Annotated in this window: 46 protein-coding genes and 1 tRNA gene (2 of these 47 only partly in view); 8 read left to right on the top strand and 39 right to left on the bottom strand. The window is 55.4% G+C overall.

Going from position 1 to position 57,671, the window contains the following annotated elements; translation table 11 throughout:
• Positions 1-854, top strand: the 3' portion of a protein-coding gene (locus tag HZA73_07975) for a type IV pilus twitching motility protein PilT (GenBank protein ID MBI5805968.1). The gene continues 208 nt to the left of window position 1, outside the view; only the last 854 of its 1,062 coding nucleotides appear in the window; its start codon lies beyond the left edge, outside the window; the stop codon is at positions 852-854.
• A 96-nt stretch (positions 855-950) separates the two neighbouring features.
• Here the strand turns inward: HZA73_07975 and HZA73_07970 are convergent, their stop codons facing one another.
• The 19 genes from HZA73_07970 to HZA73_07880 all read right to left on the bottom strand — a co-directional run bounded on the left by HZA73_07970 (position 951) and on the right by HZA73_07880 (position 21,084).
• On the bottom strand, positions 951-2,516 hold the full coding sequence (locus HZA73_07970) for a DnaJ domain-containing protein (GenBank protein ID MBI5805967.1): 1,566 nt from the start codon (positions 2,514-2,516) through the stop codon (positions 951-953).
• Positions 2,513-3,832: a hypothetical protein gene (locus tag HZA73_07965; protein ID MBI5805966.1), complete on the bottom strand. Its 1,320-nt coding sequence runs from the start codon at positions 3,830-3,832 to the stop codon at positions 2,513-2,515. The genes HZA73_07970 and HZA73_07965 overlap by 4 nt, the downstream gene beginning before the upstream one ends.
• A 161-nt stretch (positions 3,833-3,993) precedes the next feature.
• Positions 3,994-5,466, bottom strand: a complete 1,473-nt coding sequence (locus tag HZA73_07960) for an NAD(P)/FAD-dependent oxidoreductase (protein ID MBI5805965.1) — start codon at positions 5,464-5,466, stop codon at positions 3,994-3,996.
• A gap of 16 nt (positions 5,467-5,482) precedes the next feature.
• A complete protein-coding gene (locus HZA73_07955; protein ID MBI5805964.1) occupies positions 5,483-7,639 on the bottom strand; it encodes an RNA-binding transcriptional accessory protein in 2,157 nt (718 codons plus the stop codon).
• Between the two features lie 189 nt (positions 7,640-7,828).
• A complete protein-coding gene (phoU, locus tag HZA73_07950) occupies positions 7,829-8,497 on the bottom strand; it encodes a phosphate signaling complex protein PhoU (protein MBI5805963.1) in 669 nt (222 codons plus the stop codon).
• Positions 8,498-8,616: 119 nt separating this feature from the next.
• Positions 8,617-9,372 (bottom strand): phosphate ABC transporter ATP-binding protein, encoded by a 756-nt coding sequence (gene pstB / locus HZA73_07945; GenBank protein ID MBI5805962.1) that lies wholly within the window; start codon positions 9,370-9,372, stop codon positions 8,617-8,619.
• A 174-nt stretch (positions 9,373-9,546) separates the two neighbouring features.
• Positions 9,547-10,302 (bottom strand): phosphate ABC transporter ATP-binding protein, encoded by a 756-nt coding sequence (locus tag HZA73_07940; protein ID MBI5805961.1) that lies wholly within the window; start codon positions 10,300-10,302, stop codon positions 9,547-9,549.
• Between the two features lie 10 nt (positions 10,303-10,312).
• On the bottom strand, positions 10,313-11,149 hold the full coding sequence (gene pstA, locus HZA73_07935; GenBank protein ID MBI5805960.1) for a phosphate ABC transporter permease PstA: 837 nt from the start codon (positions 11,147-11,149) through the stop codon (positions 10,313-10,315).
• Complete coding sequence (gene pstC, locus HZA73_07930; protein MBI5805959.1) at positions 11,146-12,003, bottom strand: phosphate ABC transporter permease subunit PstC; 858 nt, start codon at positions 12,001-12,003, stop codon at positions 11,146-11,148. The genes pstA (HZA73_07935) and pstC (HZA73_07930) overlap by 4 nt, the downstream gene beginning before the upstream one ends.
• A gap of 83 nt (positions 12,004-12,086) precedes the next feature.
• A complete protein-coding gene (locus tag HZA73_07925) occupies positions 12,087-12,881 on the bottom strand; it encodes a phosphate ABC transporter substrate-binding protein (protein MBI5805958.1) in 795 nt (264 codons plus the stop codon).
• A gap of 155 nt (positions 12,882-13,036) precedes the next feature.
• Entirely contained in the window at positions 13,037-14,032 is a 996-nt protein-coding gene (locus HZA73_07920; protein ID MBI5805957.1) for an inorganic phosphate transporter, read from the bottom strand.
• A complete protein-coding gene (locus HZA73_07915; GenBank protein MBI5805956.1) occupies positions 14,032-14,658 on the bottom strand; it encodes a DUF47 domain-containing protein in 627 nt (208 codons plus the stop codon). The genes HZA73_07920 and HZA73_07915 overlap by 1 nt, the downstream gene beginning before the upstream one ends.
• 198 nt (positions 14,659-14,856) lie before the next feature.
• Positions 14,857-15,333 carry a hypothetical protein gene (locus HZA73_07910; protein MBI5805955.1) on the bottom strand — a complete coding sequence of 159 codons (477 nt, stop codon included), beginning with the start codon at positions 15,331-15,333 and terminating at the stop codon, positions 14,857-14,859.
• 22 nt (positions 15,334-15,355) lie between these two features.
• Positions 15,356-16,123, bottom strand: coding sequence for a phosphate ABC transporter ATP-binding protein (locus HZA73_07905; GenBank protein ID MBI5805954.1), 768 nt, complete (start codon positions 16,121-16,123; stop codon positions 15,356-15,358).
• A gap of 1 nt (position 16,124) precedes the next feature.
• A complete protein-coding gene (gene pstA / locus HZA73_07900; GenBank protein MBI5805953.1) occupies positions 16,125-17,039 on the bottom strand; it encodes a phosphate ABC transporter permease PstA in 915 nt (304 codons plus the stop codon).
• 7 nt (positions 17,040-17,046) lie between these two features.
• Positions 17,047-17,916 (bottom strand): phosphate ABC transporter permease subunit PstC, encoded by an 870-nt coding sequence (gene pstC / locus HZA73_07895; protein ID MBI5805952.1) that lies wholly within the window; start codon positions 17,914-17,916, stop codon positions 17,047-17,049.
• A gap of 144 nt (positions 17,917-18,060) precedes the next feature.
• On the bottom strand, positions 18,061-18,888 hold the full coding sequence (locus HZA73_07890; GenBank protein MBI5805951.1) for a phosphate ABC transporter substrate-binding protein: 828 nt from the start codon (positions 18,886-18,888) through the stop codon (positions 18,061-18,063).
• Positions 18,889-18,917: 29 nt separating this feature from the next.
• A complete protein-coding gene (locus HZA73_07885) occupies positions 18,918-20,288 on the bottom strand; it encodes a hypothetical protein (GenBank protein ID MBI5805950.1) in 1,371 nt (456 codons plus the stop codon).
• An 82-nt stretch (positions 20,289-20,370) separates the two neighbouring features.
• Positions 20,371-21,084, bottom strand: a complete 714-nt coding sequence (locus HZA73_07880; protein MBI5805949.1) for a PHP domain-containing protein — start codon at positions 21,082-21,084, stop codon at positions 20,371-20,373.
• A gap of 377 nt (positions 21,085-21,461) precedes the next feature.
• Here HZA73_07880 and HZA73_07875 point away from each other — a divergent pair, with 377 nt between their 5' ends.
• The 3 genes from HZA73_07875 to HZA73_07865 all read left to right on the top strand — a co-directional run bounded on the left by HZA73_07875 (position 21,462) and on the right by HZA73_07865 (position 26,082).
• Positions 21,462-22,148, top strand: coding sequence for a response regulator transcription factor (locus HZA73_07875; GenBank protein MBI5805948.1), 687 nt, complete (start codon positions 21,462-21,464; stop codon positions 22,146-22,148).
• Positions 22,145-23,908, top strand: a complete 1,764-nt coding sequence (locus tag HZA73_07870) for a PAS domain S-box protein (protein ID MBI5805947.1) — start codon at positions 22,145-22,147, stop codon at positions 23,906-23,908. Before HZA73_07875 ends, HZA73_07870 begins: the two co-directional genes overlap by 4 nt.
• A 110-nt stretch (positions 23,909-24,018) precedes the next feature.
• Entirely contained in the window at positions 24,019-26,082 is a 2,064-nt protein-coding gene (locus tag HZA73_07865; GenBank protein MBI5805946.1) for a carboxypeptidase regulatory-like domain-containing protein, read from the top strand.
• 71 nt (positions 26,083-26,153) lie between these two features.
• On the opposite strand, the gene HZA73_07860 is transcribed toward HZA73_07865, so the two are convergent.
• The 18 genes from HZA73_07860 to tdh form a co-directional block, all read right to left on the bottom strand.
• Positions 26,154-27,239 (bottom strand): tetratricopeptide repeat protein, encoded by a 1,086-nt coding sequence (locus HZA73_07860; GenBank protein ID MBI5805945.1) that lies wholly within the window; start codon positions 27,237-27,239, stop codon positions 26,154-26,156.
• A 25-nt stretch (positions 27,240-27,264) separates the two neighbouring features.
• The gene (locus HZA73_07855; GenBank protein MBI5805944.1) at positions 27,265-29,685 is read right to left on the bottom strand and encodes a hypothetical protein; all 2,421 of its coding nucleotides are present in this window, start codon (positions 29,683-29,685) and stop codon (positions 27,265-27,267) included.
• A gap of 70 nt (positions 29,686-29,755) precedes the next feature.
• Positions 29,756-30,565 carry a hypothetical protein gene (locus tag HZA73_07850; GenBank protein ID MBI5805943.1) on the bottom strand — a complete coding sequence of 270 codons (810 nt, stop codon included), beginning with the start codon at positions 30,563-30,565 and terminating at the stop codon, positions 29,756-29,758.
• 22 nt (positions 30,566-30,587) lie between these two features.
• Positions 30,588-31,079, bottom strand: a complete 492-nt coding sequence (locus HZA73_07845) for a hypothetical protein (protein ID MBI5805942.1) — start codon at positions 31,077-31,079, stop codon at positions 30,588-30,590.
• Positions 31,080-31,442: 363 nt separating this feature from the next.
• Entirely contained in the window at positions 31,443-31,961 is a 519-nt protein-coding gene (locus HZA73_07840) for a hypothetical protein (protein ID MBI5805941.1), read from the bottom strand.
• 147 nt (positions 31,962-32,108) lie between these two features.
• Entirely contained in the window at positions 32,109-35,030 is a 2,922-nt protein-coding gene (locus HZA73_07835; GenBank protein ID MBI5805940.1) for a right-handed parallel beta-helix repeat-containing protein, read from the bottom strand.
• A gap of 5 nt (positions 35,031-35,035) precedes the next feature.
• Positions 35,036-35,554 (bottom strand): hypothetical protein, encoded by a 519-nt coding sequence (locus tag HZA73_07830; GenBank protein ID MBI5805939.1) that lies wholly within the window; start codon positions 35,552-35,554, stop codon positions 35,036-35,038.
• A 187-nt stretch (positions 35,555-35,741) separates the two neighbouring features.
• Complete coding sequence (locus tag HZA73_07825; protein ID MBI5805938.1) at positions 35,742-35,942, bottom strand: winged helix-turn-helix domain-containing protein; 201 nt, start codon at positions 35,940-35,942, stop codon at positions 35,742-35,744.
• A gap of 338 nt (positions 35,943-36,280) precedes the next feature.
• Positions 36,281-36,357 (bottom strand) — tRNA-Val (locus HZA73_07820).
• Between the two features lie 241 nt (positions 36,358-36,598).
• Positions 36,599-37,591 (bottom strand): M23 family metallopeptidase, encoded by a 993-nt coding sequence (locus HZA73_07815; GenBank protein MBI5805937.1) that lies wholly within the window; start codon positions 37,589-37,591, stop codon positions 36,599-36,601.
• Positions 37,592-37,706: 115 nt separating this feature from the next.
• On the bottom strand, positions 37,707-38,924 hold the full coding sequence (gene kbl / locus HZA73_07810) for a glycine C-acetyltransferase (GenBank protein ID MBI5805936.1): 1,218 nt from the start codon (positions 38,922-38,924) through the stop codon (positions 37,707-37,709).
• A gap of 120 nt (positions 38,925-39,044) precedes the next feature.
• Positions 39,045-39,716: a hypothetical protein gene (locus HZA73_07805; protein ID MBI5805935.1), complete on the bottom strand. Its 672-nt coding sequence runs from the start codon at positions 39,714-39,716 to the stop codon at positions 39,045-39,047.
• Between the two features lie 327 nt (positions 39,717-40,043).
• Positions 40,044-41,291 (bottom strand): glycine C-acetyltransferase, encoded by a 1,248-nt coding sequence (gene kbl, locus HZA73_07800; GenBank protein ID MBI5805934.1) that lies wholly within the window; start codon positions 41,289-41,291, stop codon positions 40,044-40,046.
• Positions 41,292-41,354: 63 nt separating this feature from the next.
• Positions 41,355-41,612, bottom strand: coding sequence for an acyl carrier protein (locus HZA73_07795; GenBank protein MBI5805933.1), 258 nt, complete (start codon positions 41,610-41,612; stop codon positions 41,355-41,357).
• 224 nt (positions 41,613-41,836) lie between these two features.
• Entirely contained in the window at positions 41,837-43,537 is a 1,701-nt protein-coding gene (gene acsA / locus HZA73_07790) for an acetate--CoA ligase (GenBank protein ID MBI5805932.1), read from the bottom strand.
• A gap of 152 nt (positions 43,538-43,689) precedes the next feature.
• Entirely contained in the window at positions 43,690-44,190 is a 501-nt protein-coding gene (locus HZA73_07785) for a holo-ACP synthase (protein ID MBI5805931.1), read from the bottom strand.
• Positions 44,191-44,247: 57 nt separating this feature from the next.
• A complete protein-coding gene (locus HZA73_07780; GenBank protein ID MBI5805930.1) occupies positions 44,248-44,835 on the bottom strand; it encodes an acetate uptake transporter in 588 nt (195 codons plus the stop codon).
• Between the two features lie 266 nt (positions 44,836-45,101).
• Positions 45,102-46,133 (bottom strand): L-threonine 3-dehydrogenase, encoded by a 1,032-nt coding sequence (gene tdh / locus HZA73_07775; GenBank protein ID MBI5805929.1) that lies wholly within the window; start codon positions 46,131-46,133, stop codon positions 45,102-45,104.
• Positions 46,134-46,786: 653 nt separating this feature from the next.
• On the opposite strand from tdh, the gene secD reads away from it, so the two are divergent.
• The 4 genes from secD (at position 46,787) to HZA73_07755 (ending at position 53,805) form a co-directional block, all read left to right on the top strand.
• Positions 46,787-48,391, top strand: a complete 1,605-nt coding sequence (secD, locus tag HZA73_07770; GenBank protein ID MBI5805928.1) for a protein translocase subunit SecD — start codon at positions 46,787-46,789, stop codon at positions 48,389-48,391.
• Between the two features lie 12 nt (positions 48,392-48,403).
• Positions 48,404-49,336, top strand: coding sequence for a protein translocase subunit SecF (gene secF / locus HZA73_07765; protein MBI5805927.1), 933 nt, complete (start codon positions 48,404-48,406; stop codon positions 49,334-49,336).
• Positions 49,337-49,512: 176 nt separating this feature from the next.
• On the top strand, positions 49,513-50,253 hold the full coding sequence (locus tag HZA73_07760) for a hypothetical protein (GenBank protein MBI5805926.1): 741 nt from the start codon (positions 49,513-49,515) through the stop codon (positions 50,251-50,253).
• A 12-nt stretch (positions 50,254-50,265) separates the two neighbouring features.
• On the top strand, positions 50,266-53,805 hold the full coding sequence (locus HZA73_07755) for an Ig-like domain-containing protein (protein MBI5805925.1): 3,540 nt from the start codon (positions 50,266-50,268) through the stop codon (positions 53,803-53,805).
• Positions 53,806-53,875: 70 nt separating this feature from the next.
• Here HZA73_07755 and HZA73_07750 read toward each other — a convergent pair whose 3' ends face one another.
• Both HZA73_07750 and pnp read right to left on the bottom strand, forming a co-directional pair.
• Complete coding sequence (locus HZA73_07750) at positions 53,876-55,867, bottom strand: S8 family serine peptidase (GenBank protein ID MBI5805924.1); 1,992 nt, start codon at positions 55,865-55,867, stop codon at positions 53,876-53,878.
• A gap of 145 nt (positions 55,868-56,012) precedes the next feature.
• Positions 56,013-57,671: the 3' portion of a polyribonucleotide nucleotidyltransferase gene (gene pnp / locus HZA73_07745; GenBank protein MBI5805923.1), read on the bottom strand. Its footprint extends 420 nt past the window's final position; 1,659 of the gene's 2,079 nt are visible here — the last part of the coding sequence; its start codon lies off the right edge, out of view; its stop codon occupies positions 56,013-56,015.

Here is a 57,671-nt window from a genome sequence, read left to right as displayed (position 1 = left end):
ATTTTGCCTATACCCAAACCGGCACCGGCCGGTTCCGGGTCAACCTGTTCCTGCAACGCAGCTCGCTGGGTATGGTCTTCAGGCTGGTTCCCGAAAGGATACCGTCCCTGGATGAGCTGGGGTTCCCCGCCATCATGAAGGAGGCTTCCATGCGGCCCCGGGGACTGGTGCTGGTCACCGGCCCTGCCGGCTGCGGCAAGTCCACCACCCAGGCCTCGATGATAGACCACCGCAACGCCAACGAACCCTGCCACATCATGACGGTGGAGGACCCGGTGGAGTTCGTTCACACCGACAAGAAGGCCATCGTCAACCAGCGGGAGCTGGGCCGCGATACTTTGACCTTTGCCGACGCCCTGAAATATGTGCTGCGCCAGGATCCGGACTGCATCCTGATTGGAGAGATGCGGGACCTGGAGACCATCCAGCTGGCAATCACAGCGGCCGAGACCGGCCACCTGGTGCTGGCCACCCTTCATACCACCGATGCCGTCCAAACCATCGACCGGATCATCGACGTTTTCCCCTTGTTTCAGCAGGAGCAGATCAGGATGCAGGTGGCCGTAAACTTCGTGGCGGTGATCTCACAGATCCTGGTGAAAAGGGCCGACGGCAAGGGCCGGGTAGCGGTCCACGAGATAATGACCGGCACCGGAGCGGTGCGCAACCTGATCCGGGAGGGAAAGACCTACCAACTGCAGAGCCTGATCCAGACCAGCGTCAAGCAGGGCATGTGCACCCTTAACATGTCCCTGGCCTCGCTTTTCAAGCGCAAGGTGATAACACTGGACGAGGCCCTCAGCAAATCACCCGATCCGGATAACCTGCAACAGATCATGAGAGCTCAGCAGTAATAGCCCTTAAGTTTGGTTGTTGAAAAATCCGGTGCCCCGAAATATCGGGACACCGGATTTAATTTTTCTTAGAACGGGATCCATCCTCCTTTAATTTTAGACCTTCAGCTCCGCCCTCAATTGTTCCCGCTCGGCCTTAAGCTTCAGCAATTCCTCCATCATTTGCTCCTCCATCTGGTTCAGCCTTTCCATTTTTTTCTTGATGGCCTCGGAATCTGGCTCGGGAATGCTTTCCTTGTCCTTCACTCCGTCAGGGGCAGGTGTTTCATCCACGGGTACAGACGTTAGCGGCGCCGGGCTTTTTTCAGCCAGGGGAACATCCAACTCCTGCAGCAACTTCAGGGCTTCGCTCTCCAGATCATCAGCGCTGGTTTCGGACACGGATTCCTTGGTCTCCGTCCGATCTTCAACTCCGGCCTGCTCTATCCCTGCCACCATGGACTCTATGGAATCCAATTCCTTCAAAAGGTCCAGCGTCGATTCGCTGGTTTGCTTTGATTCCGTAGGCATTTCCGGTTCCGGGGCTTCCTGCTCCACCGGACCCAGTTCTTCCTGAACCGTAACTAACTCCAGTTTTGCCTCGGCTGACTGTTGATCCTGTGAAGACTGCGGCACCTGGGCGATCAATTCGTCCTTGACGGTAACGATCTCCAGCGGAGAAACCTCGTTCTGGCCTTCTGCCGATGGCAGCTGTTCGCCGGATGGAATTTGAACGATCAGTTCATCCTTGACCGTGACTATCTCCAACGGGGCTGCTTCCGGTTCCTCCGGAATTTCTGCTTTGCCGTTATTGTACGTTTCAACCTTCTCCATGCTGGACTCCAGGTCGTCCAATTCGCTTAACAGATCGTCCACCCCGGAGAAGCCTGTGGTTTCCCCGGCCATGGCCGGAGTCTGCTCTGGCGCAGTTTCGTATGAAGGAACCGGTTGCTCCTCCGTTGTTTTTTCCGGGCCAGCCTCTTCGGCCTGGGGCAGGGCGATCACCGAAGGTTGTTCCACATCAGGCTGGGTCATGGTCTCTTCTATTGAATCCAGTTCCTTCAGCAGGCTGCCAGCGTCTCCCCTCCAATGCGCGCTAATGACGGCCGTCTGCTGGGCCGAGTGCTTTGCCTGCCGCACCTGCTGTGCTTCCTGGGCCTTGCTGAATGACTGCTGGGCGGCCTCGCTTAAATTATGGCGCTGATATAAAAATCCCAGATTGAAGTAGAATACCGGATTGTCAGGATCCAGCTCGATGGCCTTTTTGCAGTAAAGCTCGGCCTCGGGCAGCCGGCCCGGGAACATTCCGATGGACAAGCCCCATTGGCTGAAAAAATGCCCCTGCTTGGGATCCAGCCGGGCGGCCCGGGCAAAGTACTGCACCGCCTCCTGATAATTCTGGAGATCGAAAGCCTTAAGCCCGTCCAAATAGGCCTTCTCGCCCTTGTTGGGGTTTTCGGGATCTTGGACAACGAACTGACCGGACAAGAGGTCAAGCGTAGCATCATATTCCCGGCGCTTGGCGGGATTGGTCAGGGTTTTATGGGCCTGGCTTAACAACGAAAGATCTGCCTCCTTGCCCATTTCCTGATACTGGTCCTGCAGCAGACGGCGGTAGGTCTGGGATATCTCCGAAGCTTCGGCTCCCCGGCTTACTCCCAGAATTTCATAGTAGTTCGTCATTTGACGGCAGTTTCCTGTTTTTGCAGTTTCTCCAGCCTGGCCCGGCTGCCTTCCAGCAGCTGCATCACTGCGGTCAGGTCTTTTTGTTTATCACCAATTTCCTGGGAAAGGCGTTCTTTCTCGCCGGTCCACTGTTCGCTGATATCGGACAGCTCCTGGATGTTGCCCCGCATTTCCTCCACCTTCTGCTCCAACTCTGACGCCTCGCGCCGCTTCTCTTCTATGGTCTGTTCCAGCTCGCTTTCTTCTATCCGCTTCTCGGCGATGAACTGCACCAAGTTCTGCACTTCAGCCTTGGACTGTTTGAGCCACTGGGCCAGATTGGCTTCGCCCTTCTTGAGCTCTGTCATCCGGGTGTTAAGCTCGGCCTCCTGCTGCTGGATGCTGACCAGCCGCTTGTCCAGTTCAATGCCCTCTTCGATTCTGGCGGTCAGATGGTGGCTTACCTCTTCCAGCTTGGACTGCTTGTTACGGAGCAGTCCCTCGAACTCCACTAATTGCTTGCGCCCCTGCTCTATCACGCTCTCCAGCTCGGTCCGCTCCTGCCGCATCTTTTTCACCTGGCTTGTTAGGTCGGATTCTTCACCCCGGAACATCTCCAGCCACCGGGTATGATCGGCCGCCTCGGCTTCCACTTTTTTAAGGTCCTTGCGCTTGTTCTCCAGGTCCTTTTCGATCTCTTTTTTCTTGTGCTCGAATTCGGCCAGCGCTTCCCCGGCCGTGGCCACGGTCACGGTTCTTGGCGCTGACAACGCCAGCAGCAAGATTATGATGATCAGAGCCGCCGCCTGCCCGGCCACCAGAGGAATAGGAATGGCCGTTTTGTTGGAGGAAGCCGGTTGGGCCTGTCCCTTGGTCAAAAGATAAAGGCCGCCTATCTTCTCCTTGCCCAGCAGGATGGGAACAGCCGCCCAGTAAGATCTTTCCTTGGGCCCGGACAAAGCAGGCTGCAACAGCAGATTTTCGTCCGTCAAGGTTTTGATCCCGGCCGGCAATGACAAGGGTTGCCCCACCATGTCATCCTCGGATGCGGCCACCATCATTCCCTTGTTGTTGGCCACCCGGATCTGAGATACTTCGGGGTAATCGGTCCTGGCCTGGGCCATCAGCTCGGACAGAGAAAGATCATCGGCGTTGGCCACCGGATCGGAAAGACTGCGGGCCAGGCTCTTGGCAATAAGCTCAGAGCGGGTCTTAAGCTCATCCGGAGCGGCGCTGCCTGCTGATTTTTGATCTTGCCGCAGGGTAAACACCGTAAGACCCAAAGCCGCCAGGGCCAGTATCACGCTTATAATTATGGAAATGGTTCTTTTCATTAAACCTATTATAGGATAATACCTTATATATCAGGTTAATATTAATAAAATTTGATTTTAAAGTCAAGTAAAATAATTATATTTTTTCGATTGGCTTAAATATTTGACTAATCAAAACAGCCGGTCCCTTCCGGGGCCGGCTGTTTATGTGCCAGAATTGCTTATTTGATCCTCTTGGCGCATTTCTGGGCGGCGCTGATGGCCCCGGGGATCCCTCCTATCTGCATGGCCCAGCAGGAACCTATCAGCAGGTTTTTCACCGGCGTTTCCACAAATGTCCCCAGGATGCTTTTGTGGAATTTGTTCTTGGGATTCCAGCTCCAAGATGAAGTGGCCCCGTCTGTGTTGCCGGTGTAGCGCTGGTATGTCAGCGGGGTGGCCGCTCCTTTGAACTCGATCAGTTTTTCCAGGTCCGGGATCAGTTTCCGGGCCTTGTTCATCAGGGTCTGGCTTACCTGGTCCTTAAGGTTTTGGTATTTCTCCCTGTCTCCGCCGCCCCAGTTGTCCATCCAGCGGTGGGGGCAGACCATCTGCAGCATCAGGCAGGATTTCCCGGCCGGGGCCAGTTCGGGGTTTATCAGCGACGGGGAATAAAGGCTGATCGATGATTTCTTGAAGAAGTCAGGATCGTTGGGATTGCGGACGTCGGCCCCGGGCTGCTCGTCAAACAGCGAGACGTGGGGGATCTTCATATATTCGGCCAGCTTCCGGTTGTCTATGGACAGTCCCAGATAAACGGTGAATATCCCTTCGGAGACTTGGGTACTCTTGATCTTTTTCAATTGGCGGTCGGGGATCAGTGATTGGTCGTCCAGCAATTTAAGGAAAGTGTTCTTGTAATCGCAGGCCGAGATCACATGGTCGGCCCGATGGCTGGCTCCCTGCGATATCACTCCTACCGCCCGGCCCTTTTCGGTGATTATCTTTTCCACCGGAGTTCCCAGTTTCAACTCGCCGCCCAACCCGGTGAAACTTTGAGCCAGGGCGTCGGCCCAGGACTGCATGCCGCCCTTGATCGTCCAGTAATCGGAAAAGATGCTGATGATGGCCCCGCCCAGGATCAGGGCGCTCATGTCGGGATATCCGAAATTCTTGAACAGCCGGAAAAGTTCGCTGTCGCGTTCAAAATATTTTGCGGTGAAATCGCCCAGATTGGTCCGGCTGTATTTAAGCAGCACCTCCGCCCCGGCCGCCGCCCCCCGGAGATACGAGGTCCAGGGCGGGTCTGGGAGCATGAAGGGCTCGATGGCCATGATCAGCTTGTCCACTTCGGAAAAATACCGCCTCAGGTTCTGCTGGTGCTCGGGATAAGCGGCGAGAATGGCCTGCTTAAAACCGGCGAAGGTCTCGGAAGTGGTGATGTCGAAACGGTCGGACACGAAACGGGTTTGCTGGGGAACGATCTCGATCTTGTCCAGCACCCCCAATTGTTTCATCGCCTTCTGCACCGTGGGAAGCGATTCAAAGGAGAGGGTACCGCTTTCAAAATAAAAACCCTGGCGCCGGAAACCCGCCACATAACCTCCCGGAGCAGTATGGGATTCAAGGATCGTGGTCTGGTGGCCTTTCCGGATCAGCAGGTTGCCGGCGGTCAGCCCGCCCAGGCCCGCTCCGATGATTATTATTTTGCTCATTTGAATCTCCTATGTATTATTGATTTCCCTTCATTGACAGGGCTATCCGCTTGCGCTCCAGGTCTATCTCCAGCACCCTGACCGTCACCCGCTGGCCCACCTTGACCACTTCCTTGGGATCCTTCACGTCTTTGTTGGCCAGCTGCGAGATGTGCACCAGCCCGTCCTGATGGACCCCGATGTCCACGAAGGCCCCGAAATTGGCCACGTTGGTCACCACCCCCTCCAGCATCATGTCGGGTTTTAGGTGCTTGATCTCGGTGACCCCGTCCTTGAAGTTGGCCGGCTCGAACTTGTCCCGGGGATCTCGCCCCGGTTTTTTCAGCTCGGACAGGATGTCGTTCAGGGTGGGCAGTCCGACCTCCGGAGTGACGTATTTTTTCAGGTCGATCTGCCCGGCCAGCAGGGGATCGCCCACCAGCAGTCCGGTCTTGGTTTTAAGATCCTTGGCCATCTGCTTGACGATGGGATAGCTTTCGGGATGGACGGCCGAATTGTCCAGCGGGTCGGCCCCGTCCCGGATCCTTAAAAATCCCGCCGCCTGCTCAAAGGCTTTTGGCCCCAGCCTAGTCACTCTGAGAAGTTCCTTCCGGTTCTTGAAGGCGCCCTGCTCGTCCCGGTATTTGACGATGTTCTTGGCCATGGCCTCGCTTAGGCCGGAAACGTAGGACAGCAGCGAATAGGAGGCTGTGTTCAGGTCTACGCCAACGAAGTTGACGCAGGATTCCACCGTCTCGTGCAGAGCCTGCCGGAGCTTGGGCTGGTTGACGTCGTGCTGGTACTGGCCCACTCCGATGGATTTTGGGTCTATCTTCACAAGCTCGGCCAGCGGGTCTTGCAGCCTCCGGGCGATGGAGATGGCGCCGCGGACCGAGACATCCAGGTCCGGGAACTCCTCCCGGGCCAGGTCCGAGGCCGAGTAGACCGAGGCCCCGGATTCGCTGACCACCACCGGCTGCAGCTTGATCCCCTTGTGCTCCGCGATCACCTCCCGTACGAACTGGTCGGTCTCCCGGGAGGCGGTGCCGTTGCCGATGGAAGCCAGCTCCAGCTTGTATTTCTTGGCCAGGGCCGCCAGGGTCTTGGCCGCTTCCTGTTTTTGGGAGGCCGAACTGTGGGGGAAGATGGTGGCGTATTCCATGAATTTTCCGGTCTCGTCCACCACTGCGACCTTGCAGCCGGTGCGCAGTCCGGGGTCTATCCCCATGATGGCCTTGGAGCCGGCCGGCGGGGCCAGCAGCAGGTTCCTGAGATTCTCGGCGAACACCCGGATGGCCTCGGCGTCGGACTTTTCCTTGATCTCCGACCGCAGTTCCACCTCGATGGAGGTGTTCAGGTAAACCCGGTAGGCAAAGCCTATCACCTCGCTCAAATACTGGTACTGGGCAAAGGATCTGTCCTTGATGAATTTGTTGAGCAGATACTGGTTGATCTCTTCCACCGGGGGATCCACCTTGGCGGTCAGCACTTCCTCGTTCTCCCCCCGCATGATGGCCAGATAGCGGTGGGAGGGGATCAGCTTAAGCGGCTCCTTGAATTCGTAGTACTGGTTGAACTTGGTCTTCTGTTCCTTGAACTCGTCCCTGACCTGGGAGACCAGGATCCCCTTGGCCATAGTGGTCTCCCGCAGATATTTGCGGACCTCGGCGTCGTCGGAGATCAGCTCGGCTATGATGTACCGGGCCCCGTCCAGGGCATCCTTGGCGCTGTTGATCCCCAGTTCCGGGTTGAGGTATCTTTCGGCCTCAGCCTGCGGGTCAAAACTTCCCTCCTGCAGCCACAGCGACAGGGCCAGAGGCTCCAAACCTTTTTCCTTGGCCACCATGCCCTTGGTCTTCCGCTTCTGTTTGTAGGGCAGGTAAAGGTCCTCCAGCTCCTGCTTCACCAGGCAGGCCTCTATCTTGGCCTTCAGTTCGTCGGTCAGTTTGCCCTGCTCCTCTATGCTTTTCAGGATGGCTGCCTTGCGCTCGTCCAGTTCCTTGATGTAATCGAACCGGTCGCGGATATCCCGGATCTGGACCTCGTCCAGCAGGCCGGTCTTCTCCTTGCGGTACCGGGCGATGAAGGGGATGGTGGCCCCTTCCCCGAAAAGTTCCAGAGTGTTGCTGACCTGGAAAGGCTGCAGGCCCAATTCCTTGGTGATGACCTGGGTTATTTGAAGTTCGCTAAGCATGTTTTCTTTCGAGATAGATTTATTTATAAGGAAACCATGAATTCAGGAATATTTCCCTTGTTCATGGATTCATTGGTTACATAAATAGTTCCGGACTTCGGTATTATAATAAAAGGCCGGACCAAAGTCCAGCCTTTTTAAGCAATCTGATGCAGTGGATTGTTTTTATTCAGTGAACTGTTCTTCCGTTCATTTCCCCTTCTGAACATTATGCTTTACGATCTTGGCCTCGGAGATGTAGATCTCCTCCTCGCTGATGTTGGTGGAAAGATCGGCCACCCGTTCCAGGTTCCGGCTGACCAGGATCAGGTCCATGGCCCGGCCGATGGAGTCCTGCTTCTCCATCATATATGTCAGCAGTTCCCTGAATATCTGGTCCTTCAGGTCGTCCACCTGGTCGTCGCTTTTGCAGACCGCCCGGGCCTTGTCCGGGTCGTTGTTGACGAAGCTGTCCAGGCTGTCCTTGAGCATGCCGATGGAAAGCTCGGCCATCCGCGGGATGTCGATCAGGGGCTTCAACTCCGGCTGGGCCGCCAGCCGGATGGCGCTCTGGGCGATGTTCACCCCGTGGTCGCTGATCCGCTCCAGGTCGTTGTTGATCTTGATGGCCCCGATCAAAAAGCGAAGGTCCCCGGCCGCCGGCTGGTGCCGGGCGATAAGTGCGATGGCGTCCTCTTCTATCTCGATCTCCAGCCTGTCCACTTCCTTGTCCAGGTCAAAAAGCGACTGGGCCAGCACCGCATCCTTCTTCATCAGGGACTCTATGGACTGCTTGATCAGCTGCTCCACCTTGGCCGCCATCAACAACAGCTTTTCCTTAAGCTCCAAAAGCTCCCGGTCAAAATGTCTTTGTTCCATCTTTCTACCTCAGCGTAAGTTTGCTGTTTATAATTTAGTGGTCAGTGGCCAGTAGCCGTTATTCACTATGTTGTTTTACTGAATACAGGATACTGGATAGAGGATACCTGATTGCTTCGTTATCCGAACCTTCCGGTGATGTAATCCTCTGTCAGCTTCTGCGCTGGATTGGTGAACAGCGTCTTGGTCTCCCCGAACTCAATCATCTGCCCCAGCAGCATGTATCCCGAGAAATCCGAGACCCGGGCCGCCTGCTGCATGTTATGGGTGACAATGACGATGGTGTAATCCTTTTTCAGTTCCAGCATCAGCTCCTCCACCTTGGCGGTGGCGATTGGGTCCAGGGAGGAGCAGGGCTCGTCCATCAGGATCACCTCCGGCTCCACCGCCAGCAACCGGGCCAGGCACAGCCGCTGCTGCTGGTCCAGGGGAAGGGAGATCGCCGGCTGATGTAGTTTGTCCTTGAGCTGGTCCCAAAGCCAGGCGGCCTTCAGGCTTTTTTCCGCCGTCTGGTCCAGGGTACTTTTATCGTTCGTTCCGGCCACCTTTAAGCCGTAGACCACGTTCTCGTAGATCGACAGCGGGAAGGGGTTGGGCCGCTGAAAGACCATTCCCACCCTCTTCCGGAGAAGTTCCACATCGGTGTTCCGGTCATAGATGTTGACCCCGTCCAGCAGGGCCAGGCCCTTGATCCTGACCTCGGAGATCAGGTCGTTCATCCGGTTCAGGGAACGGAGCAGGGTGGACTTCCCGCAGCCGGAAGGGCCGATCAAAGCGGTGATCTGCCGGTCATAGACCGGCATGGAAACTGCCTTCAGCGCCTGGAAACTGCCGTAGAAAAGGTCCAGGTCCTTTATTTCAATTTTTAGATCCATTGCAAATGCTATATTATGACCTTTGTTTACAAAACCAACTCCAAACTTACCACTTTTTTCATCCGCAGATTTATCAGATTTACACAGATTATCTATTCGACTTTAAATCGTTTTATATAAAAAAAAGAGTGGTCATAATCTGCGTTAATCTGCGGATAAGAAGGTTTCCCGGTATCAGCCGAACCTTCCGGTGATGTAGTCGCTGGTCCGCTTGTCCTTCGGAGCGGTGAACATCTGCTGGGTGGCTCCCTCCTCCACCAGTTTCCCCATCAGGAAGAAGGCCGTGCGGTCGGCCACCCGGGCCGCCTGCTTGGTGTTGTTGGTGACCAGGATCACGGTATATCTTTCCTTTAAGATGGTCAAGGCCTCCTCGATCTTGGCGGTGGAGACCGGGTCCAGCCCGGAGCAGGGCTCGTCCAGCAGGATCACCTCCGGCTTCAGGGCCAGGATCCGGGCCAGGCACAGCCGCTGCTGCTGGCCGCCGGAAAGCCTTAGGGCCGAAGTCTTCAAACGGTCCTTAACCTCGTCCCATAAGAAAGCCGCCTTTAAGGAGCTCTCCACCACTGCCTCGTCATGCTTCCATCCCCGGCCGGCCGAAAGTTTGGGGCCGTAGATTATGTTCTCGTGGATGCTCATGGGCAGGGGCACCGGCATGGCAAACACCATTCCCACTTTTTTGCGCAGGCTGACCGCGTCATAATCCCGGCCGTAGATGTCCTCCCCGTCCAGTAGGACCTGGCCCTCGGTGGTAAAGCCGGGCTGCAGTTCGTTCATCCGGTTCAGGGCCCGGAGAAAGGTGGTCTTGCCGGAGCCGGACGGCCCGATTACGCCCAGTATCTGATTGCTCTGGATCACCAGGTCGATCTCCTGGAGAAGCGGGTCCGGACCGTAATGGACCGAAAATTTATTCAGTGCTATTTTGACTGGCATTTGTTCATCTTTATGCTCTTTTGGCTACCATCCGGTTCATCATCCAATAGGCCAGCAGGTTCACCGAGAGTACTGCGATGATCAGGGCCGCCGCCGTCCCGTAGGCATTCTCGGGCGAGATGCCCTCCCGGGCCAGCAGGTAGAAGTGCACCGCCATGGTCCGAACCGAATCGAAGACAGAGGCCGGCATCCTGAGAGATGACCCGGCGGTGAAGATGACGGCCGCCGTCTCACCCAAAGCCCTGCCCACACCCAGCATCACGCCGGTCAGGATCCCGGGCAGGGCATTGGGCAGGATCACCTTGTGCACAGTCTGCCAGCGGGTGGCCCCCAGCGAATAGCTGACCTCGCGGTAGGAAAGCGGCACCGCCTTGATGGCCTCCTCGGTGGTCCGGATGATAGTGGGCAGGATCATCAGGGCCAGGGTCAGCGAGCCGGCCAGAAGCGACCAGCCCATCTTCATGATGGTCACGAACAGTATGAAGCCGAACAGGCCGAAGATGATGGACGGTATTCCGGCCAGGCAGTCGGCCCCGAACCGGATCAGGACGGTCAGGCGTGATTCCCGGGTGTATTCGGTCAGGTAGACCGCCGTACCCACCCCCAGGGGCGCGGCCAGCAGCACCGCCAGCACGGTCAGGGATACCGAGCCCACTATGGCCGGGAAGATCCCACCGGCCCGGCCCATGTCCTGGGGCGAACCGGTCAGAAAGGCCCAGCTCAGCACCGGCAGGCCTTTCTGAAGCACGAAGACGATGATGAAGACCAGGGCGGTCAGGGTCAGCAAGGTGGCCGATCCCAGCACCGCCACCGCCGCCTTCTGGGTATGTTTGGGATCAAGTTTCATCGGCGGGCCTTTCTCTGCCTCATCACATAACTGGCGCTGAAATTGAGGATCATGATCACCACAAACAGCACCACCCCGGTGGCGAACAGGGCCTGGCGGTGCATTCCGGTGGCATAGCCCATCTCCAGGGCGATGTTGGCGGTCAGGGTCCGCACCGGCTCCAGGGCCGAGCCCGGGATCTTGACGGAGTTGCCGGTGACCATGATCACCGCCATGGTCTCGCCGATGGCCCGCCCCATGGCCAGGATGATGCTGGCCGCGATGCCGGACCGGGCGGCCGGCAGGGTCACCATCCGCACCGTCTGCCAGACCGTAGCCCCCAGGGCCAGGGACCCTTCCCGGTAGCTTTTGGGCACCGCCATGATGGAATCGATGGAGATGCTGATGATGGTGGGCAGGATCATTATTCCCAGGATGATGGAGCCAGCCAAAAGCGAAAGGCCCGGGCCGCCCAGATGGTCCCGGATCAGCGGGGCCAGCACCATCACCCCGATGAAGCCGTAGACCACCGATGGTATCCCGGCCAGCAGTTCTATGGCCGGCTTTATTATCCGCATCACCGTCCGGGGCACGAACTCGGTCAGGAACACCGCCCCGGCCACCCCCAGCGGCGCCCCAATGGCCATGGCCCCCAAAGTGACCCACAGGGTGGAAACCACCATGGGAAAGATGCCAAATTTTCCGGCCTGGGGATTCCACTGGGAAGAGAACAGGAATTCCCCTAACCCGTACCTGAAAATGAAGGGAAGCCCCTGGCTGATGATAAAAACGGCGATCAGCAGCAGGGCCGAAAGGGCCGAGAAGGCCACGGCCAGCAGCAGTTGCTGCATTATTTTTTCGCTGTTAACCGGCATTTTTTATTTTGCGTTTCAGTACTGTCAACAATGTTACTAACTACAGTATTCAAAATTCAGTATTCCGTATTCAGGAATTAGTTTCACTTGGCCGGGATCAGTCCGTTCTGCTGGATGGTCTGCTGTCCCTCGGCAGAAAGGATGTAATCTATCACGCTTTGAACCTCGGCTCCGGGCTGAGCCTTGGTCAAGAGGAATATCGGCCGCACCAGCTTATATTTCTGAGCCATGATCTTTTCTGTTGTGCATTCCTGTCCATCCAAAAGAACTGCTTTGATCTTCTCGTTCAACAGCCCGTGGGAAAGGTAGCCTATGGCTCCGGCGTCGTTGGCCACTGTTTCCCGGATGGTCCCGTTGGAGTCCTGGATCAGGGCGTTCCCGCTTAGGTCTATCCCGGTCACTATCTCTTCAAACGATGTCCTGGTGCCGGAGCCGGCCTCGCGCGAGACCACGGTGATGTCCTTGTCCGCCCCTCCGACTGCCTTCCAGTTCTTGATCTTTCCGTTGAAGATGTCCCGAAGCTGGTCGAGGGTAAGATCTTTCACTTTATTGGCCGGGTTTATCACCACCGCTATGCCGTCCCTGGCCACTATGGTGGCGTTGAGTTCCCTGGCTTCCGGGGGCAGGTTCACCAGGTCGGCCATCCCTATCTGGGCCGCCCCGGAAAGGGCCGACTGGATGCCAACTGCCGAGCCGCCGCCCTGGACCGTGATCGAAGCCCCGGGATTGGCCGCCATGTACTGCTCGGCCAGTTTCTCGGCGAAGGGCTGGAAAGCGGTGGAGCCGGCCAGGGTGATGGATTGTTTATTCTTGCCGCAGCCTAATATCAGGACTGCAGTTACCAGCACCATCAATGGTGACCTAAGCAGTTTAATCATCTTGCCTCCTCTTGGTTTGGAATTGGTTGATCCTTTGCATGATGAGTATATTACTCCAATATTTTAAGGGCATTAGCACAATGTTAAATCCGTGTTAAACAAAAAAAGAGGGGCACCTGCACCCTCTTTTGATTAAGGCAAAAATGACGATCTTTTTAGATTCCCGCCTTTTTGATTATGAAGTATACCACCCCAGAGATCAGGGCCGAACAGGGAATGGTCAGAACCCAAGCCCATACTATTTGGCCGGCTACTCCCCAACGTACCGCCGACATACGTTTAAGCGAGCCCACTCCCATTATGGCTCCGGTGATGGTGTGGGTGGTGCTGACCGGAACGCCCAGGGCCGAGGAGATGAACAACGATGTGGCGGCGCCAAACTCGGCGCAGAAACCGTCCACCGGGCGCAACTTGGCCACCTTCTGCCCCATGGTCTTCACTATCCGCCAGCCGCCGAACATGGTGCCTATGGCGATGGCCGAATGACAGGCCAGCACTATCCAAAGCGGTATTTCATTAAAATCCTTCGCCATGTAGCCTGCGCTGACCATTAACCCGGCAATGATGCCCATGGTTTTCTGGGCATCGTTGCCGCCGTGGCCCAGGCTATAGAATGCGGCTGAAACCAGCTGCCCTTTTCGGAAAAATTGGTCCACCTTGCTGGGCACCGCCCGGCGGAATAACCAGTGTACAGCCACTCCGTTCAATAGCCCCAGGGCCATACCCAATAATGGCGAAATAAAGATGAAAGCCACTGTTTTTAATATGCCAGACCAAATCAGCGACTCCGCGCCGGTCTTAAGGAGGGCAGCTCCTATCAGGCCGCCCATCAAAGCGTGGGAGGAACTGGTGGGCAGGCCAAAATACCAGGTAATCAGGTCCCACAGGCAGGCCCCCACCAAAGTGGCAAAGATCACTGCGGAATCTATGGTCCCCAGGCTCACGATCCCCTTGCTGATGGTGCTGGCTACATGGGTCTTGAATATCAGGAAAGCGACAAAATTGAAAAAAGCTGCCCAGAGCACCGCATGGCGCGGCGAAAGCACTCTGGTGGAAACAATGGTGGCGATCGAGTTGGCCGAGTCGTGGAAACCGTTCAAAAAATCAAAGAACAAGGCCAACAATATCAAAAATATTATAAGCGGCAGCATCAGGCGTTCTTCACCAGTATGGATTCTATGATGTTACTGATATCCTCGCTTATGTCCAGGCAGGTTTCCACACCTTCAAAGATCTCTTTCCATTTCATGACCGCCATGGCATCACTTTCATTCTCGAAAAGATCGCCTATCACATGATCCCGCAGGTGGTCGCCCTCGTTCTCCAGCCGGTTGATCTCGATACAGCAGACTAAAATGGGTTTGTGGTGCTTGCTGTTGCGAAGACTATTCAGGGCCTTGCCCAGACAGCCGACCGCCTGTTCTATCAGCTCGGAAAACTTGATCATGTCCGGGTGGACCCCGTTTATCTTGTATAGCCGCATCCTCTTGGCCACGCTGTACAGCATGTCCACCAAGTCGTCAAGTTCGAGGGCCAGTTTGTAGATATCCTCACGGTCAAAGGGAGTGATGAAACAGCGGTTGAGCTTGTCGATGATGTCGTGGGTGATCTCGTCGCACTGGTGCTCGATGTCCTTCATCCGCTCGATGCCGGCATCATCGAAGGTCCCACTGACAGCCAGCTCCTTGAAACTTTTGGCGGCGATGTTGATCACAGCGGCTTGTTTGTCAAAAAGATCGAAAAACTGCACTTCCTTGGGGATCAGGGAGAAACCCATGTTTGCCTCCAGAATTGTTTGATAGCTGATTGATTCGTTAAGATCATTGTATCATATTTCCGGTTTAATTTCTATACTATTAACGAATTTATCAATGAAATACATGAGACGATATTTTGTTCGATTGAATATCAAAAAAAATCAAGGACGGTTTTGGTTGCCGTCCTTGTAATCTTTTTCCTCGCAGGATAGTTGAAGCTATCTTTTCTGGTTGTAATGCCCGAGATTTTGAATTTTTCGAACAAAGGCTCTAATTTCCTGGGTGTTTGCAGAACTATCCCCGATGACTTCGCACCAAGCCAACGGCCTGCCACCAGCCAGCTGTATCACTGATTCCAATAAAGTGTCCTTGACCCCTTGGGATCTTGAGGTGAAAATTAGACAAGCCAAGTTCCGTAGGCTGTAACGGTATTCCTTTAATAAAGCCCTTATCTCTGGTGGCAGTTCTATGCCTCCAGTAGTAAAACATAGGATTATGGATTCATACCACAAAGTTTCATTTTTCAAAGTATCGGCTTTGGACGGAAGTTTTAGAAAATACTTGATTATCCTCCATAAAGCAAAGCTTTTCCCAGCCTTAAGTTCCTCCACCTGGCAATCCAGGTCTTTTCTTATTTCATCCACTATGATAAGTTGTTTTTGGTCCAGACCATAGTGTATTATAAGAATATTCATTTTCCGTTCTCCTTTCTATATATTAACCAAATCTTCCAGTTATATATTCCTCGGTGGTCTTGTTCCGAGGCTTGGTGAATATGGTCGAAGTATCCCCGTATTCTATCAGCTTGCCCAGCATCAAAAATGCCGTCTGGTCCGAGACCCGGGCCGCCTGCTGCATGTTGTGGGTCACGATGACGATGGTGTATTTTTCCTTCAGTTTGAAGATCAGTTCCTCGATCTTGGCGGTGGCTATAGGATCCAGGGCCGAGGCCGGTTCGTCCATCAGGATGACTTCCGGCTCCACCGCCAGGGCCCGGGCGATGCAGACCCTCTGCTGCTGCCCGCCCGAAAGCTCCATGGCCGAGCGCTGCAGCCGGTCCTTGACTTCGTCCCAGATGGCCGCCTCCTTAAGCGATTGCTCCACCACTTCCTCCAGTCTGCCCTTGGAATATGCTTTCTCGCCCATCCTCAGCCCAAAGGCCACGTTTTCGTAAATGGACTTGGGAAAAGGATTGGGCCTCTGAAAGACCATCCCCACCTTGCGCCGCAGTTCCACCACATCTATGTTTTTGTGATAGATGTCCTCCCCGTCCAGCAATATCTCCCCCTCGGTGGTCACTCCCTCTATCAGCTCGTTCATCCGGTTGATGGACCGCAGCAGGGTGGATTTTCCGCAGCCCGACGGCCCGATGATGGCGGTCACCTTTTTTTCGGGAATGTCCATGGAGATCTCCTCCAGGGCCTTGGTGCGGTGGTAGAAGAGGCTGAAATCAATTATTTCCAAGCGGTTTTCCCTTGTTTCCATTCTATCTTCCTTTGCTAAGCTGTCTTCTGGTGCGGGATCTGATGATGATGGCGATGATGTTCAGTGAAAAGGTCAATGCCAGCAGGACCAGGGTGGCGCCCATGGCTATGGGCACGGTGGCGTCTATGTCCGGTGACTGGGTGGTCATCACAAAGATGTGATAGCCCAGGGTCATGAACTGGTCGGTGGGCAGTTTGGGCAGGTAAGGCAGGTAATAGGCCGCCCCGGTGAACATGATGGGCGCCACCTCGCCGGCTCCCCGGCTGATGGTCAGCACCACGCCGGTCAGTATGCCGGGAATGGCCTGGGGCAGCACCACATGCCGGATGGTCTGCCATTTTGTGGCCCCCAGGGCCAGGGCCCCGGCCCGCTCCGCCTGGGGAATGGCTCTCAGGGCCTCCTCGGTGGCCACGATGATGATCGGAAGGTTCATCAGGGCCAGGGTCAGCGAGGCCCAAAGGATGCAGGGCTGGCCGAACAGTCCGCTCTGTCCCAAAGACCGGTCGATCCCGTTGCCGATGAACTGGATGAAGAAACCCAGCCCGAACAGGCCGAAAACGATGGAAGGAACCCCGGCCAGGTTGTTGACCGCCCCCCGGATCAACCTGGTCAATATAAAATCTGGCCGGGCGTACTCGTGCAGGTAAACGGCCGTGGCCACGCCCACCGGCACCACCGCGATCAGCATCAGGATCAATGAGAACACCATCCCGAATATGGCCGGGAAGATCCCGCCCTTGGTCATGCCGTCGCGGGGCGGCTGGCTCAGGAACTCCCAGCTCAGGCTTTTATAACCGCCGGCTATCACAGCCGCAAGGATGATTGCCAGGATGGCCAATATCAACAGGACCGCCGTTCCGGTCAGGCCGATCTTTACCTTGTCGCCGATTTTTCTTAATTTTGTCTGATAATTCATATGCCGCCTATTTCTTTGCTCCATACAGTTTGTTCATCAGACTGTCGAACAAGACCCAGGAAGCGGTGTTGATCACAAACGTGACCAGGAACAAGGTCAGGCCTATAAAGAACAGGGCATGATAGTGGCCGCCTCCGAATACCACCTCTCCCAGCTCGGCCGCGATGGTGGCTGTCATGGTCCGGGTGGATTCCAGCGGGTTGAAGGAGAACAGCGGGGCGTTGCCGGCGGCCATCAGCACCACCATGGTCTCGCCCACCGCCCGGCCCATGCCGAACAGCACCGCCGCCGAGACCCCGGGCAGGGCCGCCGGCAGCACCACTTTTACCGCGGTCTGCCAGGGGGTGGCGCCCAGCCCCAGGGCCGCCTCCCGGAAAGATCTGGGCACGGCATTGATGGCATCCTCGGCCAGCGAATAGATGGCCGGGATAACGGCAAATCCCAGGGCGATGCCGGCATTGACCGCGTTCAGACGGTAGGTCCAGCCGAAGATGTTTTTCAGGAAAGAGGCCATTATTATCAGGGCAAAGAAACCCAGCACCACCGAGGGGATCCCGGCCAGCAGTTCCACCACCGGTTTGATGAACTCCTTGAGCCGGCGCCCGGCGAACTCCGAGCTGTACAGTGCCGCTCCGACAGCGGTTGGTACCGCAAAAACCAGGGCTATCAGGGTCACTTTTAAACTGCCCAATATTATCGGCCACAGCGAGAACCGGGGGTTGTCCGACACCGGCTGCCATTCAATTCCATTGAAGAACTTCCCAAAGGTTATCTCCTTCATCACTTCCCGGCTGAAGAAGATCGGCAATGACTCCCGCAGGATGAACAGGAATATCAGGAACACCGCTATGATGGCCAGTATGGCGGTGAACTTGATGTTGCCCTCTATCAGCGATTCTCCAAGGTATTTGAATCTTTTTTTCTGGAGGCTCATAAATATTTCCCTTTGATAATGCCCAAATCCAGGGAACAATGGAATAGCCAAAGTCCCCTGGATTGCTTATTCATAACATTGACCGGTTTATTTTATCGTAAAATACCCGACTTTTTTCACTATCTCCTGTCCTTCGGGAGAGAGGACCCAGTCCACCATTTTTTTCATCTCACCGGAAGGCTTGCCCTGCAGGTACCAGTAAAGGTTCCGGGCCAGTGGATACTGTCCGCTCTTGACGGTTTCGGTGGTGGGCTTAAAGCTGCCCTTGGCGGTCTTGATGGCCACTTCCTTGACGCCCTTGGCATAGGCGGCTCCGCCGTAACCTATCCCGTAGACATCCTTACCCACGGCATTGACCACCGCCGCGGTGCCCGGCAGGGACTGCATGCTGGATGTGTAATCGGCGTTCTTCATGGCCGCTTCCCTAAAGAATACATAGGTGCCCGAGCTGTTCTCGCGGCCGTAGACGATGATCTTGGCGTCCGGCCCTCCCAGCTGCGACCAGTTGGTGGTGTACCCGGTGTAGATATCCTTGATCTGGTCCAGGGTCAGCTCGTTGATGGGATTTTTTTCGTTAAGATACAGGGTCACCCCGTCCTTGGCCACTGGGATCTCGTATCCCAGGCTGAAATACCGGTCCCGCAGTTTCTGTTTTTCCGAATCCTTCATGCTGCGGGAGGCCTGGCAGATGTTGGTGGCGCCGTTGATCAGGGCGGCGATGCCCACCCCCGACCCGCCGCCGGTGACCTGGATCACCACCCCCGGATGCTTTTCCATGTAAATCTCAGCCCAGCGCTGGCCCAGCAGCAGCATGGTGTCCGATCCCTTCAGGGTTATGGCCTTCCCGGCCAAAGACACCCCGCCCATTACTGCGATCAATGCCACCATCGCGATTATGATTATTTTTTTGGTCATTTTAATTTCTCCTTAATGTTTTTTTATTCTTAGAACTTGATCTGCATTTGGGCGATCAGCCGGTCGGTCTGGTAGGTCTTGTACTTGGGGTGCTGGTCCAGGATCATCATGCCGGTGTTGTAAAGGGTGCGGTCGGCCGACAGGGTAAAGCGAACCGCGTCATCCCACCAGTAATTCAAGGCCGCCGAGAGATTCGAGGTCTGGTCGTACTTCAGGTCGTTGGCGGTCCCGCCGTACAAAGTGGTGTCGGAAGAGGTGTTGGGATCGTAGGTGTCGGCCCGGAAAGCCAGACCGAACTTTTTCCCGATGTTCTGAACCAGCATCACATATCCGCCCAGCACCTTTTTGCCGGTCTGAATGCCCTGGACGCCTTCGGCCAGCAAAGCCGTTCCGCCGATGGGCAGGAACTGGTAATAGGCTTCCAGCGAACCGCCCAGCCGGCCCTTGTAGTAATTGGTGGAGGTAGCCGAGGTCTTCTCGCTGCCGTCATAATAGGAAGCTGTCAGGGCCACCACCCCCAGGTCGGCCTTGGCCCGGGCGATGAAATCCTTGGGCTTGGTGGGGTCGTTCCAGGTAAAGGTGCTGTTGTCAATGCCGTAGCCGTTGTAAACCCCCAGGTCCACTACCAGCGATGCCAGCGGTCCCATTTTGGTCAGCGGAGTGAACGACAATTTTACGCCGCGGTCGCGCTCGCCTTTGAACAATTTACCGGAGGCGGTGGAGCGTTCCGGCAGCTCCCGCACCGAGGATGACCTTTCTATCTCCACCCCGAACGGCCAGTTCATCTGGCCCATGGTCAGTTTGAAGCCCATCGGGGTCCAGGGTTCGGACAGGGTTACCCAGGCCTCTTTCAGGGAAACAGTATTCTTGGAGAAGTCGGGGTAGATGCAATACTGGGAGGTGGTGCTGGGTGTATAAACAAATTTGATCCGGCCCCGGCGGACGTAGAACCAGCTGGAGTCTGCTCCTTTGTCCACGGCGTTGGGCAGGGTGTCTATCTTGATGTTCTTGAAGTATTCAGCCCTGGTCTGGAGATAGCCCGATACTTTAAGTTTGCTCAGTCCCGCGATGGAACTCTCGGCGGTCAACAGCCTTTCATCCAGCCCGTTCACCCGGTCGGAGACCACAGACACCTGCTCTTCGGTGTTGGTGTTCTGCCCGGCAGTGGAAGAAATCTGTTCCATCTGCAACTTGGTCGCGCTCAACTGCTGGTTCAAGACATTGACCGTTGAACTGAGATACTCCACCTGTTTCTTTAGCTCCACCACTGTGGAGTCCGGTTTGGCCTTCCTGGCCGTCTGGGCCGAGGCCAGGCTGGCGGCTGCCAGCACCGCCAATCCAGTTAAAACGACCTTGTTGAATCCCATGGTGGTTCCTTTCTTTTTCTTTTTCTTTTTCATTTTTATTTTCCTTTTTGCAGTTCAATGCCGTAATTATATATTTATAATATTTCGTCCGCTTTCCCGCCAGATTAAAAGCGTGTTAAGCCGGATCGACCTGCCCCAGGGCCCCGCCCTGCGAACCATACAGGGCGAGCTTGCCCTTTAAATGATCTCCGATGAAATCCAACAGGGCTTTAAACTGGGAACCGGTTATCACATCTTTGGTGGCTTTGTGAGTTATCGCTTCCCTCAGCCAGGCGGCTCCCCGGCCGGGAAACACCGTATAAGCCTGCCCCAAAGCCTCTATGGTATGGGCATCTGAGCCTCCTACCCCGGCCAGCTTTGCCACCTTGCTGTTATAGGCCTTGGTGTACCGGTTGCTGAAGGTTTCAGTCAAGGCTCCGTTGGCCACCTCTATGGCATCGAATTGGAGCTGCTCCGCCAGCCGCCCCACTCCGCCGCATTTGAAAAGCTTGAGCCAGAGCGAGAACGGGTGCACCGCTACCGCCAACCCGCCCTGGCGGTGGATCTCGTCCACCGTGGCCCGGGCGGTCATCAGGGGCCTGATCCTTTCTTTCAGGTAAAGTCCCACCACATGCCCGTCCGAGGTGGTGATCTCTTCCCCGACGATCACATCTACTTTCAGGCCCCACCGCTCCGCCAGTTCCCGGGCCTTTACGGCCCCTGCGATCTCATTGTGGTCGGTGATAGCTATGGTGTCCAGTCCCGTTTCCACCGCCCGGCGCAGCACCTGCATCACGGTGGCGGAACCGTCCGAATAGTTGGTGTGAATGTGAAGATCGGCTTTACCCATATTAATTGCCTCCTGTTTTCGGGCTTCGGCTTGGCAGCCGGTTTTGTCTGACGGGCTCCGGTCCGCAAATTCCGCTAAGAATAAGTAGGCCGGCCAGCAACAAAAGATAAAACACTCCTACTATGACCACACCATAACGTACCAAAAATGTCGCTTCACTTTTCATCCCGACCATCCCTTTTAAGTTTACGGAGCAAATATAACCCGGCTGCGTTTCTTCCCCGTATGGCTTATGTTAATTTAATGTAAAATGGTTTGGCGGGAAATTAACCACCCCTTAACATTGCCTTCACCTCTTTTTCACTTTACAATGGCCCTGTTTTTTATTATCATTATCATATAGCGGTTTTCAAAAAACAATTTTAACCGGGGGGAATATGAGCAAGCTTATTTATATAGTGGAGGACGAGCGGGACATCGCCGACCTGGTGGAGCATTATCTGAAAAAGGACGGCTTCAGGTCCGAGTCCATTTCCGACGGCCAACGGGCCCTGGAGCGCATCCACCGCCAGCCCCCGGACCTGCTGGTGCTGGACCTGATGCTGCCCGGGATGGACGGCCTGGAACTTTGCCGGATCCTCCGTTCCGAGCCGGCCACCAAAAGGCTGCCCATCATCATGCTGACCGCCAAAGCAGAGGAGACAGACAAGATTGTGGGCCTGGAGATGGGGGCCGACGACTACCTGACCAAGCCTTTCAGCCCCAAGGAACTGATGGCCCGGATCCGGGCCGTCTTCCGCCGCAACCAGCCCCCGGAGGAAGCCAAGGCAGTATTGAATTACGGAAAGATAATCCTGGACGGAGAACGCCACCTGGTCAGCGTCAGCAAAAAGGCAGTGGAACTGACCGCCAAGGAATTCGGCCTGCTGGAGTACCTGCTAAAGCGCCCCGGCCGGGTGCTCTCCCGGGACCAGATCCTCAATGCCGTCTGGGGCCAGGACTACTACGGCGGCAACCGGACGGTGGACGTCCATATCCGGCATCTGAGGAAAAAGATCCCCCTGCTGGACGCGGCCATCCTGACGGTCAAATCCTTCGGATACAAACTTAAAGAGGAAGAATGAAGCACCCCAGCCTTAAAATAAAACTGGCCTCGGCCGGACTGGTCTCGGTCCTGGTGGTGTTGAGCGGATTCTCCCTTTACCTTTATTTCAACACCCGGCAGCACCTGCTGAGCCTGGCCCTGGACGGGCTGCAGGGACAGGCCCAGCTGATAAGTTCCGTGATCTCCCAAAAGCTGGCGGATGACCCGGGAGCCAACATTGATTCCCTGGCCCAGGTCCAGGCCGCAGCCCTGGCCAAACGGGTGACCGTCATCGACAGCCTGGGCCGGGTGCTGGGCGATTCGGATGAGGATGCTGCCGGGCTAAAGGCCATGGACAACCATCTGGGGCGGCCGGAGGTCGCCCAGGCCAGACAAAAAGGCCAGGGCCATACGGTGCGGTACAGCCGGAGCCTTAAAGTGGAGATGATCTATTTTGCCGTTCCGATCATACGGGGAAACACTCTGTGGGGTTATTGCCGGATAGCCTGGCCCTGGGAGGGTTTGATAAATTACCAGAGACACCTGCTGGCGGGGGTAATCATCGGGCTGGTTCTGAGCGCGGCCCTGCTTTGGCTGCTGGTCAGCCTGGCCTGGCACCCCGAGATCGAGGCCATCAGGGATGTTGAACAGACCGCCTGCCGGCTTTCATCCGGCGATCTGAAAGCCCGGGCGCCCATGACCAGAGGCAGCCGGGAGACGGCCCTGGTAGCCCGGACCCTTAACCAGCTAGCCCAGTCCTGGGAAGGCACGGTCAACGACCTGTCCGAGCAAAAAAGCAACCTGGCCGCGGTGCTGGAGGGAATGAGCGAAGGGGTGATAACCCTGGACCAGCGTCAGGTGATCAGGATGGTGAACCATGCCGCCGCCGAAATGTTTGGGCTGGACCCACGGCAGGCTTTAGGCCGCTTGCTTTTGGAGGCCATCCGCAGCCCCATCATGGAGCAGCTGATAAAGGAACAGCGGGAATGGATCGAGTTGGAGTGGGAAAAAAGATATTACATCGTCCGGATAGCCGCCATCAGGAACCAGGACGGCCCCCGGGGCTGGGTGTTGGTGTCTTCTGACATCACCCGGCTGAAGATGCTGGAACGGATCCGCAAGGATTTCGTGGCCAACGTTTCCCATGAGCTCAAGACCCCGCTTTCGGCCATCAATGGTTTTTCCGAAGCCCTGCTGGACGGCGCCCTGAACAACCGGGAACAGCTGGAGGATTTTCTTAACCGGATCCACACCCAATCACTGCGGATGAGCAAATTGGTTAACGACCTGCTGGAACTCTCAGCCATTGAGTCGGGTAATTACACCCTCAATAAGATCCCCTCTATTGTAGGCCCCCTGCTGGAACGGACCGTTGATAATCTAAAACCCCGGATCGCCGAAAAGAGCCATCTGGTTCATACCGATGACCGGACCGGTCAGCAGCCAGTCCAGATAGATCCCGATAAGATGTTCTCGGCCCTGGGCAACCTGTTGGACAATGCCGTCAAGTACTCGCCCCCAAACAGCCGGATAGACCTGGCGGCCGAGATCCGGGAAAATGCCCTGATACTGACGGTATCCGACGACGGCCCCGGCATCAGCCGGGAAAACCTGCCCCGCCTGTTCGAGCGGTTCTACCGGGTGGACCGGGCCCGGTCCAGGGAAATGGGCGGTACCGGCCTGGGACTGGCCATCGTCAAACACATCGCCGAGCTTCACGGGGGAAGTGCCGGAGCCGAAAGCGTTTTGGGAAAAGGCAGCCGTTTCTGGATCAATATCCCCCTGGCCAGCCTCAGTTAAAACTGACATGGCTGGGTGATCACCACCGCAACACTATTCACGATTGACAAAGTGTTATTTGTATTGTATATTGGTTTCCAATGATTCCCTTTAATTTTACCATTAGAAAAATGAGAAACTTTCTTATCCTTATTATGCTGGCGGCCGCAGCCTCATCACTATCTCCGGCCGCAGTAATCCGGCAGGACAATTACGGGCCGGGGGTGGAACACGACCTGGCAGTCGTTTCCATCGATACTCCGGCCGACCTTTTGGTGCCGCCGGGAATGCCCTTTTACCCGGCCTTCACTTTGGAGAATTTTGGCATTTATTACGAGGACAGCGTTTGGGCTTACTTTGCCATAGAGGACAGCCTGGCCCAAAGGGTCTATTTCGATTCCCTGATGATGACCGACAGCCTGGCCCCGGGTTCTGGAAAGCAGCTTGTTTTAGGGACCTCCTTCGCTCCGGAATCGCTGATGAAGTATACCGCCACGGCTTGCCTGGTCCTGGCCGGGGACGAAGTCCCTTTCAACGACACCCTGCAGCAGGAGTTCACCACCTTTGAATATACCGGCCGGATCGAGGGTTTTGTCACTGATGACAACGCCGGGGGCATCCCCCTGGACGGGGCGGTCATCACCGCCGCCAGCGCGGGTGTATTTCTGTCAGATACTTCTGTTTCCGGCAATTACGCTTTCCCCTCGGCCCCCGTCGGCAGCTATACCATTACGGCCGGCAAGGCGGGTTACTTTGACTCCGTGGTGACCGCCGTCAGCCTCACGGTAGGTGCGACAATAGCGGTGAACTTTTCCCTCGGCTACCCCGCGGTAGTTTTGAACCCGGCGGAATCGGTCAGCGTTCTCCTGTCCCCGAATTCGATCGATTCCACCCAATACCTTCATTTGGAGATAGGCGGAACCAGGGACCTGCAATATACTGTGGAATGGCCGGAGCAGACGGCTAAAAGCAAATCGTTCTCCGATTCCCTTTGGGGTCTGGAGGTAAGCGGCCTCACCGGCGACAACCTTTGCCTGGGGGTGGAATACGACGGCACTAATTTGTGGGTGTCTGGAGCGGCCAGCGATCCCGCCTCCGATCCCAATTATCTTTACAAGCTTGATAAAAGCGGCTCCCTGCTGGCCAGCTATCCCCAGCCTTCCGGAAACGGCTGGGGCTGGCGCGATCTGTGTTTTGACGGCTCTTACCTTTACGCAGCTTCCGGCGATTCGATAGAACAGATAGACACTGCCAGCGGTGCGCCCACCGGATTGAAGATATACGCCCATACCAGCCCCTGCCGGGGACTTGCTTATGATCCGGCGGCCGACTGTTTTTATACCGCCAATTATTCCGATGATATCCGCCTGGTAAACCGCGACGGAAGCCTGGCAAACTCCTGGCCCAACAGCAAGAACATCTTCGGCCTGGCCCTGGATGCCACCGCTCCCGACGGCCCCTGGCTCTGGGTCTTCAGCCAGGATGGATTTCCCCAGGTTCAAGCCAGCCAGTTAGACCCTTCCTCCGGCAGTTATACCGGAGTTTCGTTCCAGTGCCAGGCCGCCGACCCGGCCAACGCCTGCGCTGGAGGCGCCACCTTCAGCACCGGTTTGGTGCCGGGGCGGGGCATCCTGCTGGGCCTGCTGCAGGATGCAACCGACCGGCTGGTAGGGTATGATATCCGCCCCCACAATGCGCCCTGGCTGACCTTATCCAAAACCAGCGGCAGTTTTACCCCGCCGGACAGCGACAGCATCCGGTTGATCTTTAATAACGCCGGATTGGACAGCAGCCTAACCTACCGGGCGTTGGTGAAAGTGTTCGATCAAACGGGCACTGTCCGTGATTCGGTCACGGCAATCCTTAACTCCCCTACCGGGGTTGAAGGCAATGATATATCCGGTGATATTTTGACCGGCAGAATGTCTCTCAGTACCGCCCCCAATCCGTTCAGCCAACGAACAATGATCAATATACAGTTGACTAAACCAGGTCCGGCCAGCCTCTCGGTCTACAACATCTCAGGGCAGCAGGTCAGATCGATTATGCCTGTCAGCCGGATGACCAGCGGCATACATCCTTTCCTTTGGAATGGAACCGGCGACGGCGGAAGGAGACTGCCCAATGGCGTTTATTTTTTGCGGCTGCAAACCAAAGATGAACGATTGGTGCATAAAGTGCTTTTGTTGCGGTAATTCGCTGCCAATATGAAAAACCGGTTTGCATTGCAAACCGGTTTTTTTCTACCATTAGCCCTCAGTATCTGTTATCCCCTGGCCTTCTTCAAGGCTTCAATTTTCTTCCGGGCGCGTTCGGCCCCGTTCTTTGCTCCGTTGTGACCTGGATCGGCCCGCAGCACTTTCTGCCACTGGGCTAAAGCTTTTTCATAATCCCCATCGGAATATAATTTCACCGCCTCCCGGTTCAGGGACTCGATCTCGGCGGAAGAAAGCGAAGAAGAGGATTTCGGCTCGGCCGGCCCGGCAGTCTTCTTTTGTCCTTCGGACGATGCCGGGTCTCCTCCCTTGGCCCGGCCGGTGGCCATCCGGTTGCTTTGGGATATAAGCTCTCCGGCATTGATGGTCACCGTGGCCTCGCCCTGCAGTATCTCGCTGCCCTGATAGTCCACCACCGCCAGCACTTTATACTGGCCGTTATACAGCCCTTCCAGCGGGATACGGAAGCGTCGCATAGAGGCTGGCAGCACTGGTTCATTTTCCCGGTTGATGGCAAAGTTCGTCTTACCGCCCCGTTTGAGATCGGTGACCTCCAGTGTGCCGGTGGGATTGCATATCATAGACCCGGAGTTGCTGATCCCCAGCACTGCATTGGCGTTTCCCCCGTCAATGCCTTTTTGAAAGGAAAGCTCCGTCAGGTCTGCCCTTTTCTGGCCCGTTCCCGGCACATTCTCAACTACCAGCGCACCAGGCAGGTTCTGATAGTCGCCGTTTGAAACATTGGTCTCAAAAAGAATCACCGCCATATAGGTGCCCTGGGCGCTCTGGGGGACTTCTATGGAGTATAGTACCTGCTGGCTGGCCCGGGGTGAAAGGCTGAATTCCGCCGGCTCAACCTTCAGCCATTGGCTGCAGCCGAATGAGACGTTCTTGTTGGTGTAAATTATCGCCCCATCCTCGGACATCCGGCAGTTCATTATGTTAACCTTTAGCCGCACTTTGTTCAAACCCTGGTTCTGCACATTTACATAACCGGTCTTGGCACCGCCAGCCTTGACCGATAGATCGATCTTACTGGGCCAGGCCATCAGGCCGGGCGTGGCCTGAGCCGGAACCTCGGCGGCCAGTTGGATCATCATGGCTGAAAATACTATGGCAAATAAAATGCGGTTCATACTTTTTCTTGATGTTCTATTCATGCTATTGGCCTTTGATCTTCTGCAGGGCATCCAACTTCCCTTTGGTCCTGTCCCTGTTTTTTCTGGCTTCGCCGTTTCCGGGATCAATCCTAAGCAGTTGGTTCCAGGTGGTCATGGCGCGCTGGTAATCTCCGGTTGAATATTGTTTGATTCCCTGGTCATACAGCCTTTTAATCTCTTCCGCCGAAGCCTTGGAGATTTGTTTGGCCGGCTGGCCGGTTTTAGACCGGCCCGGTCTTACCGGAACGGTTTTTGGACTGGGTTCCGTCACTTGGGATGGAGCGAAGACCATCTTTCTTACCGGCCTTACCTTTTTGCCGATCCCGAAGTAAAGGCCGCCTACATCGTTCTTGTTCTCTACTTCAATGAAACGCTGTTGCTCCCCAGTCACGGCCAGTGTGTCGGGCAGGAAGCGGGGATCGATAAAGACCCGGTATCTTCCCGGCTGGACATTATGGAAGATAAAATCCCCTTCATTGTCGCTGGCGGTAAACCGGCGGTTGTCTCCCATCAGCACAAATACCCCTGGCAGTCCGGCATCTTCCTCATCGCGGATGCCGTTGCGGTTTTCATCCAAAAAAACGTTGCCATATATCTCGTTGAGAGGGGCCAGGGGAAAATCCACTCTGGGGCCCCAGACCCCGAAGGTGGTGAACCGGCGCTGGCCCCCGATGCTGGGATCCATCCCGGCGTCCAGCTGGGAAATGTCCATTTTCACCGAATGGCTGCCGGCGGCCACCCCCAATACCCGGTACTCTCCGCTGCGGCCGGTCTTGGCGGCCTGTTTCCCGTCTATCATTATCGGTATTCCGGGAATACCCTTGTCGCCGTTGTCATAGGTCATGTTTCCGTTGGCGTCCTCGTAAACCCGCCCGTTTATCTGGCCCAGGCTCACCAGCTGGCCCCAGCCGTCAAAGCGCCGCTCAAGCTTGAACCCCCAGTTAGTGTTCCTGACCACCGGGCCCATACCGGAATAATAATAATAGTTCTGGCCGAGGTCGGCCGACAGGTTCCATCCGCTGGTCCGGTCCGTCCCAGCCTTAAGGCTCCAGCCCCAGTTCTCGGTCTTCCAGTGGTAGGTTTCGGAGTTGCCCTGGCACCAGTTAGCCGAGAAGGAGGTGTTGAGCAGCCGGCCCCAGCGCTGGTCAAAACCGAAATTCTGTGACCATTGCAATTGCTTGGGGCTGTTATAACGGCTGACCCTTTGATCCAGGTTCAGCCCAAAGCTCCCCATGCGGTAACCTCCGGTCAACGATCCCTGGTGCCAGAGCCTCTGGCTTCCGGCAATGAGATCCCGGGACTCCTGCAGCTGATAACCCAGCCGCCAAAGATAGAGCCGCCAGTTGTACTGCAGTTCAAAGCTGTTGGTATACTGCACCATATCCTGAAAGGTCTTCCGGCCCCGGTGGTATCCCCAGGTATAACGGTCGAATTTATAGCTGAACAAGGGCCATCGGGGGATCGCCGTTTGAATGCCGGTGCCCCACTTCTGAAACTGGTTCCAGAACAGGGTGGTGTCCTCCGGAGCCTTTACCCATTTTTGGCTGTAGTTGCCTAAAAGAGTGGCCTTTTTCAGCAGCACCCAGCTGGAGGAAAACGCCAGCTGGTTTTCTCCGCAACCGCTGCCGTCGTTGGCGGAACTGATGTAGCCCGGGCCCCGGTATTGGTAATCGGCCGAGCTGCGGAACCAGGGGTTGAAATATTCCCAATTGCTGCTTCCGCTGATATCGGTATGCCGGATGCCGTTAAAATCCCGGTTATGGCTTAAAGCCAGCTGGTGCTGCCCCCTTAAGTTTGGGCGGAGATCCCATTCCACCCGGTTGGCCCATTCGTAAAGGTCCCTGACCTTAAGATAACTGTAATACAGCTCGGCCTTTTTATCCCAGCGGTAGGAAAATCTGGACCTGAAATTAAATTGTTTGGATAATATCCCCTTGATCCCTTGGGAAATTAAGATATTATTGTTATTGAAGGTGGGAAAATTGGCCCGGCGATAAAGGTCCGGTATCCTTCCGGCGAATGTTTCGGCGGAAATCTTCTGCCCCCATCCGGTCACCAGTTTGGCCCCTCGCAGGGAAACCGAACTCTGGCCCGGGGAGACCGGGGACATGGTGATATCGCCCAGACTGGCGTCCCACCTTCCCCCCAGGAATTTCCATCCCGAGAACTGCATCTCGATCCGGTTCAAGGCCGGATCCCTGATTGCATTGTCGTTGAATTCCAAAAAATACCGGGTGCGAAAATCCCCGGCAGTCTGGTCGGAACCAATGCGATAATAAGCCTGATAATACCTCTGCCCGCTGGGTTGATAAAGGTAGTCGCGGTATTCCAGATTCATGAAATTATAAGCCCGGGCCTGGTTAAACCCGGCCAACACCAAAAGGACCGACAGCCAGGCCGCTATGTAGACTGAGCGGACCATGCTTAGTCCTTATAAATAAGGAAGCCCGGCAGATGCAGGCGGCCGGGCCGGGTTGAAAGCAAATGCCTTATCAAGGCACAACCTCAAAAGAGGTCTCGCCCTCCAGCAGCTCCGGTTGCCCGCAGTCGATGGTGATATTGGCTGTGTAGTGTCCCGGTGGGATCACTTCATTGATGATTATTTTTATGTCGTTCTGCGCACCGGGAAGGACTACCAGGTCATCGGGAAAAGGTGTGGTATTTATCTTTTTGCCCGCGGCATCTTTGATCTCCACTGTGCCCTTGGGCCTGAAATATGCATTGCCGCCGTTCTTGATTCCCACTTTAAACTCGTGCTTTTTATATCCCCCTCTTTTATAGGATAATCCCGTCATTTCCGACTGATATTGCAGGGTGCCGTCGATGTTGACATACACCGAAACGCCCACCCGGCCTACAAACCTAACCCCCACGGTGGTTTTTACCATTGTGTCTGGCTGGCTCTCAAAGAAAATTATTGCCCAATATGAACCGTTTACCGTTTCCGGTACGGTAACGGTAAACCTCGCTGCCTCAAGACCGCCAGCCGGCATCTCGAATTCGGAGGGATTGACCTCCAGCCAGTTTCCGCAGGAACGGTTCTTGCCGGCGGGATCATAGTAGGTGATTTGGCCGTTTTTTTCTTTCTCCCAGCCTTTGACCGAAACCTTTAACCTCAGCGGTGCAGTGCTGTCTTTATTGATTATGTTTATGATCACGGTTTGGCTTTGACCCGAAGACATCGTCAATTCACAGCGGGGTGGGGTCACCAAAAAGCCCAGCCCCCGGCCGGATCCCACAACCATGGTCAGGATAAAGATTGTCAATATGATCTTTTTCAGATGATGCCCGCTCGTCTTCATATACCTGTACCTATAGTTGTAATTACGGTTGGGTAATAATGTGGACCAGGGTCATTACTCCAGTGCCGATATCTTCGGTGCCGTCAAGATTCACCCGGTACATCATGTTGCGGTTCTCCCAGCCTGCCGTTGCTGTCAGCCCGGTCTGGAATGTGCCGCCCGCCCCGAAGCTCTGCCAGCCGGCCCAACCGGGGATCCAGCCTGTGGCATCATACTGGAAATCGCTCACGGTCAGATTGGCCAGGGAGGTGGTCATGGAGGCCGTGTAGCCATAAGTGTACGGATTGTTGGATAGGATCTGCACGGTTGCGTTGTTCGTGATCACAAAAGGGGTGGTCACAGCCGGCGGGTATAACGGATTAAGTGACAGGTCAAGCGTCCAATTATGTTCGACCGCAGGAATGTTGATGCCCAGCCGCCCCGGGATGATCACGGTGAAGGTTACATTGTGGGATACCGGCGACGTGCCAGTGACTGCATCGGCCCATACCGTGCCGGTGGCTGCTGCCAACATGGCAAGAAGAATTAGTAGTTTCTTCATTTCCTGCTACCTTTTTCAGTTTAAAGTTTAACTTGTGCCGCTATAGATTAAACAGCAGCCACCGCATCTGTTGCTGATTTCAAACCTGCATGCGAAAATAACAAGTGCCGGGTCTGACCGGCAAGCCTTGGGCATCCCGCCCATCCCAGGTCACCCGGTGCTGTCCCGTTGGTTCTCTCTGATCAACGTGCTCTGCATCAATTATCATGCACTGAGGGGAACGCCACCATAAAGCCCATCACCCCGGCCCGATTCCTCGATCCGGGCCGGGATGAGAATTTCCAATGCGCTTTTTTAGATGGCGCCCCCCCAATTGTCATTTGCCTGTAGTGATAATTATGGCTGGGTAATGGTGTGCACCAGGGTCATTACGCCAGTGCCCACGGCCTCGGTGCCGTCAAGGTTGACCCGGTACATCATGTTGCGGTTGACCCAGCCAGCGGTCGCAGCCAGACTGGTCTCAAAGGTGCCGGCCGCGCCGAAGTTCTGCCAGCCTACCCAGCCAGGGATCCAGCCGGTGGCGTCATACTGGAAGTCGCCCACTGTCAGATTGGTCAATGTCGTTGTCATGGAAGCGGTGTAGCCGTAAGTGTAGGCATTGTTGGAGATGATCTGCACGGTCGCATTGTTGGTGATCAGGTACGGGGTCAGGGCGGCCGGCGGATAGGTCGGATCTAATGCCAGGTCAAGCGTCCAGTTATGCTCGATAGCTGGAATGTTGATACCCAGCCGTCCCGGAACTATCACGGTTACCGTAACGTTGTGGGATACCGGTGAAGGTCCGGTGATCGCATCGGCCCATACCATGCTGGTTGCCAGCATCAACGCCGCTATGATCAGTAATGATTTCCTCATGGTTTTAGTTTCCTTTCTATTCTATTGTTTTTTTAGTTGCCTTCAGCAAGGCCTTGCTGATAAGGAATGCTTTTCCCAAAGATGCGTTTCCTTTCTTTTTGGTTATTAATTAATGTTTATGTTGTTCCCTAAATAACAAGTTTTGGATCACTTGATGTACAGCAGCGACCGCGTCTGCGTCTGGCCGCCGCTTACCAGCCGGTAATGGTAGACGCCCGCGCTTACCGTCCGTCCGCCGGCGTCCCTCCCGTCCCAGTTTACGCTGTGCTCCCCGGGATTCTGAACTTCACTTACCAGGCTCCTCACCAGCTGTCCGGTGATGTTGTAGACCCTGAGGCTCACCGCCCCCGCGGCCGGCAGTTGATAGGTGATGGTGGTGGCCCGGACGAACGGATTGGGCCGGTTCTGCTTTAAGCCGAATTGCGGGCTCAAGCCTCCGGGGTATGCTCCGTCAGCGTCCATGAGTTTGGCCCAGTCCTCGTAGGCGCCAATGTCGGGAGCGGTTCCCAGGTAGGGCAGGCCCACCGGGATCCCGGCGTTGCGGCAGGGGCTGGCGGACAGCAGGTGATAAGCGGCAGTATACTGGGGGTCGGCCGAGATGTCGTGAACGCCGGCCGGGACAACGTTGGTGTCTCCCGGAGCTTGCGGGTTTTTGTAGTTGTAGGTGTTGTTCCAGATATTATTGTAGTCGCTGGAAACCGACCCGGAGCTGTCCCAGCAGATGCCATAAATATTGTTGGTACTGTTGGTATTGCGGATGACCAACGTCCCGCTGATGCCCTGAACATGGATGCCGGAATTAAGGTTGCCGTCAAAGGTGTTGTTGTAGAGCGAGTCGCCGCTGCTGCCCCACAGGTCTATCCCAAAAAAGCAGTGATCAGAAAGGTTGCGGCTGACCGTGGTGCGGGTGTCCGAGTCCAACACTATGCCGGCATCGATCATCCCCGAGATACGGTTGCTGTCGATCCTGACCTGGTCCGTTCCCCATAGATAGACTCCTTCGGCTGGATTGATGTTGTCGGCGGAGGGCCCCACGGTGTTGCCCTTGATCTGAGATGCGGTCAAGCCCACCGCCAAAAGGCCGTAGCCCATGGTGGGAACGTAAACCCGGTTTTTCGTGAAAAGCACGTTATTGGCATCCTGAAAATAGGCCGAGACCACGCTGCCGGGATAAACCGTGAATCCGCTGAAGGTAATGTAGGAAGCTGCGCTGTCGATGACGGAGCCGTCCGCCCCGCCGGCGTAAAGCAGGGGAGTATGCCCGGCTTGGGCGGTGATCACAGTCCGGTTGGCGGCGGTGCCGGAATGCCGCGGGGTGAATGTCAGCCGTCCGGTGTAACTGCCGCTGCGGGCATAGCAGGTATCGGTGCTGCTGATCACCTCCACTGCGTGGGTCATGGTCTTCAATGGCAATGCGCTGGTGCCGGGGTTAAGATCACTGCCGAAAGCTGCGTCAACGTAGATTGCTGAGTTGTTTGGTTTGTGAACATTGGCCCGGATCATCACTTCCTGGCCCTCCAGCCCCCGGTAGGGCGTCCAACTGCCGGTGAACTCCCAGCTCCGGCGGGAAACGGGTGCGGCCTGATCCATACCGAAGCGCACTGTGGGGTTTGGAGTCCTGGCGCAGACGAAAAATTTCCCGGTGGGCACTGTCACGTTGCGGGTGGTGTAGGAAACCGACATCCACCGGTACTGGTTATTGCCGGAGAGCTTCAAGGTGTCGGTGGCCAGCAGGGCCCCAGGGCTTCCCCCGGGTCCGGTGGCATCGTAGATCTGGATGTAGAGGTTGTCCTTGTTGCGGTAATTGATGTAGACCTGGGCGCTGTCCAGCATCACCGGATAGCGGCTCAGCTCGAAATAGTTGGCGAAGCCCTTGAGGGCGGTGGCGCTGGCTCCGCTCCAGGCCCAAAAAGTTTCGGCAGTGTTGTCGTCGTAGCGCAGCCACGACTGGTAAGCCACCACCGGCAGTTCCACGGTGACAGAATCGTTGGCCGGGTTGGCCGGGCTTTCGGCCAGGCCTTCGGTCCGCACCACCAGGGTATAGGTTCCAGCCGTTGTGGGGTTGAAGATTTTGACGAAGGCCGTGTCTTGTTGCTGGCCCTTTGCCAAAGCTATGTTCAGGATGGTATCGGCGTAGACCACCGTTCCGGCCGCGTTCCTTATCCGGCAGATGGTTCTGGGAATGACCGCCGGTCCGGTCCCGAAATTTGCCACTGACGCCTGGGGCTGGAACATATCCAGCGTATGCACCACCACCGCCCCGCTTTGAGAATTAAGCGCCCAGGCCACGCCGGCATCGATGGAAGTGTATGAAGAACTGGCCGGCGGATAGATTCTGACCGCCCGCCCCGCCGCCGGAAGATTGTCAGCCGGAGCGCCATTGTCATAGTAACTTAGCCCCACCGTGCCGTTGTTGTTTTCTATGCCGATGCTGGCATTGGCCGAGGGAAAGGCCGGGTCGATGCGGTTGTATTGCAGTTTGATGGAGCTGTCGGCCCTGGTCAGCAGTATCTGGAAATTGTACCAGGCCGTGGTGTTCCAGCCCCGCACCCCGTTCCAGCTTACCACCAGTGAATCGTTGCGGGAGCGGTATTTGCATTTTCCGGCGTTGGTAAAATCAAGATCAATGCCCAACCCGCCCACCAGGTCCTGGGGCTTGGCCAGGTTGGGAAAGCCGTTCTCTCCGGTTACGTAAGGCGTCCAGCCCCTTAACGGCTGGGACAGGGAGATGCCGCCGTTGGCATGCACCCAAAACTGAGTGGCGTTATTCCAGTAATATGGGAATGGAGAAGTGAAGCCTATGCTGAACGGCCCCGAAAAATTGTCGTCGCCCAGACCGGTAACCGTGGTCCAGCCCGCCCCGGTGGTGTCGATCCAAGCATAGGCGGGGCTGCCGGCCTGCACCGGATTATTGTCGATGTAGCTGTAGCCGTAGGCGTCGGGGCCCCCGCTGCCCTTTCTGCCGGACATGCCGGCGGACCACTGGCCGGTTAAGGGAACAGCCCAGCCTGTCAGCGGAGCTAAAATGCCAGCCGACAGCATCAGCATTATGTATAACCGAACGATCATCATTACTATTGGGATGGGCTCAAGGAGAATATCAGCGGCAGGCTGTAATTCCCGGCCGGATTTTTAAGATTGGTCACCAGCCGGTATTCCACCAGGATATGCAGCCCCTCATTGGGCGTGGCATCGCCCCGGGCGATGGTCATGGCCTGGCCCTTGGCAAAACTCAGGTATTCTTCCTGCTGTTCCCGGACATTCTCGGTACTGCCGCTTAGCCGCGACTTGAATTCCAGCTGGCTGCAGGGAATGGTATTCAAGGCATTATCAATGCATAGGAAATCGGTGTTGGCAGTAGCGGTCAACGCCCACTGCACATTGCTTTTTATGGTGACCAACACCGGACTGCTCAATGCCACCGGTCCCGAAGCAAAGTTTTTGGTAAGCTGAACCGATATCTGCGCCCGGTCTATTTCCATGCTCATCAGAGCCGGGTTTTTAAAATCTATCGTCAGCGAAGAATTCACCTGGGCCGGGGAAACTCCGCGACACATCAGGATAAATACAATGATAAAAATATTTCTCTTCATGATTACCCGCGCTTTATATGGTTTTAATAATGGCCTGGGATAGTTTTTATATTGACCGGCTTCCGGAAAAATATTTTTCTAAAGTTTGCAGCCAACCTGCATTTTCCATTTTTAGACAAAAATCCCGCCTTAGTGTTGCCCAATGTATTAAAGTACATTGATCAGGATGGCGGGAATGATCCAAGGCCTATTTGAGAACTATCATGATGCTGCGTTTTTCGGAGTGAAAAATTATCTTCCCCTCCCTGGCCAGCCATCCCAAGGCAAGACATAAATTCTTGTCATCAAGTCCGGTAAGTTTCTTAAGTGTGGTTGCGGTTTGGGAACCTTTTTGATTCAGTGCTTTCCAAACCAATCCCGCATTTCCGCCAATCTCCGCAATATCCATCTCAAACCTCCACTTAACTATATTTGCATAATCTATGCCAATAAACATAGCTTAGATTATGATAAAACTTTTACCATAATCTTTTTGAAAAGAACTAGGCGGATCATTGAGAATATCAGGTGCAAACCCTTGTTTTCTTATCTCTTATATTACATTGCTCCTATTTGCCCGATAGAAGGCGTAACTGGAATTAGTTTTATAGTTACATCAAATTATTTATATAACCAGGAGTGTGATCATATCTGATAAATAATTTATCATTGATAATAATGCTTCCGGGCCGACCATTTTTAGGCTTTCTGCAATCTTTGCATTGTGCAAATATTTTTGCACAAATGTGGTGGGCAATGAGGGGCTCGAACCCCCGGCCTTCTGCGTGTAAAGCAGACGCTCTAACCAACTGAGCTAATCGCCCGTAGAATAATATTTCACCCTAATCCTGAATTTGTCATCTTGTTGTGCCAGCGAAGAACGCCCAATGCCAATGTTATGAATGCGTTACAAATGACTATATGGGTCTCTTAAGCAACTTTTATAAACACGAATCTTGTGGTAGTTCCGATTTTCGGTAAATGGGTGTTTTTGATGTACTGGACAGTCTATCAGTTTAAACTATAACAAATTATGCTCTTAAAGTCAAGCAGGAAATTAGAGTTTTATTGCTTTTGTCCTACCGACCCTAAATAGCCTATCGGATCTATGGCCTTCCCCTGAAACCTGACCTCGTAATGAAGATGAGGACCGGTTGACCGGCCGGTGGAGCCCACCGCCCCGATGATCTGCCCCTTGATCACCCTGTCCCCTATTTCCACTTCTATCAAAGAGAGATGACCAAAACGAGTTGTATAGCCGTTCCCGTGGTCCAACTCTATCAGGTTACCGTAATCCCCCTTGCGGCCGGCATAGATCACCACCGCCTCGGCCGGGGAATAGACCGGCGTACCTTTGGGAACTGCAATATCCAGCCCGGCATGGTTCTCGGTGTGGCCGCTGCGCCGCCAGCGCCTGACCCCGAAGTTGGAGGTCATCCGGCCGAACAGCGGGGCCAGTTCCGGGGTGTCTGAGACCAGGGATTCCTTGGTGGAAAGGTAGGCGTCGATCGCCTTGAGTTCTACGCTCTGTTCCCCTATCCCCGGTCGGACTTTTTGTTCCAGCGGGCCGGGATCTATCGGCTGGTTGACGTCTTGCCAGCCGATGTACGTCCTCTCGCCGGCCGGGCCGCCGGCCGCCTCGTTCTCGTCCACAATGTTGGAGGACTTGAAACCGGATTGGATCTTGACCTTGATGGCCAGTTTTTTAAGGTTGTCCAGTTCCCGGGCCAGACCGTTGACCGAGGACAGGTAGACCGAGCGCTCCTTTTTAAGCTGGGCCTGCAGCGTGGAGATGTCGTGGGACAGGGAATCCTTTACCTGGCCGTAGCCCTTGCGCTCCTCCCTAAGGACCTCGTTCTCCTTGAAGGTGGGCTCGAAGGCCGTCTTGAGCTTGTGGTGATAAAGCAGATGCCGGGCGATGAAAAAGACGGAAACACCCAGCCCCGCCACGGTGATGAGCAGGATGGCGTTCAACCACTGCGAGTGGAAGAACACGGATTTTCCCTGCTCGCCGTGGTGCGGCAAGATGATGAAGGAATAAGACTTTTTGAAGATCATAGTTTACCTTTCGCCACTAAGCGGTGCACTGAGCTTGTCGAAGTGCCACCAAGACACAGATCACAATTTACGATTTACCATTCACTATTTTTTGTGTCTTTTGTGCCTTTTGTGGTTAATTAGGTTTCAGTACCCCCAGTTTCTTCCCCACCTTGGTAAAAGCCGCGATGGCCTTGTCTAAATGCTCCCGCTCGTGCGCCGCCGAGATCTGCACCCGGATCCTGGCCCGGCCCCGCGGCACCACCGGGTAGAAGAACCCTATCACGTAGATGCCCTCGTCGTATAGCATCCGGGACATCTGCTGGACGATCTCCGCCTCGTGCAAAATGATGGGCACTATGGGGTGAATCCCCTCCCGGATTGCAAAGCCGGCCTCCGCCATCTTCTGCCGGAAGTATTTGGCGTTCTCCATCACCTTATCGCGCAGGGCGGTGGAGCCCTGCATCATCTCAATAGCCTTGATGGTGGCGGCCACTACTGAGGGGCTGATGGTGTTGGAGAACAGGTAGGGCCGGGAGCGCTGTCTTAAAAGATCGATGATCTCCTTGCTGGAGCTGACGCAGCCGCCCGAGGCCCCGCCCAAAGCCTTGCCGAAGGTAGTGGTGATGATGTCCACCCGGCCCATCACGTCGAAATGCTCGTGGGTGCCGCGGCCGGTGGGACCCACGAACCCACTGGCATGGCTCTCGTCCACCAGCACCATGGCCTCGTACTCCTCGGCCAGGTTGCAGATCTGTTCTAAAGGTGCCAGGTCGCCGTCCATGGAAAAGACCCCGTCGGTGACGATCATCCGGAAGCGCTTGTTCATGGTCTGCTTTAAATGGTTTTCCAGGTCGTGCATGTCCATGTGCTTGAAGCGGCGCCGCTCGGCCTTGCACAGCCGGATGCCGTCGATGATGGAGGCGTGGTTCAGCTCGTCCGAGATCAGGGCGTCCTCCTCGCCTAAAAGAGCCTCGAACACGCCCAGGTTGGCGTCAAAGCAGGAGGAATACAGGATGGCGTCCTCCATGCCCAAAAATTTGGAGATCTTCCGTTCCAGTTCCTTGTGCTTGTCCTGGGTGCCGCAGATGAACCTGACCGAGGACAGCCCGAAGCCCCGTTCCTCCAGGCCTTGCTTGGCCGCGGCCACGATGGCCGGGTGGCTGGAGAGGCCCAGATAGTTGTTGGCGCAGAAATTGATGACCTCCTTATGGGGCGAGTTGGGCGGGTACTCTACCTTGATGCTGGCCGCCTGCGGCGTGTGGATATAGCGCTCCTCCTTGAAGAGATCGGCGTCCTGCAGCTCCACCAGTTCCTTGCGGTAAAATTCCTTTACCTTGATGTGAAGTGCCATGATGAGTCGGTGATTACCCCTTGTGTTATATGTGAAAGAAAAAAGTTAAACAAATGGAATCGGTTCTGCCTATTGATTTTGTAAAATATAAAGATATGCGTTTACATTATTTTATCAATTTTAATGCAAGCGTTTCAATATATACTTTATTTCACTTTCTGTGTAATCATGCAAATCAGTAGTTGGCATATATTGTACCTTATTGGTTAACGATATTTTTGATATGAAATATATATCATGATAGGAATTGAAATTATCACGGTAAATAATTAGAATGTGCAAAAATGTTATTCCATTTTTATCTATGCTGTAATCGTTATTGTTAATTTTTTTCTGAATATAATAATGAAAAGATTTATGTGGTGCTATATAGTTGGGGAAAAAAGACTCTTTCGCTTCCTCAATTTTTGAAAAATTTATTAGTATTGTATCTCTTAAATTGAGGCTATCCATACCGTACTTATATAAACTTTCTGATTTTAAAACAATCTCGGCCGGTGTGTTGCCCTCATTATTAAGATGGCACGCACTAAAAAACGTTATAATCTCTTTGCCTTCTATCTTTGTTTTAGTAACATTAATGGAATCCGCATCATAAAACAGATACGGACACAACGATGTTAAATACGCTTGACGTTGCATTGTATTCTGCCTTTTCATTTCATCAACCATGCAACCGGTCAACAGCATATAAGCAGCGGTGACAACAACAAGAACAATATTAGCAATAACTAATGTTTTATCCCAAACGTTCGGAACAACATTTTTCGGAATAATATTTTTAAGACTCATACTGTCTCCTAACCTCAATATCTGTTGTAAATGTAATATTAACAACATTATTGTTTAAGCTCATCATAGGATAGTAACCATTAATACTAAAGATTGCCAACATAAGTAAGCACAAACGGCGGGACGGGAGTTAAATCCCTTCCCGCCGCATTGTTATCCTCCTACGCATAGGCCTAGGCAGCTTCGGCGGATTAACTCTCTAAATTACGGCTTGTATTATAGTCTAGATTGCTTCACTCGTCAACTACTGGGCCTTCTCGCAATGACACGTAAGCCAATATAATTGTATAATCTGCGATGATCTGCGTCATCTGCGGATGGGGAATCCTACAGCCCGTACTTGGCTATGATCTCGTCCTTCTTCAGCCCCAGGATCCCGTACTTCTGGCCGATCTTGGTAAAGGCCGCCAGGGCCTTGTCCAAATGCTCCATCTCATGTCCGGCCGAGATCTGGGTCCTTATCCGGGCCTGGCCCTGGGCCACCACCGGGAAGAAGAAGCCCGTCACGTAGATCCCCTCGTGGTACAGGTCGCGGGCGATGTCCTGGGCCAGCTTGGCGTTGTACAGCATCACCGGGACGATGGGGGTGTCGCCCTGCTTCAGGTCGAAACCGGCCTTGGTCAGGCCTGCCCTCCAGTAGGCGGTGTTCTTCTCCAGCTTGTCCCTGCGGTCGGTGGATTTGGAGAGGATCTCCAGCACCTTCAGCGATCCGGCCACCACCGCCGGGGGCATGGTGTTGGAGAACAGGTAGGGACGGGCCCGCTGCCGGCACATCTCGGCGATCTCCTTCGGTCCGCTGACCGAGCCGCCGGTGGCGCCGCCCAAACCCTTGCCGAAGGTGGTGGTGATGATGTCCACCCGCTTCATCACATTGTGGTACTCGTGGGTGCCCCGGCCGGTCTTGCCGATGAATCCGGTGGCGTGGGAGTCGTCCACCATCACCATGGCATCATACTTGTCGGCCAGGTCGCAGATCTTATCCAGGGGCGCGATGTCGCCGTCCATGGAGAACACCCCGTCGGTGATGATCATCCGCAGGCGGCAGCTCTGGGCCTCCTGCAGTTTCTCCTCCAGGTGGGACATGCTGTTGTGCTTGTAGTTGAACATCTGGGCCTTGCACAGCTTCAGCCCGTCGACGATGGAGGCGTGGACCAGCCGGTCCGAGATCATGGCGTCCTCGGGCGAGAGCACCACGTCGAACAGCCCGGCGTTGGCTTCCATGCAGGAGGGGAACAGGCAGGTGCCCTCCATGCCCAGGAACTCGCTCATCTTGATCTCCAGCTCGTTGTGGATGTCCTGGGTGCCGCAGATGAAGCGGACCGAGGACAGCCCGTAGCCCCGGGAATCCAGGGCCTCGTGGGCCGCCTTGACCACGTCGGGGTGGCTGGAAAGCCCCAGGTAGTTGTTGGCGCAGAAGTTCAGCACCTGCTTGGGCTCGGCCCCCTTGGGGTATTCCACCTTGATACTGGCGGCTTGGGGCGACTGGATGTATCGTTCTTCCTTGAAGATCCCCTTGTCCTTCATCCCCTGGAGTTCTCCGGAATAGAAATCCCTGGCTTTGGAACTGTAGGCCATCTTACCTCCCTTATAATCTGAATACTGAATTTCGAATTCAGAATTTTGAATTAGTAATTAAGTTTAGACCTTGGCTCCGAATTTCCTGATCAGCTCGATGATGTTGTTGACCGAGTCGAAGGCCTCGGGGGTGGCGTCCTCGTCCGGCAGCTTGATCTGGAACTTCTTTTCCAGGTAGGTCTTCAAAGAGACCATGGAGAACGAGTCCACGATGCCGCTGGAGATCAACTTGGTGTCTTCCTTGATCTCCGTGTCTGAATCCTCGTCCAGGTACTCTTTTTTGACGTATTCGATGATCATTTTCTTGATTTCGTCTGACATTGTAGTCTCCTTAGTTTTGGGCGATTGTTATCTTTATCCGCAGATTTTACAGATTAACACAGATTTATTTTTCAAATTTAACTGCCATCCGTGACTCACTGCCATAATCCGTGGATCGTTTTATTTAGCGATGTTTTCCGGCCTATCCCAGCTTCACAGATACATCCGCTTTTAAATAAGAGTTATCTGCGGCAATCTGCGTAATCTGCGGATGGTTCACGTTCCTAGTCGTTTTCCAGGGTGCTTATGTCTCCGATCTCCTCGCCCCACTCCTTGGCCCGCAGCATCCGGCGCATAATCTTTCCGCTCCGGGTCTTGGGCATCGAGGCCATGAACTCTATCTCCTGGGGCATGGCTAAAGGCGACAGCTTCTTGCGGATGAAGTTCATGATGTCCATCTCCAGGTCGCTGTCGGCCTTGAAGCCCGGCTTGAGGGCGATGAAGGCCTTGACCACCTCCATGTTCAGGGGGTCTGGCTTGCCCACCGCGGCCGACTCGGCCACCGCCGGGTGTTCCAGCAATGCGGACTCGATCTCGAACGGCCCCACCAGGTGGCCGGCGGTGTTGATGACATCGTCATCCCGTCCCACGAACCAGTAGTAGCCGTCGGCGTCGATGCTGGAGCGGTCGCCCGAAAGGTACCAGCCGTTCTTGAACTTGCCGTCGTAGGTCTCCTTGTTGTTCCAGTAGGCCCGCATCATGGAGGGCCAGCCGGGCTTGAAGGCTATCAGCCCCACGGTGCCGGGATGGTTCACCGGCTCGAAGGTCTTGGGGTTGACCACGGTGGCGGTGATGCCGGGGAAGGGCTTGCCCATGGAGCCGGGCTTGACCTTCATCCCGGGATAGTTGCAGATCATCATGGCCCCGGTCTCGGTCTGCCAGAAGGTGTCGTAGAACGGCTGGCCGAAGGCCTTCTCCGACCAGATCACGGCCTCGGCGTTCAGCGGCTCGCCCACGCTGCACAGGTGGCGGAGAGTGGAGAGGTTGTGCTTCTTGACCGCCTCCACCCCCTCCTTCATCAGCATCCGGATGGCGGTGGGGGCCGAGTACCACATGGTGACCTTCATCTTCTCGATGAAGGTGTACCAGTTCTGGGCGCTGAAACCGGCGTCCAGCACCACCTGGGTGACCCCGTTGGCCCAGGGCCCGATGATGCCGTAGGAGGTGCCGGTGACCCAGCCGGGATCGGCGGTGCACCAGTAGATGTCCTCCGGTTTCAGATCCAGCACCCACTTGGCGGTGATGTACTGGGCCACCAAAGAATTGTGGACGTGCTGGGCCCCCTTGGGCTTTCCGGTGGTGCCCGAGGTGTAGTGCAGCACCGAGGGGGTCTCGGGCTCAACTTTTACGATGTCGAACTTTTCCACCCGGGGAAGTTTTTCCATGGCAAAGGCGGCCTCCCCGGCGTTCAGCGGCTTGTCGTCGGCGTCCACGATGATGATGGTGGCCAGCTCCGGCAGGTCCTTGCGGATCCGGCGGACCTTGCCCACGTGTTTACGAGTGGTCAGCACCGCCTTGGTCTTGGCGTCGTCCAGCCTGGTGATCAGGGACTCTTCGCCGAAGGCCGAGAACAGCGGCTGGGCTATGGCCCCCATCTTTAAGATGCCCAGGAAGCAGATGTAGAGCTCGGGGATCTTGTCCATGAACAGGCAGACCCGGTCGCCCGGCTTGACCCCCTGGTCCTGCAGGAATTTGGCGGTGGTGTTGCTGTAAGCCCGGATGTCGTCGTAGGTGTATTTCTTGATCTCGCCGGTGAACCCCTCCCAGATCAGGGCCAGCTTTGAGCCAAAACCCTTTTCGCAGATCCGGTCGCTGCAGTAATAACCTATGTTGTACTGCCCGTTCTTTCCGTACTCCAGCTCCTGTTCCGAAAGTTTCCAGTCGAAGCTCTTGTAACGATCCTCGTAGGAACCGATGTTGCTCATGCCGTTTCTCCCAAGTTAATATTTTTATTCCTTTGGATTATTTAGGAAACCTACCACAGAACCACGGAAAGAAAAGAAAAACCGGAAAAATGCAATACATTAAAATGCACCTGCATAATTATTCCGTAAATTCAGTGTTTCCGTGGTAAGAGTCATTTATTGGTTTTAGTTTCAATTATTACATAGGCCGTGGCGTATTCCCGGGTGCTGGAATGGCTGACCATGATGTCCGGGTTTGAACCATCCGGTACAAACCTCATCAGGGGTCCGGTGATGACTGCCCGCATGTCCTTGGAGATCCGTATATCGTGCCAGAAAGACCCCCGGCTCAGGCCGCATCCCAGGGCCTTTAAGACCGACTCCTTGACGGCGAACAGCGAGGCGTAGAACCGGTCCCGGTTTGCCTTGGGTGCGCGGGACAGTTCCTCGGGCAAAAAGACCTGGGCCAGGAATTCCTCCTTGTCCTTAAGCGTTCTGAACCGGTCCACCGCCACGATATCTGCCCCGATGCCGATCACCATCTTGGTTACCAGTAAAAAATTATAGCATCTGTGAATTTCAAAGTCAACTGATGTCACTAGATACTTCCTGCCGTTGGCTGAGCACCGGTGGTTTCGATACACCCCGCCGATGGCTGAGTGATTGGAGGCCATATCGAAGCCCGGCGGGGCACTCAACCACCGGTTCAGTCGAAGCCAGGCAGGAACCAGTTAGGAAACCTTGACAGGGCCCAGCGGCAGCACCACTTTCCCGTGCATCTCGTTGAAGACCTGGGCGGCGGCGGCGTACATGGCCAACAGACCGCAGACGATGCCCTCGTACCCGGCAAAGGTAAGGATGGCGGCATTCCCGGTGGCCTTGCCCGCCGCCAGCAGGAAGAACAGGACCACCAGGGTCCCGAACACCAGCTGCAGGGCCTTGTTCAGCCTGAGGGTGCCGATGAACAATAGGAACGAGAAGAAACCCCAGACCGAGAGATAGCTGGCCATGGAGGCCGCTGACGGGGCCTCGGTCCAGCCCAGCTTGGGCATCACCATCAGGCCCACCAGGGTGATCCAGAAGGCTCCGTAAGAGGTGAAGGCTACCGTGCCGAAAGTGTTGCCCTTCTTCCATTCCATGATGCCGACTATCAGCTGGGTGATGCCGCCGTAGAACAGGCCCATGGCCAGAATGGCGCTGTCCAGGCCGAAGAACCCGGCATTGTGAAGGTTTAGCAATATGGTGGTCATGCCGAAACCCATCAGTCCGAGGGGGGCGGGATTGGCGGTGGTGTCCTGGATCCTGGTGGCGTTGTCCATGCAGCGTCTCCTGAATGATTAGATTAATGGTTATATTTGTTTTGTTTTAATGCCGGGATAATTGAAAGGATATAATTCTTAATGATACCAAAATATCGGCTTTAATGCAATAATATAAGACATTCAAACGCCCCGGAAAGCCGGGGCGTTTGAATGTTCCAACTTCGACCATTTCTATCTTATCAAGAAGAGCTGTTATGATTTCATCCTCTTCTTGTCCGCGTCAAAGCCCTTGGCTTAGTCCTTTGGCTCTAACAGGCGGGTGCTTATTTCACCCCCCAGTCCAAAACAACCTTGCCTGATCTGCCGCTGCCCATGACCTCGAACCCCGATTTGAACTCCTCTATGGGAAAACGGTGGGTGATGACCGGGCTGATATCCAGCCCCGAGCGGATCATAGCGGTCATCTTGTACCAGGTCTCGTACATCTCCCGGCCGTAGATGCCCTTCAGGAACAGGCCTTTGAATATGACCTTGCCCCAGTCGATGGCCTCGTTCTCGCCCATGATCCCCAGCATCGCTATGCGCCCTCCGTTGAGCATGGCATCAAGCATGCTGCGGAAGGCGGCTCCGTTGCCCGACATCTCCAGTCCCACGTCAAATCCCTCGGTCATCCCCAGGTCGCGCATCACCGTCTTCAGGTCTTCCCTGGCCACATTCACGGCCCGGGTGGCCCCCAGCTTCTTGGCCAGGTCCAGGCGGTAATCATTGACGTCTGTGATCACCACATTGCAGGCCCCCACATGCCGGGCGATGGCCACGGCCATGATGCCGATGGGGCCGGCCCCGGTGATCAGCACGTCCTCCCCCACCATGTCGAAGGAGAGCGCGGTATGGGCCGCGTTGCCGTAAGGATCGAAGATCGAGACCACCTCGTCGGGGATGCTGTCCGGCACCGGAAAGACGTTCTCCGCCGGGATGGCCAGATATTCAGCGAACGATCCCGGCCGGTTGACGCCGACGCCGGTGGTGTTGGGGCAGAGATGGCGCTTGCCCGCCCGGCAATTGCGGCAATGGCCGCAAACCAGATGGCCCTCGCCCGTCACCCGCTCGCCCCCCTTGTACCCGGTGACGGCGCTGCCTACTTTTTCAATGACCCCCACGTATTCGTGCCCCACATGCATCGGAACGGGAATGGTCTTCTGGGCCCATGGGTCCCAGTTCCAGATATGCATGTCGGTGCCGCAAATAGCGGATTTGTGAATGCGGATAAGCACATCGTTGGGTCCCATCTCCGGCAGGGGTACGTCCATCATCGTCAGGCCCGGTGCCCGCTCGTTTTTTACCAGGGCGCGCATTTGATCCCTCCTCAAATTTTAAATGATTTTATGATATTGTAAGTAAATGCTTATCCAATCAGCTCAGGACACACGGGGAACAATACTTACCAACCCCGGTTGTCGCGTTAAAAACTTGTGATGAGTTTATCGAATCACGATCAGCGAGCATCGCAGTTGATGGCGGAAAAAGCTTGTCTGCATGTTTGAGGGCTTAGCCAAAACCCGAGTTCAGACAAGCCCGCCGGCAACGAGAAGCGCAGCGCGGGCCCGCTGAAGCCCTGCTTGCCCGCCGAAGCTATACGTAGGCAGGGCGTAAGCGTGGCCCGGAGAGTTTTAAGCGACGAGCTTTTTCCCCGCCACAATGGCATTAATAATGCGGGGCCCGCCAAAGGCGTGGCTTTTTGGTTCTTTTTCTTAGTTGGCGGCACAAAAAAGAAAAAGAATATGTAGGCATTTGTAAGTATTTTCAATTTTTGCCCGGCAGGTTGCGGTCCGGTCAACCCTTATATCCCGGATCCGGCCTAAGAATATCACGATAAATTTGGGATGTCAATGGTAAAATGGAAATGTCCGATTATACTTGACAAGACCTTGTAATTTAGGCTAAAATAATGGTTTACTGTCAAAAATACAATCATTATCACTTAAGGATAGGAGCTTAGTTTAAGGCGATGAGAAAAGCCAATCTTTGGAAAGCCTTGCTTACTGTGGTACTTTTGGCGGCGGCCGTCTGGCAGCTGATCCCCACATTCAAGCTGCAGGGTTTGACCGAGACCCAGAAGGCCGAAATGCCCCGCGAGGAGCTGAACCGGCTTTACACCAAGGCCATCCACCTGGGCCTGGACCTTAAGGGCGGCATGCACCTGGTGATGGAGATCAACCGCAAGGGCCTGGCCAAGGCCATGGGCAAGGAACCGGCCGATGTTACCGAAAAGGAGATGTCCGACGCCACCGACCGGGCGCTGGAGATCATCAACAACCGGGTTGACCAGTTCGGCGTGGCCGAGCCCTCCATTCAGAAACAGGGCAGCGACCGGATAGTGGTCCAGCTGCCGGGGGTGGACAAGGACCGGGCCCGGGGCCTGATCGGGACCACCGCCCTGCTGGAATTCAAGCTGGTCCAGGAGGACAAGGTGACCATGGAGGTGCTGGATAGGATAGACAAGGCCCTGCTGTCCGACAAGACCCGGAAGACCGTCTCCGACAGCGCCATGCTGGGACTTGAGGACAAGCCATTCAGCGCGCTTTTGGCCCCCACCGGCAGCGAACTGATGGTGATGGAGCAGGACAAGCCCCTGGTGGAAAAACTGCTGGCCGATCCCCTGGTGATAGCGGCCATCCCCCCGGACTACCAGTTCCTGTGGGGAGAGAAGAGCAGCGGCGAGAACTTCCGGGGCTATCCGCTATATATGATGAAGAAACAGCCCGAGATCACCGGGGCCTCCCTGGCCGAGGCCAGGATGGGCGTGGGCACGGCCGACAATCCCGGCGGGCTTTATGTGGACTTTGTGCTGGTGCGCCAGGCGGCCACCCTCTTCTCCCGGGTCACCGCGGCCAACGTCAAACGGCGGCTGGCCATCGTGCTGGACGGCGTGGTCAAGTCGGCCCCGGTCATCCAGGAGCGGATCCCCAACGGGCGGGGGCAGATCACCTTGGGCACCTCCTCCAATCCCGACCAGGCCAAAGACCTGGCCATCATCCTGCGGGCCGGCGCCCTGCCAGCCCCGGTGGAGATCATCGAAGAACGTTCGGTGGGCCCGACCCTGGGACTGGATTCCATCTCCAACGGCATGAAGGCCACCCTGATCGGCGGCGCGGCCGTGATCCTGTTCCTGATCGCCTATTACAGCCTGAGCGGGCTGATAGCCGTGATGGCCCTGGGCCTGAATGCAGTGCTACTGCTGGCGGTGATGGCCGCCTTCCGCTTCACCCTGACCCTGCCCGGCATCGCCGGCGTGGCGTTGACCATCGGCATGGCGGTTGACACCTACGTGCTGATATTCGAGCGCATCCGCGAGGAGATCCTGGCCGGTAAAACGGTCCGGGCGGCCATCGAGGCCGGATACGACAAGGCCTTCACCACCATTTTGGATTCCAACGCCACGGTCTTCTTCTCTTCGGTGGCCCTGCTGTGGTTCGGGACCGGTCCGGTCAAAGGATTCGCCGTTTCGCTGATCATCGGCCTGTTGGTGTCTATGTTCACCGCCGTAGTGGTCACCAGATTGATCTTTGACTGGATCACCGTCAGGTGGAACACGTCCAAACTATACATTTAAGGAGACAGCAGCATGATTTCAATTTTCAAAAGCATTCCCAAGTTCGCCTTTATACCCAACCGGTATAAAGCCTATATATTTTCCATCGCCATCACCGTGGTGGCCATAGTTTCGGTGCTGGCCCACGGGGGCCTGAAGCTGGGGGTTGATTTTACAGGAGGAACCCTGCTTCAGGTGCATTTCCAAGCGCCCGTCAATACAGATCAGGTCCGGACCGCTTTATCCGATGCCGGGTTCAGCATCACCGAGATCCAGAAGATCAAGGACACCGACAAGATAAAGAACGCCTTCCTGATCCGGACCGGCCTTCAGAATGACGCAGCGGGAAAGGACCAGTCCATGGGCCAGCAGATGGCCGAGGCTTTGACCCAAAAGCTGCCGCAGAATGCGGTGACCGTCGACAGCGACGAGACCGTGGGGCCCAAGATTGGCAAGGAACTCCAGCTGAAGGCGCTTTGGGCGGTCCTGGTGGGCCTGTTGTTCATCCTGATCTATGTCAACTTCCGGTTCGACTTCCGGTTCGGGGTGGCGGCCATCATCTCCCTGTTCCATGACGTGGCCTGCACCATCGGTTTCATCTCCCTGACCGGCATGGAATTCAACATGCAGTCGATGGCGGTGCTGCTGACCATCCTCGGATATTCCATCAACGATTCCATCGTGGTGGCCGACCGGATCCGGGAGAACGTCAAGAAGCCCCACAAGGAGACCTACGGCGAACTGGTGAACCGGTCCATCAATGAGACCCTGTCCCGGACCCTGGTCACCGCAGTGTCGGTCTTCCTGGTGCTGATCGCCTTGCAGCTTTTCTCGGGACGGGTGCTGTCCGATTTCACCAAGCCCATGCTGTTCGGACTGATCATCGGCACCTACTCTTCCATCTTCATCGTGGCCAGCCTGGTGGTGGACTGGGAAATAAAATCCCCCATCAAGCGCAAGAAATAGTTTTTCATTACATAAAAATCCCGGCATATCATGCCGGGATTTTTATTTGATACGGAGGCGGATTTTAAGTCAAAATTAATCTCAAATATTGTTGACTTTAATCCCCTTTCATAGTATCATAATTGGATATATTTCTAATGTTATAAAACAAAAAACATAATGGAGCGAACTCAAAAATGAAGTGGATATCCGTTTTTTTGGCGCTTAATATCCTGCTTTCACCGCTCACGGCCTCCCTGGCGCTGGCCCAGAGCCAGACCCGGGCCAGCGTGGCGGTGATGGACATGGAACCCAAGGGCGTGCCCGAGAACGAGGTCTCGGCCCTTTCCGACCGGCTGCGCACCGAGCTGTTCCGCACCGGGGCTTTCGACGTGATGGAGCGGGGCAAGATGCAGGACGTGTTAAAGGAACAGGGCTTTCAGCAGAGCGGCGCCTGCAACACCGATGCCTGCGCAGTGGAGATCGGCCAGCTGATCGGGGTACAGAAGATCATCGGCGGCTCTTTGGGCAAGGTGGGGAAGACCTATACGGTAAACCTGCGGATGATAGACGTCAAGACCGGCCGGATAGAACGCAGCGTCACCGAGGACTACACCGGCGAGATCGACAAGCTTTTGACCAGCACCATGAAGACCGTAGCCTATACCCTGGCTAACTCGGTGGCCACTGACCAGAAGGCCCAGAAATCCGATAACAAACAGGATCAGAAGGCCGGGAAAAAGCCGGTGGCCCAGGCTATGCCCGAACCGGCCTCCAGCGGAAAACCGATCTACAAAAAATGGTGGTTCTGGGGAGGCATCGGACTGCTGGGCGCCGGCGGTGCGGCCGCGGCCCTGGCCGGCGGATCATCCACCACACCAACTACCGAGGAACCCCCGGTTGACAACACCATTCCAATCCCCCCAGCCAGGCCATAAGGAGAGACAAAGATGAAGAAAATATTTATAACGATCGCATTGCTCAGCCTGTTCGCCGGGACCTCCCTGGCCGGATACTGGCAAATGGAAAGTCATCTCCCCCAAGGACCGATTGACGACATGGCGGTAACCGGCCTGCAGTTGGCCGGCGGCACCATGATAGCCGTGATAGGGGGAAACAGCGGCGGCAGCGCCATCAACGGGGTTTATTATTATGAGATCGGAAACCAGAACTGGCACGACGGGGCCTGGGGGATTCCCCAATATCCGCATCCGGTTTACGGCCTGGCGGCCGTGACCATCTCCAACGGGACCAACGATACTATATACCCCTGCGGCGGTTATCTTCAGGATCTGAGCGCTTACGGCGACAGCGTCTATTACCCCATCTGGATGTCCGGCTGGTATCCGGTGCCCGGGCTGGTGATGCAGACCCCCCGGATGAACCACGGACTGGTGGTGATAGATCATGATCTTTACGCGGTGGGCGGAACCCGTTTTGGCGGTGCGGTAGACTCAACCGTAGAGATTCTCCGCCTGAACGGCGGCACGGTCTCAGCCGCCACCCCCATGCCCCAGAGCCGCACCGAGGCGGTGGTGGTCAAGGCTTTGGGCTCGGACGGCGAAAACCACATCTACGTCATAGGCGGCCGGACCAACAGCGGAGCACTGCTAAACTCGGTGATCCAATACGACACTTCATTTTCCGGCGGATCATGGAGCGGTAAGACCTCCATGCCAGGACCGGGCCGCTGGATGGCCACCGGAGCCGTGCTGAACAACAAGATCTACGTGATGGGAGGGACCATCGACCTGTCCGGCAATGTCACCCGCCGGGTTGACATCTACGATCCCCAGACTGACACCTGGGCCCCGGGCGACTCCCTGCCCCTGAGCATCATCCGGGCGGGCGCTTACGGGGTGAACAATGTCATCTACTTCTTCGGGGGATTCGATAAAGGCATGAACGCCCAGTGCGACAGCGTTTGGCAGTATCATCCTCTGGCCCCCAACTTTCCGCCGCTGATAAGGCCCCTTAACAACGCCCTGATCAACAATCAAAGTCCCGTTTTTTATTGGGGAGAGGTGCCCGCCGCCGATGGATACAGGATTCAGGTCTCCTCGGATCCCACATTTATGACGATTGATATCGCCGACTATACATCCTATTCCGGCACGGACACTTCCCTGGGCGGCGTCACTCTTTCTCCGGCAGGCGATTTTTACTGGCGGGTGAAAACTTATGACTGGGCAGTCCCCGATAGCTCCTCCTGGTCCCCGGTGCGGAGGCTGACCCTGGACCTGACCCCGCCATCCACCCCCTACCCGGCCACCCCATCTGACGGCTGGCACACCAATAATCCCAGCGTTAATTTCTCATGGTCTGTCGTAACCGATGCCAAGTGGTACCGGTTCCAGGTAGACACCCTCAGCGACTATTCATTCAGCAACTTGATAATCAATGATTCCACCCTGACGTCAGCTGGCACAACTATAGACCTAAGCGCCTATGGCTATACCAATGCCCGTTTCTTCTGGAGGGTCGAGGCCATAGACTCCGCCGGCAACGTGTCCGGGTATCACAGCTATCCCAGCTTCACCCTGGACATGGCCGCGCCTTCACTGGTGCAAACTTACCCTTTCAACGGCAACACAGACATAGACCCCAATGCCGATATCATTCTAGGGTTTTCGGAGACTATTAACCCCGGCACTTTCTCCTTTAGCTGCAACCCTGATCCCGGTAGCTGGTTTTACAACTGGAGCGCCAGCGGTGACACGGTGATCATTAGTCATGCTGCTTTCCCCTCTAACAGCACCATAACCGCAACCATCAATACTGCCCAGGACCTGGCCGGCAACAACTTTGCGCTGAATGGGCACGTCAATCCCTGGTATTTTACCACCAAGGTTGATGACACCACCCCGCCCAGCATCTCAGTGCCCAATACCAACTACGGAGCGCTGTACGCCGGATCGGGACTCACTTTCACCGTCAATATCACCGACAACGCCGCAATGGGCCAGGTGACCCTGTACTGGGGCCCGGCAGGCTATAGCGGTTACACCGGCAACAGCGTGATGAGTTATAATAGCGGTAACGCCAACTACGAATGTCCCATCCCTGGCACATCTGTACTCCCCCGCGGCCTGCAGTACCAGATCGTGGCCAGCGACTCCGCCGGAAATTACAGCTATTACCCGGCCATGGGTGACTATTACATCCACTCTGTCCATTTCCAGACAGGCACCACCCCGATCGGCACAGCCGTGCCCAACGACCAGTGGCACATGATATCCATCCCCGCCGACGCCAGGGGGACCAATATCTACGGCCAGCTGGAAAACGAACTGGGCTACTATGACCAGACCAAATGGCGCCTGTTCATCTGGGGTAGCGGAAACTACGGCGAAATAACAAATTTTGGCAGCGGGAACATCTACAAGCTGGGACAGGCTTACTGGCTTCGGCACAGGCTGGGCGGCACAGCCAATATAAATTTTGAAGGACCGGACAGCAGTTACGGCAATTTTAACCAGTCCAAACCCTGCAGCCTGATCCTGGAACCTGGCTGGGCCGACATCGGCAGCCCCTTCATGTTCAATATCGACTGGATGAATGTGACGATACCAGGCATGGTGGCAGGGCCTTATTACTACGACGGGACCAAGTGGCTGTATCCTTCGGAGGTGTTCGCCAACAACCTTGATTTTACACCCGGCAGGGGCTTTAGTTTCCGCAATGACAATGGCTTTGGAACCGATCTGGTGATCTATCCCAACGGAGTAAATAAATCAGGTAAGGCCCCGGTCAACAAGCAACCTAACGGCTGGCAGGCCCTGGTGACTGTGGAAAATGGAAACGGTTCGGACAACAATCACTTTGGGCTCAGCTCCGATGCTTCGCTTCAACGAGATCAGTACGATTACCCCGAACCGCCCTCCGGGTTGACCGGGACCTCCGGTTACTTCCGGCTGGTAGAAGATCAGTTCTGCACCGATATCCGCCCGGAACTGGGCGACGGCCAGACCTGGGACTTTGCAGTTGAATGCAACGGCCAGACCAAATTGACCATCACCCTGCCGGTGGAATTCCCGGCCGGAACGGAGTGTTACCTGGCCGACCTTAGCCGCCAGGTTTCGGTGAACATCAAAGACAACAACACTTATAGCTTTACTCCTGAACCCGGTGAAACGGTCAGGGAATTCAAGATCGTCGCGGGCCAAACCGATTATGCCAAGGACGTGCTGGGAAGCTCCTTCGCTTTACCTTCCGTAACCTTGCTGGCGCAGAACAGGCCCAACCCGCTAAGAGACAATACCTCCATCAGCTATCAGCTGTCGGCTGACGGACCGGTGAAACTGGCGATATACAACGTGGCCGGACAGCTGGTGAAGACAATAGTGAACCGTCCCCAGATGGCAGGCCGCTACACCGTTTCCTGGAACGGGCGGGATGAATCCGGACGGCAGGCCGCCACCGGCGTTTACTTCTACCGGTTGACCGTCAATGGAACCTCGGCATCCCGGACCATGAACCTGATCAAATAACATTTACCTTGGGACAGCAAAAAAAGCCCCGCTTACAGCGGGGCTTTTTTGTTCACCATTCAAAACCATATTATCTGACGATCAGCATCTTACCGGTTGCTTTGAACTCACCCGCTACCAGGCGGTAGAGATACACTCCGGATGACACTTTTGATCTGTTAGCATCACAGCCATCCCATTTTATACTATGGCTCCCTTGCGGCCGTATGCCCAGATCTATCCTCCGGACCGGTTGCCCCAGGATATTGTATATGCCCAATGAAACCCTGGATGCTTTAGGCAATCGGTAGGAAATAATTGTTTCATTGTTGACAGGATTGGGAGCGTTGGGATACAATTGGAACCCCATATATATATTATTGTCCGGAGGAAGTTGCTCCACCCCGGTGTAGTTCAAAGCCGCCACCCCGTCGGGTATGCCCCAGCCTATGCGGTAAGCATCCAACATATCTAGTACGGTGCCGGTGCTGTCGATATAATAACGGTGTCCTGAGGTCATGGCGGCAAAATTGCTTTGACCGGTACCGATGCTTTCGGGGTGCGCCAGGTAAGTTTCCACGGTATAGCGGTTGCTACCGCTGTATTTTATGGCATCCATCACCTGCTTGGGACCCCAGGTTGGATGAGCCTCCAGCAGCAGGGCGCACAGACCAGCGGTCAGAGCAGTAGCCCCAGACGTCCCGGTTCCATTGAGTATCTGGCTGTAACTGACAGTGTCCATATTGTTGGCAAATGCGTTTAGCCAGGCGGAGGCTATGTCCGGCTTGATCCTTCTGATCCATGCTGAATCGCTTCCGCCAAAACGTTTTATCTTGATGCTGTCCGCCGTGGGACCGGTGGCAGTTCCACCGCCGGCCGCAGGACTAGCCCACAATTGTGTAGTGGGCCAAACCCCTCCCACCGAAATAACGTTTTTAGCATCGGCCGGGGCCACGATGCAGGTGTCGGGCCTGGTGTTGCTACTGACGTTACCATTGGCATTCAGTACAACTATTCCGCGGGAAACAGCACTGTCAGCGGCTTGGCTGCAAAATGCCACCTCGCCGTTCATCTGGCTGTAAGTATAGGAAGCCCTGAACGTGGTATCCCCCCACTGCCGATAGGCCAAGGAACTGGTAGCAATATCCACACCCATACTATCGCCCCACTGCAAAGCCGCCACCCACCAATCCTCTTCCTGGTAAATATCCGTATAAGTCCCATTATAGGAGAATAACTTTTCGGTTTTGGCCAGCACAAAATCGGCATTGTAGGCGCTGCCGATCAGGGTACCAGGCATGTTTGCCCCGACAATGGAAAGCATGGCTGTACCATGCTGGGTCTGTTGTCTGGTGGTATCCTGAATATACTCAAATGAGGTAATGCTGTCTGGCCGCCAAACTAAAGTATCTTCATCTCCATATTGATCCCGGGGATGCACAATTCTTTGAAAATCCCGCTCGGCTAATACGCTGACACTCAAAAGGGCCTGATGCAACCTGTCAAAACCGGTATCGATGATCAAAATACGGATACCTGCTCCGGTGTAACCCAGATCGTGAAGCTCGTTGATGCGAAGCAGTTTTATTTGGGTGCCGGCATAGCCGTAATCCAGGGCTGAAACTGCTTTGGGTTTTGTCTCGGCTTCTGTGACTTCCGGCGACGGAGCAGTGAAAACCGAAACCAGGTCAATCCTTTCTACGCAATCCAATGCTGCAACCTTATCCAATTGCTGTTTGGTGAACTGCCCGCTCACCGAATTCAGCCAGGAACTGACAACCCTGATCTTTCCTCCGCTTTCCTTAACCATTCTGAGGTAATCGGCATTTACCGGCAGATCGCCGTAGCTTAAAGATCTTCCTGCCTTGGCCCTTCTTTTTTCGGCGGCGGAAGAGAGAACCGGGAATCTTTTCTCTCCGCCTTTATCCTTGAATTTTATCCAGCAAACAAGCTGTTCCCCGGCAGCGCTTCGGATATACGACTGCCACAGACGGCCGGAAACCTTTCGTTCGATTTCAAAAGCTCCGGTGCAGATTGAAGAGGTGATAATAAGGCCCAGCGTGGCATATAATATTTTTTTCATTTTTCACCTTAAATTTTATCTGTTCAATCCCCCAACCAACTAAACTGTATTTATATCACCAACGGCTTGAAAAAGCAAGAGAAAAAGCGCTCCGCTAAATGCGGAGCGCTTTTTCCGTGGCCTGAAACTTGTATTAGGCTGAAAACTAAGCCAATGCCTGCTTGCGGGAAAGGCTGTACTTCCCGGTATCGGGATCAACTTTGATCAGCTTGACCGTAATGGAGTCTCCCTCCTTGACAATGTCCTCCACCTTGTTGACCCGGGTCTTGTCCAGCTCGGAGATATGGACCAGCCCCTCGGTGCCCGGCATGAATTCCACAAAGGCCCCAAAGTTCATGATCTTCACCACCCGGCCCTGGTAGATCCGGCCCATCTCGGCTTCCACCGTCATGGCTTTGATCTTCTCAAAGCAGGCCTGGGCTCCGCCCACATCGACTGAAGCGATGGTGACCTTGCCTTCGTCGCTGATGTCAATTTTGACCGAAAATTCCTCCTGCAAAGCCCGGATCATCTTACCGCCGGGTCCGATGATCATCCCGATCTTCTCTACTGGAATGTTCAACGCCAATATCCTGGGTGCATAGACCGAGATCTCGGCATTGGGTGCGGAGATGATCTTCTCCATCTCGCCCAGGATGTGCATCCGCCCCTGGTGGGCCTGGGCCAGGGCCTTTTCCAGGATATCCTTGTTCAATCCCTGCACCTTGATGTCCAGCTGCAGGGCGGTAATGCCGTCCCTGGTGCCGGCCACCTTAAAGTCCATGTCGCCCAGGTGATCCTCCAGCCCCATGATGTCGGAAAGGATGGCCACCCGGCCCTGCTCCATCACCAGACCCATGGCGATGCCCGCCACCGGCGCCTTGATGGGCACCCCGGCGTCCATCAGCGAAAGCGAGGCTCCGCAGACCGAGGCCATGGAGGATGAGCCGTTCGATTCCAGGATGTCGGAGACCACCCGGACCGTATAGGGAAAAATATCTTCGGATGGTATCACCGGGGCCACCGCCCGCTCGGCCAGGGCGCCGTGCCCGATCTCCCGCCGTCCCGGTCCCCGGATGGGCTTGACCTCGCCCACCGAGAATGGCGGAAAGTTGTAGTGCAACATGTAGCTCTTGGAGTACTCACCCTCCAGGTCCTCGATCCGCTGTTCGTCGGAGGCCGTGCCCAGAGTGGTCACCGCCAGGCTCTGGGTCTCGCCCCGGGTGAAGATTGCCGAACCGTGGGTCCGGGGCAGAAACCCAATCTCCCCGGTGATGGGCCGGATCTGGGTCAGGCTCCGGCCGTCGGCCCGCTGGCCCTTGCTTAATATCCGCTCCCGCAGGTCGTGGCTTTGGATCTCCTCCACCATGGCGTTGATCTGCTTGCCGGTCTCGGTGAATTCTTCCTTCAGAGCCTCGGCGGCATCCTGGCAGATCTTCTTGATGGCATCCTGCCGCTCTTCCTTGTGGGGCAGGACATTGGCCGCCTGGATCTTGTCAATGGTCAAACCTTTGACCTTTTCCAGCAGTGCCTGGTTGACCGGGACGATCTCCACCTTGCGTTTGGGTTTGCCGCACAGGGCCACCAGTTCGTCCTGCAGGGCGATGATTTGCTTGATGTAATTATGCCCGAATTCGATGGCCTCGATGATCTCTATCTCCGAGACCTCGCGGGCCCCGGCCTCCACCATGGTGATGGAATCCTTGCTGCCGGCGATCACTATGTCCAGCCGGCTCTGCTCCAGTTGCTGAAAGGTGGGATTGATGATGAAATCGTTCCCCACCTTGCCCACCCGCACCGCGGCTATCGGCCCGTTAAAGGGAAT

This window comes from candidate division TA06 bacterium (genome assembly GCA_016235665.1).
Taxonomy (GTDB): Bacteria; Edwardsbacteria; AC1; order AC1; family EtOH8; genus UBA5202.
The sequence above is the reverse complement of the archived record's forward strand: the minus strand, read 5'-3'. Positions and strand labels throughout refer to the sequence as shown.

Coding starts and splice junctions, on each gene's coding strand:
- HZA73_07825 (MBI5805938.1), bottom strand. CDS start 35,942: ATGGATATTGCGGAGATTGGCGGAAATGCGGGATTGGTTTGGAAAGCA.
- HZA73_07920 (MBI5805957.1), bottom strand. CDS start 14,032: ATGCTGCCGCTTATAATATTTTTGATATTGTTGGCCTTGTTCTTTGAT.
- kbl (MBI5805936.1), bottom strand. CDS start 38,924: ATGGCACTTCACATCAAGGTAAAGGAATTTTACCGCAAGGAACTGGTG.
- HZA73_07855 (MBI5805944.1), bottom strand. CDS start 29,685: ATGGTCCGCTCAGTCTACATAGCGGCCTGGCTGTCGGTCCTTTTGGTG.
- HZA73_07875 (MBI5805948.1), top strand. CDS start 21,462: ATGAGCAAGCTTATTTATATAGTGGAGGACGAGCGGGACATCGCCGAC.
- HZA73_07925 (MBI5805958.1), bottom strand. CDS start 12,881: ATGATTAAACTGCTTAGGTCACCATTGATGGTGCTGGTAACTGCAGTC.
- HZA73_07780 (MBI5805930.1), bottom strand. CDS start 44,835: ATGGACAACGCCACCAGGATCCAGGACACCACCGCCAATCCCGCCCCC.
- HZA73_07880 (MBI5805949.1), bottom strand. CDS start 21,084: ATGGGTAAAGCCGATCTTCACATTCACACCAACTATTCGGACGGTTCC.
- phoU (MBI5805963.1), bottom strand. CDS start 8,497: ATGGAACAAAGACATTTTGACCGGGAGCTTTTGGAGCTTAAGGAAAAG.
- HZA73_07815 (MBI5805937.1), bottom strand. CDS start 37,591: ATGATCTTCAAAAAGTCTTATTCCTTCATCATCTTGCCGCACCACGGC.
- HZA73_07870 (MBI5805947.1), top strand. CDS start 22,145: ATGAAGCACCCCAGCCTTAAAATAAAACTGGCCTCGGCCGGACTGGTC.
- HZA73_07755 (MBI5805925.1), top strand. CDS start 50,266: ATGAAGAAAATATTTATAACGATCGCATTGCTCAGCCTGTTCGCCGGG.
- HZA73_07785 (MBI5805931.1), bottom strand. CDS start 44,190: ATGGCCTCCAATCACTCAGCCATCGGCGGGGTGTATCGAAACCACCGG.
- kbl (MBI5805934.1), bottom strand. CDS start 41,291: ATGGCCTACAGTTCCAAAGCCAGGGATTTCTATTCCGGAGAACTCCAG.
- HZA73_07750 (MBI5805924.1), bottom strand. CDS start 55,867: ATGAAAAAAATATTATATGCCACGCTGGGCCTTATTATCACCTCTTCA.
- pstA (MBI5805960.1), bottom strand. CDS start 11,149: ATGAAACTTGATCCCAAACATACCCAGAAGGCGGCGGTGGCGGTGCTG.
- pstC (MBI5805959.1), bottom strand. CDS start 12,003: ATGCCGGTTAACAGCGAAAAAATAATGCAGCAACTGCTGCTGGCCGTG.
- HZA73_07905 (MBI5805954.1), bottom strand. CDS start 16,123: ATGGAAACAAGGGAAAACCGCTTGGAAATAATTGATTTCAGCCTCTTC.
- HZA73_07970 (MBI5805967.1), bottom strand. CDS start 2,516: ATGACGAACTACTATGAAATTCTGGGAGTAAGCCGGGGAGCCGAAGCT.
- HZA73_07850 (MBI5805943.1), bottom strand. CDS start 30,565: ATGAAGACGAGCGGGCATCATCTGAAAAAGATCATATTGACAATCTTT.
- HZA73_07805 (MBI5805935.1), bottom strand. CDS start 39,716: ATGAGTCTTAAAAATATTATTCCGAAAAATGTTGTTCCGAACGTTTGG.
- HZA73_07845 (MBI5805942.1), bottom strand. CDS start 31,079: ATGTTGGCAGCAGCCACCGGCACGGTATGGGCCGATGCAGTCACTGGC.
- HZA73_07890 (MBI5805951.1), bottom strand. CDS start 18,888: ATGACCAAAAAAATAATCATAATCGCGATGGTGGCATTGATCGCAGTA.
- HZA73_07910 (MBI5805955.1), bottom strand. CDS start 15,333: ATGAATATTCTTATAATACACTATGGTCTGGACCAAAAACAACTTATC.
- HZA73_07835 (MBI5805940.1), bottom strand. CDS start 35,030: ATGATCGTTCGGTTATACATAATGCTGATGCTGTCGGCTGGCATTTTA.
- HZA73_07965 (MBI5805966.1), bottom strand. CDS start 3,832: ATGAAAAGAACCATTTCCATAATTATAAGCGTGATACTGGCCCTGGCG.
- HZA73_07915 (MBI5805956.1), bottom strand. CDS start 14,658: ATGGGTTTCTCCCTGATCCCCAAGGAAGTGCAGTTTTTCGATCTTTTT.
- HZA73_07955 (MBI5805964.1), bottom strand. CDS start 7,639: ATGCTTAGCGAACTTCAAATAACCCAGGTCATCACCAAGGAATTGGGC.
- HZA73_07795 (MBI5805933.1), bottom strand. CDS start 41,612: ATGTCAGACGAAATCAAGAAAATGATCATCGAATACGTCAAAAAAGAG.
- pstB (MBI5805962.1), bottom strand. CDS start 9,372: ATGGATCTAAAAATTGAAATAAAGGACCTGGACCTTTTCTACGGCAGT.
- acsA (MBI5805932.1), bottom strand. CDS start 43,537: ATGAGCAACATCGGTTCCTACGAGGATCGTTACAAGAGCTTCGACTGG.
- HZA73_07860 (MBI5805945.1), bottom strand. CDS start 27,239: ATGAACCGCATTTTATTTGCCATAGTATTTTCAGCCATGATGATCCAA.
- secD (MBI5805928.1), top strand. CDS start 46,787: ATGAGAAAAGCCAATCTTTGGAAAGCCTTGCTTACTGTGGTACTTTTG.
- tdh (MBI5805929.1), bottom strand. CDS start 46,133: ATGCGCGCCCTGGTAAAAAACGAGCGGGCACCGGGCCTGACGATGATG.
- HZA73_07885 (MBI5805950.1), bottom strand. CDS start 20,288: ATGAAAAAGAAAAAGAAAAAGAAAGGAACCACCATGGGATTCAACAAG.
- secF (MBI5805927.1), top strand. CDS start 48,404: ATGATTTCAATTTTCAAAAGCATTCCCAAGTTCGCCTTTATACCCAAC.
- HZA73_07840 (MBI5805941.1), bottom strand. CDS start 31,961: ATGAGGAAATCATTACTGATCATAGCGGCGTTGATGCTGGCAACCAGC.
- HZA73_07940 (MBI5805961.1), bottom strand. CDS start 10,302: ATGCCAGTCAAAATAGCACTGAATAAATTTTCGGTCCATTACGGTCCG.
- pstA (MBI5805953.1), bottom strand. CDS start 17,039: ATGAATTATCAGACAAAATTAAGAAAAATCGGCGACAAGGTAAAGATC.
- HZA73_07760 (MBI5805926.1), top strand. CDS start 49,513: ATGAAGTGGATATCCGTTTTTTTGGCGCTTAATATCCTGCTTTCACCG.
- HZA73_07960 (MBI5805965.1), bottom strand. CDS start 5,466: ATGAGCAAAATAATAATCATCGGAGCGGGCCTGGGCGGGCTGACCGCC.
- HZA73_07830 (MBI5805939.1), bottom strand. CDS start 35,554: ATGAAGAGAAATATTTTTATCATTGTATTTATCCTGATGTGTCGCGGA.
- HZA73_07865 (MBI5805946.1), top strand. CDS start 24,019: ATGAGAAACTTTCTTATCCTTATTATGCTGGCGGCCGCAGCCTCATCA.